This window comes from Lysinibacillus sp. NPDC097231 (assembly GCF_044761885.1).
Lineage (GTDB): Bacteria > Bacillota > Bacilli > Bacillales_A > Planococcaceae > Lysinibacillus.
This window is the reverse complement of the sequence record NZ_JBIWDH010000004.1, coordinates 103,678-160,503: the sequence shown is the minus strand read 5'-3', so window position 1 is coordinate 160,503 and position 56,826 is coordinate 103,678. Positions and strand designations below refer to the sequence as shown.

The 56,826-nt window shown below is 35.9% G+C and carries 64 protein-coding genes (1 of these 64 only partly in view); 38 read left to right on the top strand and 26 right to left on the bottom strand.

Annotation, left to right across the window (positions count from 1 at the left end; all coding sequences use genetic code 11):
• Together ACIQXF_RS05060 and ACIQXF_RS05055 are read right to left on the bottom strand one after the other, a co-directional pair.
• On the bottom strand, window positions 1–524 hold the 5' portion of the coding sequence (locus ACIQXF_RS05060) for an ABC transporter permease (protein ID WP_402779813.1). Its footprint begins 493 nt before the window's first position; only the first 524 of its 1,017 coding nucleotides appear in the window; the start codon lies at window positions 522–524; its stop codon lies off the left edge, out of view.
• Complete coding sequence (locus tag ACIQXF_RS05055; protein WP_402779811.1) at window positions 521–1,249, bottom strand: ABC transporter ATP-binding protein; 729 nt, start codon at window positions 1,247–1,249, stop codon at window positions 521–523. Before ACIQXF_RS05055 ends, ACIQXF_RS05060 begins: the two co-directional genes overlap by 4 nt.
• Window positions 1,250–1,600: 351 nt before the next feature.
• Here ACIQXF_RS05055 and ACIQXF_RS05050 point away from each other — a divergent pair, with 351 nt between their 5' ends.
• From ACIQXF_RS05050 to ACIQXF_RS05035, 4 genes are all read left to right on the top strand, one after another.
• Window positions 1,601–2,086 (top strand): YjdJ family protein, encoded by a 486-nt coding sequence (locus tag ACIQXF_RS05050; protein ID WP_402779809.1) that lies wholly within the window; start codon window positions 1,601–1,603, stop codon window positions 2,084–2,086.
• Window positions 2,087–2,181: 95 nt separating this feature from the next.
• Window positions 2,182–2,400 (top strand): TetR/AcrR family transcriptional regulator, encoded by a 219-nt coding sequence (locus ACIQXF_RS05045; RefSeq protein ID WP_402779807.1) that lies wholly within the window; start codon window positions 2,182–2,184, stop codon window positions 2,398–2,400.
• Window positions 2,369–2,797, top strand: a complete 429-nt coding sequence (locus tag ACIQXF_RS05040) for a TetR-like C-terminal domain-containing protein (protein WP_402779805.1) — start codon at window positions 2,369–2,371, stop codon at window positions 2,795–2,797. Before ACIQXF_RS05045 ends, ACIQXF_RS05040 begins: the two co-directional genes overlap by 32 nt.
• 70 nt (window positions 2,798–2,867) lie before the next feature.
• Complete coding sequence (locus ACIQXF_RS05035; protein ID WP_402779803.1) at window positions 2,868–3,131, top strand: CPBP family glutamic-type intramembrane protease; 264 nt, start codon at window positions 2,868–2,870, stop codon at window positions 3,129–3,131.
• 266 nt (window positions 3,132–3,397) lie between these two features.
• Here ACIQXF_RS05035 and ACIQXF_RS05030 read toward each other — a convergent pair whose 3' ends face one another.
• From ACIQXF_RS05030 to ACIQXF_RS05020, 3 genes are all read right to left on the bottom strand, one after another.
• Window positions 3,398–4,195 (bottom strand): ABC transporter permease subunit, encoded by a 798-nt coding sequence (locus ACIQXF_RS05030; protein WP_402779801.1) that lies wholly within the window; start codon window positions 4,193–4,195, stop codon window positions 3,398–3,400.
• Entirely contained in the window at window positions 4,192–5,079 is an 888-nt protein-coding gene (locus ACIQXF_RS05025; RefSeq protein ID WP_402779825.1) for an ABC transporter ATP-binding protein, read from the bottom strand. Before ACIQXF_RS05025 ends, ACIQXF_RS05030 begins: the two co-directional genes overlap by 4 nt.
• Window positions 5,080–5,461: 382 nt before the next feature.
• Window positions 5,462–6,361 carry a hypothetical protein gene (locus ACIQXF_RS05020; RefSeq protein WP_402779800.1) on the bottom strand — a complete coding sequence of 300 codons (900 nt, stop codon included), beginning with the start codon at window positions 6,359–6,361 and terminating at the stop codon, window positions 5,462–5,464.
• Between the two features lie 246 nt (window positions 6,362–6,607).
• On the opposite strand from ACIQXF_RS05020, the gene ACIQXF_RS05015 reads away from it, so the two are divergent.
• From ACIQXF_RS05015 to ACIQXF_RS05000, 4 genes are all read left to right on the top strand, one after another.
• A complete protein-coding gene (locus tag ACIQXF_RS05015) occupies window positions 6,608–7,180 on the top strand; it encodes a class I SAM-dependent methyltransferase (RefSeq protein ID WP_402779798.1) in 573 nt (190 codons plus the stop codon).
• Complete coding sequence (locus tag ACIQXF_RS05010) at window positions 7,180–7,776, top strand: DedA family protein (RefSeq protein WP_402779796.1); 597 nt, start codon at window positions 7,180–7,182, stop codon at window positions 7,774–7,776. The genes ACIQXF_RS05015 and ACIQXF_RS05010 overlap by 1 nt, the downstream gene beginning before the upstream one ends.
• A gap of 316 nt (window positions 7,777–8,092) precedes the next feature.
• Entirely contained in the window at window positions 8,093–8,794 is a 702-nt protein-coding gene (locus ACIQXF_RS05005) for a response regulator transcription factor (protein WP_402779794.1), read from the top strand.
• Window positions 8,778–10,292, top strand: coding sequence for a sensor histidine kinase (locus ACIQXF_RS05000; RefSeq protein WP_402779792.1), 1,515 nt, complete (start codon window positions 8,778–8,780; stop codon window positions 10,290–10,292). Before ACIQXF_RS05005 ends, ACIQXF_RS05000 begins: the two co-directional genes overlap by 17 nt.
• A gap of 1 nt (window position 10,293) precedes the next feature.
• Here the strand turns inward: ACIQXF_RS05000 and ACIQXF_RS04995 are convergent, their stop codons facing one another.
• Window positions 10,294–10,602, bottom strand: coding sequence for a hypothetical protein (locus ACIQXF_RS04995; protein ID WP_402779790.1), 309 nt, complete (start codon window positions 10,600–10,602; stop codon window positions 10,294–10,296).
• Window positions 10,603–10,870: 268 nt separating this feature from the next.
• Between ACIQXF_RS04995 and ACIQXF_RS04990 the strand changes: the two genes are divergently transcribed.
• Complete coding sequence (locus ACIQXF_RS04990) at window positions 10,871–10,999, top strand: hypothetical protein (RefSeq protein ID WP_402779788.1); 129 nt, start codon at window positions 10,871–10,873, stop codon at window positions 10,997–10,999.
• Between the two features lie 209 nt (window positions 11,000–11,208).
• Here the strand turns inward: ACIQXF_RS04990 and ACIQXF_RS04985 are convergent, their stop codons facing one another.
• The gene (locus ACIQXF_RS04985) at window positions 11,209–12,087 is read right to left on the bottom strand and encodes a LysR family transcriptional regulator (protein ID WP_402779786.1); all 879 of its coding nucleotides are present in this window, start codon (window positions 12,085–12,087) and stop codon (window positions 11,209–11,211) included.
• A 104-nt stretch (window positions 12,088–12,191) separates the two neighbouring features.
• Between ACIQXF_RS04985 and ACIQXF_RS04980 the strand changes: the two genes are divergently transcribed.
• The 3 genes from ACIQXF_RS04980 (at window position 12,192) to ACIQXF_RS04970 (ending at window position 14,684) form a co-directional block, all read left to right on the top strand.
• Window positions 12,192–13,388: a YbfB/YjiJ family MFS transporter gene (locus ACIQXF_RS04980; RefSeq protein WP_402779784.1), complete on the top strand. Its 1,197-nt coding sequence runs from the start codon at window positions 12,192–12,194 to the stop codon at window positions 13,386–13,388.
• A gap of 321 nt (window positions 13,389–13,709) precedes the next feature.
• Complete coding sequence (locus ACIQXF_RS04975) at window positions 13,710–14,306, top strand: hypothetical protein (RefSeq protein WP_402779782.1); 597 nt, start codon at window positions 13,710–13,712, stop codon at window positions 14,304–14,306.
• A gap of 165 nt (window positions 14,307–14,471) precedes the next feature.
• Window positions 14,472–14,684 (top strand): hypothetical protein, encoded by a 213-nt coding sequence (locus ACIQXF_RS04970; protein ID WP_402779780.1) that lies wholly within the window; start codon window positions 14,472–14,474, stop codon window positions 14,682–14,684.
• Between the two features lie 269 nt (window positions 14,685–14,953).
• Here ACIQXF_RS04970 and ACIQXF_RS04965 read toward each other — a convergent pair whose 3' ends face one another.
• Complete coding sequence (locus ACIQXF_RS04965; protein WP_402779778.1) at window positions 14,954–15,814, bottom strand: YitT family protein; 861 nt, start codon at window positions 15,812–15,814, stop codon at window positions 14,954–14,956.
• A gap of 33 nt (window positions 15,815–15,847) precedes the next feature.
• Entirely contained in the window at window positions 15,848–16,387 is a 540-nt protein-coding gene (locus ACIQXF_RS04960; protein WP_402779776.1) for a transcriptional regulator, read from the bottom strand.
• Between the two features lie 184 nt (window positions 16,388–16,571).
• Here ACIQXF_RS04960 and ACIQXF_RS04955 point away from each other — a divergent pair, with 184 nt between their 5' ends.
• From ACIQXF_RS04955 to ACIQXF_RS04930, 6 genes are all read left to right on the top strand, one after another.
• Complete coding sequence (locus ACIQXF_RS04955) at window positions 16,572–16,823, top strand: PLD nuclease N-terminal domain-containing protein (protein ID WP_402779775.1); 252 nt, start codon at window positions 16,572–16,574, stop codon at window positions 16,821–16,823.
• Window positions 16,807–17,709: an ABC transporter ATP-binding protein gene (locus ACIQXF_RS04950; RefSeq protein WP_402779773.1), complete on the top strand. Its 903-nt coding sequence runs from the start codon at window positions 16,807–16,809 to the stop codon at window positions 17,707–17,709. The genes ACIQXF_RS04955 and ACIQXF_RS04950 overlap by 17 nt, the downstream gene beginning before the upstream one ends.
• A gap of 4 nt (window positions 17,710–17,713) precedes the next feature.
• On the top strand, window positions 17,714–18,481 hold the full coding sequence (locus ACIQXF_RS04945; RefSeq protein WP_402779771.1) for an ABC transporter permease: 768 nt from the start codon (window positions 17,714–17,716) through the stop codon (window positions 18,479–18,481).
• Window positions 18,482–18,597: 116 nt separating this feature from the next.
• Window positions 18,598–19,299 (top strand): ABC transporter ATP-binding protein, encoded by a 702-nt coding sequence (locus ACIQXF_RS04940; protein WP_402779769.1) that lies wholly within the window; start codon window positions 18,598–18,600, stop codon window positions 19,297–19,299.
• A complete protein-coding gene (locus ACIQXF_RS04935) occupies window positions 19,289–20,869 on the top strand; it encodes a hypothetical protein (protein ID WP_402779767.1) in 1,581 nt (526 codons plus the stop codon). Before ACIQXF_RS04940 ends, ACIQXF_RS04935 begins: the two co-directional genes overlap by 11 nt.
• The gene (locus ACIQXF_RS04930; RefSeq protein WP_402779765.1) at window positions 20,866–21,252 is read left to right on the top strand and encodes a GntR family transcriptional regulator; all 387 of its coding nucleotides are present in this window, start codon (window positions 20,866–20,868) and stop codon (window positions 21,250–21,252) included. The genes ACIQXF_RS04935 and ACIQXF_RS04930 overlap by 4 nt, the downstream gene beginning before the upstream one ends.
• An 88-nt stretch (window positions 21,253–21,340) precedes the next feature.
• On the opposite strand, the gene ACIQXF_RS04925 is transcribed toward ACIQXF_RS04930, so the two are convergent.
• Together ACIQXF_RS04925 and ACIQXF_RS04920 are read right to left on the bottom strand one after the other, a co-directional pair.
• Window positions 21,341–21,796 carry a hypothetical protein gene (locus ACIQXF_RS04925; RefSeq protein WP_402779764.1) on the bottom strand — a complete coding sequence of 152 codons (456 nt, stop codon included), beginning with the start codon at window positions 21,794–21,796 and terminating at the stop codon, window positions 21,341–21,343.
• Between the two features lie 45 nt (window positions 21,797–21,841).
• Complete coding sequence (locus tag ACIQXF_RS04920; RefSeq protein ID WP_402779762.1) at window positions 21,842–22,297, bottom strand: DUF3879 family protein; 456 nt, start codon at window positions 22,295–22,297, stop codon at window positions 21,842–21,844.
• A gap of 1,121 nt (window positions 22,298–23,418) precedes the next feature.
• Between ACIQXF_RS04920 and ACIQXF_RS04915 the strand changes: the two genes are divergently transcribed.
• Complete coding sequence (locus ACIQXF_RS04915) at window positions 23,419–24,222, top strand: geobacillin-26 family protein (RefSeq protein ID WP_402779760.1); 804 nt, start codon at window positions 23,419–23,421, stop codon at window positions 24,220–24,222.
• Window positions 24,223–24,471: 249 nt separating this feature from the next.
• Here the strand turns inward: ACIQXF_RS04915 and ACIQXF_RS04910 are convergent, their stop codons facing one another.
• Window positions 24,472–25,869: a hypothetical protein gene (locus ACIQXF_RS04910; RefSeq protein WP_402779758.1), complete on the bottom strand. Its 1,398-nt coding sequence runs from the start codon at window positions 25,867–25,869 to the stop codon at window positions 24,472–24,474.
• Window positions 25,870–26,632: 763 nt separating this feature from the next.
• Here ACIQXF_RS04910 and ACIQXF_RS04905 point away from each other — a divergent pair.
• From ACIQXF_RS04905 to ACIQXF_RS04875, 7 genes are all read left to right on the top strand, one after another.
• On the top strand, window positions 26,633–27,739 hold the full coding sequence (locus tag ACIQXF_RS04905; RefSeq protein WP_402779756.1) for a sensor histidine kinase: 1,107 nt from the start codon (window positions 26,633–26,635) through the stop codon (window positions 27,737–27,739).
• Entirely contained in the window at window positions 27,739–28,416 is a 678-nt protein-coding gene (locus tag ACIQXF_RS04900) for a response regulator transcription factor (RefSeq protein WP_402779754.1), read from the top strand. Before ACIQXF_RS04905 ends, ACIQXF_RS04900 begins: the two co-directional genes overlap by 1 nt.
• A gap of 168 nt (window positions 28,417–28,584) precedes the next feature.
• Window positions 28,585–29,601 carry an alpha/beta hydrolase gene (locus ACIQXF_RS04895; RefSeq protein WP_402779752.1) on the top strand — a complete coding sequence of 339 codons (1,017 nt, stop codon included), beginning with the start codon at window positions 28,585–28,587 and terminating at the stop codon, window positions 29,599–29,601.
• Window positions 29,602–29,963: 362 nt separating this feature from the next.
• Window positions 29,964–30,164 carry a hypothetical protein gene (locus tag ACIQXF_RS04890; protein ID WP_402779750.1) on the top strand — a complete coding sequence of 67 codons (201 nt, stop codon included), beginning with the start codon at window positions 29,964–29,966 and terminating at the stop codon, window positions 30,162–30,164.
• 120 nt (window positions 30,165–30,284) lie between these two features.
• Window positions 30,285–30,680, top strand: a complete 396-nt coding sequence (locus ACIQXF_RS04885) for a VOC family protein (protein ID WP_402779748.1) — start codon at window positions 30,285–30,287, stop codon at window positions 30,678–30,680.
• A gap of 747 nt (window positions 30,681–31,427) precedes the next feature.
• Window positions 31,428–31,946, top strand: coding sequence for a hypothetical protein (locus tag ACIQXF_RS04880; protein ID WP_402779746.1), 519 nt, complete (start codon window positions 31,428–31,430; stop codon window positions 31,944–31,946).
• A 3-nt stretch (window positions 31,947–31,949) separates the two neighbouring features.
• Window positions 31,950–32,585 (top strand): hypothetical protein, encoded by a 636-nt coding sequence (locus ACIQXF_RS04875; protein ID WP_402779744.1) that lies wholly within the window; start codon window positions 31,950–31,952, stop codon window positions 32,583–32,585.
• 370 nt (window positions 32,586–32,955) lie between these two features.
• On the opposite strand, the gene ACIQXF_RS04870 is transcribed toward ACIQXF_RS04875, so the two are convergent.
• Window positions 32,956–33,147: a hypothetical protein gene (locus ACIQXF_RS04870; RefSeq protein ID WP_402779742.1), complete on the bottom strand. Its 192-nt coding sequence runs from the start codon at window positions 33,145–33,147 to the stop codon at window positions 32,956–32,958.
• 208 nt (window positions 33,148–33,355) lie between these two features.
• The gene (locus tag ACIQXF_RS04865) at window positions 33,356–34,213 is read right to left on the bottom strand and encodes a LysR family transcriptional regulator (RefSeq protein WP_402779740.1); all 858 of its coding nucleotides are present in this window, start codon (window positions 34,211–34,213) and stop codon (window positions 33,356–33,358) included.
• A gap of 134 nt (window positions 34,214–34,347) precedes the next feature.
• On the opposite strand from ACIQXF_RS04865, the gene ACIQXF_RS04860 reads away from it, so the two are divergent.
• The 4 genes from ACIQXF_RS04860 (at window position 34,348) to ACIQXF_RS04845 (ending at window position 37,508) form a co-directional block, all read left to right on the top strand.
• Window positions 34,348–35,316 (top strand): DMT family transporter, encoded by a 969-nt coding sequence (locus ACIQXF_RS04860; RefSeq protein ID WP_402779739.1) that lies wholly within the window; start codon window positions 34,348–34,350, stop codon window positions 35,314–35,316.
• A gap of 437 nt (window positions 35,317–35,753) precedes the next feature.
• Window positions 35,754–36,242, top strand: a complete 489-nt coding sequence (locus tag ACIQXF_RS04855) for a sigma-70 family RNA polymerase sigma factor (RefSeq protein ID WP_402779738.1) — start codon at window positions 35,754–35,756, stop codon at window positions 36,240–36,242.
• Window positions 36,235–37,230, top strand: a complete 996-nt coding sequence (locus ACIQXF_RS04850) for an anti-sigma factor (protein WP_402779736.1) — start codon at window positions 36,235–36,237, stop codon at window positions 37,228–37,230. Before ACIQXF_RS04855 ends, ACIQXF_RS04850 begins: the two co-directional genes overlap by 8 nt.
• Window positions 37,212–37,508 (top strand): hypothetical protein, encoded by a 297-nt coding sequence (locus tag ACIQXF_RS04845; protein ID WP_402779734.1) that lies wholly within the window; start codon window positions 37,212–37,214, stop codon window positions 37,506–37,508. The genes ACIQXF_RS04850 and ACIQXF_RS04845 overlap by 19 nt, the downstream gene beginning before the upstream one ends.
• 267 nt (window positions 37,509–37,775) lie before the next feature.
• Here the strand turns inward: ACIQXF_RS04845 and ACIQXF_RS04840 are convergent, their stop codons facing one another.
• The 5 genes from ACIQXF_RS04840 to ACIQXF_RS04820 form a co-directional block, all read right to left on the bottom strand.
• Entirely contained in the window at window positions 37,776–39,437 is a 1,662-nt protein-coding gene (locus ACIQXF_RS04840; RefSeq protein WP_402779732.1) for a methyl-accepting chemotaxis protein, read from the bottom strand.
• Window positions 39,434–40,420, bottom strand: coding sequence for a BMP family lipoprotein (locus ACIQXF_RS04835; RefSeq protein ID WP_402779823.1), 987 nt, complete (start codon window positions 40,418–40,420; stop codon window positions 39,434–39,436). The genes ACIQXF_RS04840 and ACIQXF_RS04835 overlap by 4 nt, the downstream gene beginning before the upstream one ends.
• A 468-nt stretch (window positions 40,421–40,888) precedes the next feature.
• Window positions 40,889–42,157 carry a PTS ascorbate transporter subunit IIC gene (locus ACIQXF_RS04830; protein WP_402779731.1) on the bottom strand — a complete coding sequence of 423 codons (1,269 nt, stop codon included), beginning with the start codon at window positions 42,155–42,157 and terminating at the stop codon, window positions 40,889–40,891.
• A 41-nt stretch (window positions 42,158–42,198) separates the two neighbouring features.
• Window positions 42,199–42,462 carry a PTS sugar transporter subunit IIB gene (locus ACIQXF_RS04825; RefSeq protein WP_402779729.1) on the bottom strand — a complete coding sequence of 88 codons (264 nt, stop codon included), beginning with the start codon at window positions 42,460–42,462 and terminating at the stop codon, window positions 42,199–42,201.
• Window positions 42,459–42,923: a PTS sugar transporter subunit IIA gene (locus ACIQXF_RS04820; RefSeq protein ID WP_402779727.1), complete on the bottom strand. Its 465-nt coding sequence runs from the start codon at window positions 42,921–42,923 to the stop codon at window positions 42,459–42,461. The genes ACIQXF_RS04825 and ACIQXF_RS04820 overlap by 4 nt, the downstream gene beginning before the upstream one ends.
• A gap of 259 nt (window positions 42,924–43,182) precedes the next feature.
• Here ACIQXF_RS04820 and ACIQXF_RS04815 point away from each other — a divergent pair, with 259 nt between their 5' ends.
• From ACIQXF_RS04815 to ACIQXF_RS04805, 3 genes are all read left to right on the top strand, one after another.
• Window positions 43,183–44,493, top strand: a complete 1,311-nt coding sequence (locus ACIQXF_RS04815; RefSeq protein ID WP_402779821.1) for a M48 family metallopeptidase — start codon at window positions 43,183–43,185, stop codon at window positions 44,491–44,493.
• 137 nt (window positions 44,494–44,630) lie between these two features.
• The gene (locus ACIQXF_RS04810; protein ID WP_402779725.1) at window positions 44,631–45,446 is read left to right on the top strand and encodes a YitT family protein; all 816 of its coding nucleotides are present in this window, start codon (window positions 44,631–44,633) and stop codon (window positions 45,444–45,446) included.
• Between the two features lie 178 nt (window positions 45,447–45,624).
• Window positions 45,625–45,999 carry an MmcQ/YjbR family DNA-binding protein gene (locus ACIQXF_RS04805; RefSeq protein WP_402779723.1) on the top strand — a complete coding sequence of 125 codons (375 nt, stop codon included), beginning with the start codon at window positions 45,625–45,627 and terminating at the stop codon, window positions 45,997–45,999.
• A 384-nt stretch (window positions 46,000–46,383) separates the two neighbouring features.
• Here the strand turns inward: ACIQXF_RS04805 and ACIQXF_RS04800 are convergent, their stop codons facing one another.
• From ACIQXF_RS04800 to ACIQXF_RS04775, 6 genes are all read right to left on the bottom strand, one after another.
• Window positions 46,384–46,728: a GIY-YIG nuclease family protein gene (locus ACIQXF_RS04800; protein ID WP_402779721.1), complete on the bottom strand. Its 345-nt coding sequence runs from the start codon at window positions 46,726–46,728 to the stop codon at window positions 46,384–46,386.
• Between the two features lie 158 nt (window positions 46,729–46,886).
• Complete coding sequence (locus tag ACIQXF_RS04795; protein WP_402779719.1) at window positions 46,887–47,639, bottom strand: DUF2087 domain-containing protein; 753 nt, start codon at window positions 47,637–47,639, stop codon at window positions 46,887–46,889.
• A gap of 189 nt (window positions 47,640–47,828) precedes the next feature.
• Window positions 47,829–48,704 carry an ABC transporter permease gene (locus ACIQXF_RS04790; RefSeq protein WP_402779717.1) on the bottom strand — a complete coding sequence of 292 codons (876 nt, stop codon included), beginning with the start codon at window positions 48,702–48,704 and terminating at the stop codon, window positions 47,829–47,831.
• Complete coding sequence (locus ACIQXF_RS04785) at window positions 48,704–49,624, bottom strand: ABC transporter ATP-binding protein (protein ID WP_402779715.1); 921 nt, start codon at window positions 49,622–49,624, stop codon at window positions 48,704–48,706. Before ACIQXF_RS04785 ends, ACIQXF_RS04790 begins: the two co-directional genes overlap by 1 nt.
• 5 nt (window positions 49,625–49,629) lie before the next feature.
• Window positions 49,630–50,034, bottom strand: coding sequence for a DUF3021 domain-containing protein (locus ACIQXF_RS04780; RefSeq protein WP_402779713.1), 405 nt, complete (start codon window positions 50,032–50,034; stop codon window positions 49,630–49,632).
• Between the two features lies 1 nt (window position 50,035).
• Window positions 50,036–50,485, bottom strand: coding sequence for a LytTR family DNA-binding domain-containing protein (locus ACIQXF_RS04775; protein WP_402779711.1), 450 nt, complete (start codon window positions 50,483–50,485; stop codon window positions 50,036–50,038).
• 223 nt (window positions 50,486–50,708) lie between these two features.
• On the opposite strand from ACIQXF_RS04775, the gene ACIQXF_RS04770 reads away from it, so the two are divergent.
• On the top strand, window positions 50,709–51,737 hold the full coding sequence (locus ACIQXF_RS04770; protein WP_402779709.1) for an AbrB family transcriptional regulator: 1,029 nt from the start codon (window positions 50,709–50,711) through the stop codon (window positions 51,735–51,737).
• A 113-nt stretch (window positions 51,738–51,850) separates the two neighbouring features.
• Here the strand turns inward: ACIQXF_RS04770 and ACIQXF_RS04765 are convergent, their stop codons facing one another.
• A complete protein-coding gene (locus ACIQXF_RS04765; protein WP_402779707.1) occupies window positions 51,851–52,009 on the bottom strand; it encodes a cache domain-containing protein in 159 nt (52 codons plus the stop codon).
• Window positions 52,010–52,282: 273 nt separating this feature from the next.
• Here ACIQXF_RS04765 and ACIQXF_RS04760 point away from each other — a divergent pair, with 273 nt between their 5' ends.
• The 4 genes from ACIQXF_RS04760 (at window position 52,283) to ACIQXF_RS04745 (ending at window position 56,237) form a co-directional block, all read left to right on the top strand.
• The gene (locus ACIQXF_RS04760) at window positions 52,283–52,423 is read left to right on the top strand and encodes an RAxF-45 family protein (protein WP_402779705.1); all 141 of its coding nucleotides are present in this window, start codon (window positions 52,283–52,285) and stop codon (window positions 52,421–52,423) included.
• 103 nt (window positions 52,424–52,526) lie between these two features.
• A complete protein-coding gene (gene abc-f / locus ACIQXF_RS04755) occupies window positions 52,527–54,326 on the top strand; it encodes a ribosomal protection-like ABC-F family protein (protein WP_402779703.1) in 1,800 nt (599 codons plus the stop codon).
• Window positions 54,319–55,110 carry a GNAT family N-acetyltransferase gene (locus tag ACIQXF_RS04750; RefSeq protein WP_402779701.1) on the top strand — a complete coding sequence of 264 codons (792 nt, stop codon included), beginning with the start codon at window positions 54,319–54,321 and terminating at the stop codon, window positions 55,108–55,110. Before abc-f ends, ACIQXF_RS04750 begins: the two co-directional genes overlap by 8 nt.
• Window positions 55,111–55,502: 392 nt before the next feature.
• Window positions 55,503–56,237, top strand: coding sequence for a hypothetical protein (locus tag ACIQXF_RS04745; protein ID WP_402779699.1), 735 nt, complete (start codon window positions 55,503–55,505; stop codon window positions 56,235–56,237).
• The last annotated feature ends 589 nt before the right edge of the window (window positions 56,238–56,826 follow it).

The following is a 56,826-nucleotide window of genomic DNA, read 5'->3' as shown; positions in this document are numbered from 1 at the left end:
AATGTCCCAGAAGTTCGCTCTTTTAACAACGCTATACCTGTAATTAAAAAGACGAAAAAGAATACAAAGAAACCAGTAAGCATGGGGCTAAAAATATCAAAGATAGCGGTATTTTCATCACCGTAAACATACTCAGTCTTCAAGTGTAGCATGGAAGATTGCTCTGGCTGTAATGCTTGAGAAAGCTTCATCATGAGAGCCTTTGCACTAGAAGGGTCATCATTTAATAATGTAAGCTTTACTTCGCTTTGCTCAATAGCTAACCAGCCATCGTATTCTTTTTCCTTTAACTTGGCGATAGAAAAATCATTATTTTCTACTACCTGAAAATCTACTTCTTTAAGTTTCTCGATGAATGGTGTAGAACCATTTGATACGACTAGCGTCATCTCCGATTCATTACTATTGAAAATAAAATACATTAAGGAAAGAATAAGTAATGGAGCAACAAATAATAAAGCAAGCGTACGTTTATCACGCTTCATCTGCTGTATAATTCTTGTCACAATTGCACCGATTCTCATAGGACTTCACCTCCAGCCTTTAAAAACACGTCATCAAAATCATTTGCCTGATATTGCGTTTTTAATTCTTGCGGTGTACCATGAGCTATAATCTGTCCACTTCTTAGCATAGCTAATTGATCACATCGTTCAGCCTCATCCATGGCATGTGTCGTCACCAAGATTGTTTTTTGTTCCTCGTTCTTTAAACGAATTAGCTCCTGCCATATTTCTTTTTTTAATACAGGATCAATACCGACTGTTGGTTCATCAAGTATTAAAAGCTGAGGATTTTGTAGCAATGCAATGGCAAGTGACAACCTTCTCTTCATGCCTCCAGAATAATTCATCACTTTAGTATTCAATTCATCTGTCAAACGAACAAGATGTGCAGCATATTCTACACGCTCAGCCCGTTCCTTTTTTGACAATCGATAAAGCTTTGCAAAAAAATCAAGATTCTCTTTACCAGTTAAGTCCAAATAAAGTGCGTCAGATTGTGCCATATAACCAATATCCATTAGCAACTGCTTATGTGGGACGGTAAGATTCAATACTTGAATACTCCCGTTATCGGGTTTGATCATGCCCATAATCATTTTGATTAACGTCGTTTTTCCGCAGCCTGAAGGACCTAGTAAACCAATAAGCTGACCCTTTGGAATCTCTAAGGAAAGTGGTGCAATCACTTGCTTATGATGAAAGCTCTTTTCAATGGAATTTAGTGATATCGCAATGTTTCCCATATTTCCATCTCTCCTTTACTGAACACAGTGTTGATACCTGAAATTTTAAAGTAGTGTGCAAGTAATTACAATAAACAAATTAGTAAAAAGTGTTAAGTGATTTTTCAACACAATCAGTTAGGTTTTAAGTAGAAATGGAGTGTATGACATTGAATAACAAAGTGCTAAATTGAACAAAACGCCATGCACAATGACTCTCCTTTAAGTATAATGTTAAGCCATAGAGCACAAGTGAAGCAGCCCGTCGAGTTGGAACGGAAAATACCCCCCGTTACGCTGATGAGTCAGAATTTCTGAAACTAAAAAGTAATTGTAACGTCTCTAACTTCAAAGGTTGAAGGGAGAAGAACATTGTTTAAATATGTGATACAGCTAATTATTGGTTTCTTGACATTATTGATGTCAACGGCTATTTCTTGGTATGAGGGAAGTGGTATCATAGAAAATTCACTGGAATGGAAGCATTCAACTCCATTTTCTCAGTTATTTAATATGGAGCTAAACAATGGTCAGGATATTAGCCAGCTTGATTACTTTGTTTATGCGGCTAAGTTTCAACCATTTTTCCCGACTATCATGATAGTAAGTGTTATTTATATTTTTATTGTACTTACTTTTTTCATTTATCGACTAAACCGTCAATCAGCCATTATCCTGGCTGGAATTATAAGTTGTGTATTTATTGTTATTAGCGGTATATTTTTTAATTCTTCAACTATTGGAGGGAATGTATTCTTTTGGATTACAGCTGTTAGTGCAATAATTTTTATGTGTCTTGCAATAAGTTTAAGGTACAAGAAAAAAATACAATGTTTATATTTCAGACAGAATAATTGATTTTTGCAACATAAGCGTGCGAGCTCAAGTACAAACTTGGACAAGAGTTCGTACTTTTTTAATAATATGAACGAACTTCAATGCGGAGGTAGGAAATGTCTTTCCATAAAATGATGAACTTTGAAACTAAACAAACTATCAAACAAGCATTAATTATACAAATAGAGGAAGTAGGTTTTGAACGGGTAACGGTAAAAAATCTAGCATTGACTGCAAATATCAATAGAGGAACTTTTTATTTACATTATAAGGATAAATTTGAAGTAATGGAGGATTTGCAGAATGGAGGATTTGCAGCAGGAGTTATTAAATGAACTAGAAAGCTATGTTAAAAATGTTCAACCATTAGAAGCCTTCCATACAGTTAAAACAGGGCAGATTTATCAGCCATTTGTCGAGGTGTTTACATGTATTAAAAAGAATGCTAAAGGATTTCGAGTTATTTTAGGGGAGCAGGGGAGTCCAGCCTTTACTAATAGAATGAAGAAAGTCTTTAGTCATCATCTTTTAAATAGTCTATCTGTCATTCGAGAGGAAGTGCTTGACCCAGAGTTTCAGCAATATTTTCAGGCTTTTTTAAGTTCGGCGATTTTAGGTGTTATTCAGGAGTGGCTTGACAGGGGAAATGAAGATTTAAGTGTGGAGGAAATGGCAACCATTCATTTTCGTTTAATAAGATTCTTTGGTAATTTGGTATCTTTACAACAATGAAGTCTTTAGTAAAGAGATAGCGTCTATATCTCTTTACTTAATGAAGTAATTTTTAATCCATTGACAAATATTGTATCAAACAAAATGGTTGAGTATATTGTATACAACTTTATTTTTTGTACTAAGTCATCCTTTAATGTGGGGAGTATTTTCTATTGCCAGTAAATCCTATCATTTGTATGTTTATTTAAGTATAGTTGGTGTTGTTTGGGCAATTACATATTTTAAAACAAAGAGCTTAAGGTGGGTCATATTCTCACATTTTATTGTAGATATCGGTAACTTAACGGTTTTAACCTTTTTAAATATTTATTTACCACCTACAATGTCATAATTTCTATGATCAGAAGCACTAGTGAATTTAAGCTACCTTAATCAATTATACCTCTGCAACAACATGATGCAGGTCAGTTAGCCGTTATTGCATGGATGCGATGATTTTAGGCTAACATCCTTTATTAACTCCTTTCCGATTCCGCGACATCCTCCAGAGGCTTTAACTTCTTTCAGCGGGTGTTTGGATACCCGCTGAAAGAAGTTAAAAATCCAGGCTTGGCTTTAAACTTCAAGTCAAGCCTATTATCTTGTACATACTACGTTCTATAAATATAAATCACGTTTAACAAAAACACGAACAGCCAGTATATAGCATAACACGCCAATTAAAAATAATGTCCCTAGCATCCAAACGGACGAGCTATCTTGAGCCATTAATTTTTCTGGTGCAAATAGCGAATAAATGGTGAAATATTTTAGTTTTTCTAAAGAGCCGCCCATATTGCTAAGCGCCTGAATTAAATAAAATAGAATGGGCACCCCCGTACTATAAGCATAAGAGGTTCTTAAATCCTTGCTACTACAAGAAACAAGAAAACAGTAGCCACTGATGGCAAAGTGTAACAAAAAAAGACCTAAATTTAGCATGAGAAAAGCAGCTATATCTAATTTATTTGGAAATAGAATCTCTGAAAATAGGATTGCTACCGAAGTTGTTAAAGAGAGAAGTATAACAATGCTAGCCATTAAAAAAAATGCTTGCGTCAAGACAATTTTAAAACGTGTATTTGGTGTTGCAATGAGGTATGCCATTGAACCATTATCTATATAGCCCATTATGAGTTTATTCGCTAACATTATGATGAAAACTAATGGAAGAATAAGTAGTAAAAATCCATATAGGTAACTAGATAAAAAGTCCGCTAACGTATTACCTATTGTACTCATGCCAAATGCTGCCATCATTTCCGGCATCGTCTCCATAAGCTGTTTAAGGGTGTTACTCATTTCAGGGTTATACATGTAGACAATACTAATAATATATAGCATTAATACTGCGATAATAATACTGAATAACTTTACAGTAGCCCGCATCTCATGTTTTAGCAAAGTAAAGTTCATGATTCTTTACCTCCTGTTTCGTAGTAATGCATGAATATATCTTCTAGAGATTGTGAAATGACATCGAGATCGATAATTTGATAGTTTGCTAATGTTGGAAGCAATGTTTGGACATTCCCTTGAACTTTTATAATTGCTTTTGTTGGTCCAATTTTTTCAATGATAAATTGTTCATTCAAGAAGCGAGATAGCTCTTGTTCACTTTGAAATTCAATTATAAACTTCTTAGATTTGCGTTTTTTTAAATCAGCAATTGTGTCAGTAGCAACAATTTTCCCGGCATTGATGATTGCTACACGATCACAGGTTTTTTCTATTTCTTCAATCATATGAGAGGACATGAAAATCGTCGTCCCTTTTTCTTTTTCAGCTAAAATAAATTCAATAAACTTTGTTTGCATAAGAGGATCTAATCCACTTGTTGGTTCATCTAAAATAGCGATCTCAGGGCTATGCATGAATGCACAAATTAAACCAACTTTTTGCTTCATGCCTTTTGACATTTTCTTGATAAGCCCTGTAGCATTTAATTCAAAGTATTCCATTAGTTCATAGGCTCGTGTTAAATCCTTTAATCCTCGTAATTGAGCGATAAATTTAATAAATTGCTGTCCGGTCATTTTATCGATAAAGGCTATTTCACCAGGTAGATACCCAACAAATTTTTGTATGTCAGCTGTAGATAGACGACAATCCATGCCTTTAATGTAGCACTGGCCTTCTGTTGGCTGTATAAAGCCCATTAAATGTCTGATTGTTGTAGATTTACCTGCACCATTTGGGCCTAAAAAACCGAATACCTCGCCTTTTTCGATTTGTAAGTCCACATTCTGTATACTATAGAAATCCCCAAACTTTTTAGTTAAATTATTGACCTCAATCATTGTCATACAATTCACCTCTTTCTCTATTCTTTATAATGATTATAAGACTAAGATTAAAAAAAACAATTCCCATAAAGTGAAACTTCAAAAAGTGGGGATGTTCCTTATGCCTACTTATTGTTGTAGAGGAACACAAGCTAAGTATGCAGAAACGCTTGTGTGACCAACATCGTGTTGGCCTCAATCGGGCTTTTACGGGCAGTTGATCGCCCGCTTATATTTTTTGCTTCACTTAAATCTTGAAGTGGGAGTCATGTACCTGACGCTTCATAGTGCCCGTTAAAGCGGGATAAAAAAGAACATGAATAGCTTTTTCAAAAGAAGCATTCATGTTCTCTGCCTAGTGGTTACATAGTTACATGTAACCTCAATTAGTAGATATTTATTTTCCATAATAACTATTCAATGCTACTTCTAAACGTTCTTCTAGATGCTTCGAAATATAGCTCAAGACAAATTGCTCTTTTTCCATCTCAATTTGAGAGGAGCGGAAAATTTTCGTAAAAAAGCCTGCCTTATTTACCTTAGAAAATTGTTGTAACGCTTCTGTCCTCAATGTTGATACAATTTCATTTTCAATATGACGTTCACGAATTCTTTGGACAATGTCCTTGACGCTACCCTCTTGTAGCTCCGAAATTTGCCTTTGTAGATTGTCGTTTTCTTGTTTAAGTTCGGCTGTTTCTTTTTGAATTTCTTCAACTTGAAGAGTAGATGTAGAGGATAATAATTGAATTTTCTGTGCGAGAAACTCTTGATTAATGGTTACTTGTAATGCTCCTCGATTTTCATCTGGAAGGATATTAAAGAGCCCCGTTTGTATCATTTGCTGTAGGACGTTCCCAAGAACATCGACTTTATTGGCCAAATCATCATCAACCATAGTGGTTGCAGTTATTTGATGTTTGAGAAGTTGACTATTATCATCAATTCCTAGTAAAAGTTTCAAGCCTCTGACACGGTACTTATCCTTTAGTAGTAATATCATACGAAGTCTTAAAATGGCAGGAAGATTCAAGCGAATATTGGTGTTTGGGCTATTTGTAGCATTATCAAAAATGTACTGCTCAAATGGTTTGATGTAATAACGAAGCATTGCATCCGTTATGTCAAACCAACCAGCGACTTCTGAAATGGAATAATGATTTGATTCCCCAATATGAGCTAAGTAGCTATCATTATACATTGTTTCCTCTAAAGACGAATCTTGTATTACGACAAACAATGGGTCATGTTGCACAATTCCGAGTACCATTTCTTTTGCATCATTTAGTTTCAGCATCCTTTCACACCCCACTTTATTTTTCCGTCACTTCTACTGTAAGAAGTTAAATGTTCTCTATATAGGTTTCTATTCTATAAGAAGCAATTGTATGACTATTTTATGTAGGAAATAATAATTAGAACCAATGACCTGAAAACCTTTTATGACTATTAAGAAAAAGTTAAGAATTCTCCCCGCAAATCTTTAAGAAATGCTCGTTATATTAAAAGCATTCAAATATTACACAGATCGGGGAGAAAATTCATGCAATTTATAACCTTCCTTACCGAATTTATAAAACACCCAAAAAATATAGGTGCCATTTCACCTAGTTCAAAAAAATTAGCAGAAAAAATGGTCAAAACGATTTGTTTTGAAAAAGCACAATGTATTGTTGAACTAGGTCCAGGTACGGGCTCCTTTACAAATGAGCTGATGAAAAGAAAAGAGAAGGCAACGAAACTAATTCTTATTGAAAATAATGGTGTTTTTTGCGAAAAGCTACGTAAACAATTTGCAAATCAACCAAGTGTTACGGTGATATATGGCTCAGCAGAAAATTTAATTAACTATATGAAGGAATTAAATATCGAGAAAATAGATTATGTAGTTTCTGGTTTACCTTTTACATCCTTAAATCCTGCCGTGTCATCACGTATTTTACGAAATGTAAAGGATTGCTTAGAGGACGGAGAATTCATTACATTCCAATATTCACTTGTAAGGAAATCCTTCATCCAAAGATATTTTGAGGATATTTCACATGAAAAAGTATGGATTAACATTCCACCAGCTTATGTGCTTAGTTGCAAACTTGGAAATAAGAGGGAAAGTTAATGGATTTACAGGATCTCCTATCATTTATTGAGCAGTATGGTTATTTTGCTTTATTTTTTAGCTTATGGCTAGGAATCGTCGGCATGCCCCTTCCTGATGAAATGATCGTAATGAGTGGTGGATTTTTATCCTCGTTAGAAAAAATGAGTGTATGGAGTGCCTTTGTATTAACGTACCTAGGTGTAGTTTCAGGGCTTTCATTAGGATATATCCTAGGTAAAGTATTTGGTTATCAAATACTTGATAAATTGCTGAAGAAGAAAAAGGCAAAATATTTATTGAAATCAAAAGAATTATTAGATAAATATGGACCATTTGCGTTAGTCATAAGCTATTTTATCCCAATCGTTAGGCATATACTTCCTTATTTAGTTGGCATGAATAATATGTCATTTAAAAAATATGTTCTGTATTCGTACACGACGGGATTTGTTTGGACATTGATATACTTTACACTTGGTTTGTTTTTTGGAAGGCATATTGAATATATTCCCACACTTGCAACTAGATATGGAATATACTTTGGGGTCTTCGTCGGTATTATAGGGTGTTTTTACTATTTTTATCTTCATTCAGCAGAAGACTCCCACCTCTGAGGTGCTGAAATGGATACGGTTTTGATTCCTTTTCAGTGGGTGTCCAAACACCTACTGAATGAAGATAAAGCCTCCGGCGGATGTCACGGATTTTCAAAGGAATGAATTGTGCAGGCACAATTCAAAATCCGGACGCAATTACGCCAAGGCGAAATTGATATACGAAAAATAAAAAAATAGTTAAAATTAGGAACTATAATTATTGATAGGAAGTAATATAGCAATGAAATAGGTCGAGTGGAGTGAACGCCCCAGGAAGGCTAGTAGGAGCAGAAATCAACGCTACGTTAATATAATTTGAAATTGGGGGGATTCGATGACTAAAGAAACAATACTTATTGTGGACGATGAAAAAGAGATTAGAAATCTTATTGCTATTTATTTAAAGAATGAAGGATACGATGTACTAGAAGCAAGTGATGGTGAGCAAGGTTTAAGCCTGCTAAAAAAACATAAAGTACATTTAATAGTCTTAGATATTATGATGCCGAATGTGGATGGTATTGAGATGTGTATGAAGGTCAGAGAAATAGCTGAGATGCCAATCATTATGTTGTCAGCAAAATCACAGGATATGGATAAAATTGTTGGATTAACATTAGGGGCAGACGACTATGTAACAAAGCCTTTTAACCCATTAGAGCTTATTGCCCGCATTAAATCTCAGCTTCGTAGATATATCAAAATGAATCGGCTTGACCTGATGAGCGACAATGAGATAGAGATTGGTGATATGCGAATCAATACCGCAACCCATGAAGTAATTGTTAACAATGAAAAAGTGAAGCTTACGCCAAGGGAGTTTTCAATTCTGGAGTTACTTGCTAGAAATCAAGGGATGGTGATGAGTGCTGAGCAAATTTATGAAAAGGTTTGGAAGGAAGAGGCTATACAGTCTGAAAATACGGTAATGGTGCACATTCGTAAAATACGAGAAAGAATTGAGACAAATCCAAGAAACCCTCAATATATAAAAACAGTATGGGGAGTAGGTTATAAAATTGAAAAAGATCATTAATCTAATTGAATACTTACTAGACAAACTAAAAATGCTTATTGTAAATGCCATTACAAAGGTTCGACAGAGTATTAGAATTCAACTTTTAACCACTTTTATTTTCTGTGCATTTCTTGGTCTAATTGTCGCAAGAGCTACACTTCCGTTTTTGGGAAATATCAATGAGACAACGACTATTGACTATAATCCAGGTATGCAGCAAATTAACTTTCAAGTGCAACGTGCATTAGATATGACTGTCTATGAAAATAATATAGAAGCTTTACAGCAAATGATTGAAACGGAAAATATAAAGCTTGAAATGAAACAGAGTGCATTGAAAGTGTTAGTGACAGATGAGAGTGGGAAGGTTTTGTATAAAACAAAGCAAGCGGAAGAGGAACAAATCAATCTTCATAATAAGATTGGTCATGTAATGGATTATGCCATTAACCAGCCACTTAATGAACCGACAGTCGAGCAATCCCGGCAAGAATATATTGCCTTTTATCCGTTAACAATTGATGATAAAAACTTATATTTGTTTGTCAGTGGTATTCCAGAGGGGGTTATAATTACAAGTACGACAGAGGGGCCTATCCCTTCATTAATAGCCATTGCTGTTTTTACCTTTTCATTCTTCTATATAACAAAACGAAAAATGAAACAGATTGAGGCGTTGGCGAAAGGGGTTAAGGAAATCGCAAAAGGAAATTTAGGTTATCGCATTGAGAAAAAAGGGCAGGATGAGATCGCTTTATTAACAGATAATGTAAATCATATGGCTGAAGCAATCATGACCAATATAGAAACGGAACGAAGGATTGACAAACAAAAAAATGAATTAATCACAAATGTATCACATGACTTACGGACGCCACTTACCTCGATTATGGGCTATTTACGACTGCTAAGAGAAGAGAAGTATGACACAAAAGAACAATATGATGAGTATCTTAAAATAGCATTTTCAAAATCAGAACAATTAAAAAACTTGATTGATGATTTATTTGAATATACAAAGATAACAAACGAAAGCATTGTTCTTGAGCAACAAGAGGTGTGTATCAATGAGCTTCTCGACCAATTAATAGAGGAATTGGTTCCACAAGCAGAGGAAAACCATCGTTCATTTGTAAAAAGTTTTTCAGAGGAGCGGATTTTTGCTACGCTTGATTCCGAAAAAATGGTAAGGGTTTTTGATAATTTATTAATGAATGCCATTAAATATAGTACAGGTAACGGTAAGATTGAAGTTTCCCTTGGAAGAAAAGCTGGCAATGTCCATATTAGTGTTGCAAATAAAAGTGATGAATTTACATCCGAGGAGCTAATGAACTTATTCGAGCGATTTTACAAAAAAGATCAATCTAGAACAAGTGTAGCAGAAGGCTCGGGGTTAGGACTTGCAATTGCGAAGAGCATTGTAGAATTGCATGATGGCAAAATTGACGTAAACTATACAGAAGGGATATTGCAGTTTATCATCGTGCTACCAGCGACAATCAAGCAAGCGTGACTTAAAGTTTTTGAATAGTGATAACGTGATTGGTCAATATATTATTCATAAGCATCTCTTGCATGTTAGCAAAAATACTCGTGTCTTTTATTATTAATATTTCAATTTCTGTCTGTGTGTACTGTCGTTGAAATTCAAAAATATATTCCGTTATTGTTTGTAAATTATGGGTGCTTTTAATTTCCACTTCAACAAAAAATGGTAATGTTAATTGGGGATGTTTCGTACAGCCACCGCGACGAATCCAAATGGCTTCATTGACGTAATATCGAATTGGTAGTTGACGATTACTGGCAATAAATAAGTCCATTCAATACTCCTTTATATTCATTCAGCGGAAGACTCCCAACTCTATATGTGGTGAGATGAATGCAATTTTGATTACTTTTTCCAAACACCTACTGAAATAGAGGAACTTAGTCTAAGAACGCCACGTCCTGTGGCAACGACTGAGTGACCAACATTATGTTGGCCCAAAGCCTCCGGCGGATGTCACGGATTTTCAAAGGAGGCCTGCACGATGTAGGTCAGTTAACCGTTGTCACAGGAAGTGACGGTTTTAGGTTAACTTCCTACAAATGACACAATTCAAAATCCGGACGCAATTACGCCAAGGCGAAATTGATACAAACGATGATTTAACAAAAGCGTATAGGAAATTAGATAAATCGTCAAAAGATATACTACTCATGAAGCCTCGATTATAGCAGAAAAAAGAGCTGTTCAGCGTTTGAACAGCTCTTTCTATTTAGAGTGAACGGATAGAATCCTGGAAGTGACGGATAGAAAGCTTGAACTGACGGATAGAATCCCGAAAGTGAAGGATAAAGCCCTTGAAAGCGGATAGAACTCTCCAATAGACGGATAGAATCCTGGAAGTGACGGATAGAATCCCAAAGCTGACGGATAGCCCCCCTTAAATCGACGGATAGTCGTATGCATCTATCGTTGCTAAAAAATATTTAAGCGCAGGTGACTGCACTTCGTCATTGCGATAAATAAACCAAGTGGGGATTTGAGTCTGCTTTGTCGCTAAAATATGCAGTGACAGCGATTGGGTTTTCATATATCTTTGGGCAATTGCTCGTGGCAGTAATGTTGCACCAAGCCCCGCGGCAACACAGCCAATGATGCCATCAAGTGTACCGAATTCCATACGCTTTTGTAGTCGCACACCGTCTTCGTGTAACCAATGCTCCAATATCGCTCTATATGAGCAGCCGTGTTGGAAAGTAATAAGTGTGCAGTTTTCTAAATCTCTTAGGCTATCAATTCGTTTATGCTTACTAGATGTAATGACAACAAGCTCCTCACAGACAAATTCCTTGGCAAGGATATTTTCTTGATAAACAGGCCCGACTACAAACGCACCGTCTAGTTCATAGTTTTCTAATCGTTCTATATTTTGCTGAGATGTGCTTGTTTGTATTGTTATATCCACCTGTTCATGAGCTTTATGGAAAGCAGTTAACAGGGAAGGTAAGTGCAGTGCTGCGGTAGTTTCCATTGATCCGATACGTAAAAGCCCTCTATGTTCCTCTGTATCCTGAAGAATTTCAAAGGATTTTTCATAGAGATGTAGCATTTTTAAAACTATCTCATAAAATTGTTCTCCTTTGGGTGTCAATCGGATGCCTCGATGTCCTCGGTAAAAAAATGTTGTATGATATATGGCCTCAAGATTTTGTATCTTCATGGAGATGTTGGATTGAGAGTAGTTAAGCTCTGCAGCTGCCTTAGAGAAGCTACCTGTTTGCACGACTGTCCGAAAAATAGCAAGATCATTTAAATTCATATTTTCTCCTCCAGCCATCAGTTTATTTGATAGTTATTATAACGAAATTGTACTATTTATGATACCTACATTTTCGTTATAGTGAGAATGAGGGGAGGGGAATTATGCACAAGCAAACGGTTCAATATATTATAGGGGGTATTTTTGCATTAGTGATTGCTATGGGTATTGGTCGTTTTTCTTATACGGTTATATTGCCGTATATGCAAGATACATTTGCCTTTAGTCGTGCTACAGCAGGTTTTTTAGCAACGAGTAATTATTTAGGTTATTTAGTAGGAGCGTGGATAGTTGGTCGTTTACAAATTGGAGATAAGCGTATTCCGTTTTTACGGATAGCGCTTGTTATTAGTATTTTGACAACAGCTATGATGGGCCTTACAGATGCCATAATCGTCTGGTATGTACTTCGTTTTATTTCTGGTGTGATAAGTGCATTTATCTTTGTGGTTGCAGCTAGCCTTGTGCTCGATCGGTTGGCTGGGGATGGAAAGGCTCATTTATCAGGAATTTTTTATAGTGGAGTAGGTACGGGAATTGCCCTAAGTGCAATTATTGTGTCACCAATTTATGCTGTTTTTGATTGGAATGGAACATGGATTGCTTTGGCGTTGTTTAGTGTCATATTGCTTGTATTCATCGTATTTTTCATAAAGCCAGATATTCAATCTACTCAACAGAAACCAAGTCAAACAGTAGCACCGCAAAAAGTCCCGCCTTCAACATGGATGAAGTGGCTAATTATTTCCTATAGCTTAGAGGGACTTGGCTATATTGTCACTGGGACATTTATCGTATCAATGGCGGAAGAGTCAACAAGCTTTCATGGAGATGCAGCCTTTGTATGGTTTGTTGTTGGGATAGCAGCGATTCCATCGTGTATGGTTTGGTCTAAGCTGGCACAGCGATACGGCTATGTGAAAACATTATTGATATCTATGCTAATTCAAGGGCTTGGCATTGTTTTACCAGCATTTATGGCAAATACGCTGACACTTTACGCAAGTGCCTTTATTTTTGGCGCAACCTTTATGGGAATTACAACAGTGGCTACCACGTTGGCAAGACAAATATTGCCAGTGAATAGTCATCAAATATTAGGGTATCTAACTGCATGTTATGCATTTGGACAAATGTTAGGTCCCTCACTTGCTGGAGCATTAGCCAATTATACAAACAGTTATCAGTATGCATTATTTGGTGCAACAGCTGTTGTAGTAGTTGGAGCTTTATGTTTAATTAGCGGATTAAAATATGAAAAAGTGAAAGTCGGAGAGCTAGAAGCCTTACGTGAATATTAAGAAGAAGGCAAAACTAATTGCAGAAATGCTCTAACAATTGAGTTGTAATTATCGTAATATAATTTGATAAAAATACCTCTTGAATGACGTTCAAAGAGGTATTTTTTATATAGAGATTTCAAGGATAAGAATCACTTAGAATTACTTTTCTAATTACGTCAATACTACAAGTACTATCTCGCTGTAAAAAGGGGAACTGTTGGTGAAGAAAATAATTCTAATTACATTACTAACACTCGTGACAGTTAGCTTTAGTTCGAAAATTGTTAAAACGCTAACGACAACCAGAACAAAGACTTAATGGAGATTGTTAGCAGATTTATGCCATCGAACGCGTCACTTATAAGTCCCGAAAATCCTTTCTCCACACAGCCTATACAACTCTATGATTTTGACCACGATGGACAGAAAGAAATAATTGTTACTTTTAAAATTGATGCAAAAGATCAATTTACCCAGTTTGGATCAATAGTGCTGAAAAAAGACCATACTGATTGGCGAAAAATTGGGGAAACAAAAAATCAAGGAGTTGATTTGGATTTTTCAGGTTTGGCAGATATTACTGGGGATGGTACGAAAGAATATTTATTCGGTGTGACAATCGGTGCAGCAATAGGAAGCAAACTTGAAGTGTTGCAATGGAGTGATAACTCATTGAAAAAGATTGCGGATGTTCCTTATCATAAAATTGACTTTGTGAATGGAAATCAAAAAGTTGGTCTAGCAGTTTGGCAAATGTATATTGGTAATAGTTATTTAGTAGATGTACTAAAATGGAATGGTGAAAAGTTGGTTTATGATGAAGAGTTATATGCCAAATACTATCCAATCATCGAAAAGTTTTATAACGAAAAAATTGCAGAAATGAATGCCTGGTTTTATCTTCATTCAGTAGAAGACTCTCACCTCTATAGGTAGTGAGATGAATGCGATTTTGATTACTTTTCAGTGGGTGTCCAAACACATACTGAAATAGAGGAACTCAGTCTAAGAACGCCACGTCCTGTGGCAACGACTGAATGACCAACATCTTGTTGGCCCAAAGCCTCCGGCGGATGTCACGGATTTTCAAAGGAATGAATTGTGCGGGCACAATTCAAAATCCGGACGCAATTACGCCAAGGCGAAATTGATTGGTATTGCCTTGCAGATGCCCAAATCAAAGCACATAAATTTGATGATGCTTCTAAATCTATTCAAAAGGGGATTGCATTAGCTAAAAAATTATTAATGCAAGAAGTAGTCCAAGACTTTAATGATTTAAAAGAAAGGTTCAACACCGAAATCTGTTCTTGACAGAAAACTTTAAAAAGTACATGGAGCGAAGGGTGGCGACTCCAGCGGGAACAGCACGAGCTGAAAGCCCCGCAGGAACGTAGTGACGAGGAGATTGAAGCCGTGCCCGCGGAAAGCGTCCACCCGTAGCGGAATGTACGGTCAAGCACATGTTTTGGTGAAGAGCCAAAAGAAAGGCTAGAAAATAAACGAAAGCTTTTGCCAAAATAAAAATGCACACTACTAAAATTTATTTTAGCAATGCACATTTTCTTTTTCTTGAATGTTAACTAGTGAATATCACGTTTTTTGAAGTTACCACCGCGTACCTCTGATACATCAGAAATGACAACGAATGCACCTGCATCGATATCTTTAATGATAGAAACAAGTTTTGTTTCTTCCATACGGTTGATAACACAGTTTAAAATGTCAGTAGGCTCATTTGAGAAACCGCCACGTCCATGTGTATATGTAACACCACGACCTAGACGAGCTTGGATAGCGTCACCAATCTCCTCAGATTTTGCACTGACAACACGAACTTCTTTTGATTTTTCTAAACCTACTTGAATAATATCGATAACGTTTTTCGCAATGTAGTAAGTTAACGCTGAATATAATGCGCTCTCTAAGCCAAAAATAAAGCTTGCCCCTAAGAAAATAAAGGCATTAATAAATAATATAATATCCCCGACTGAAAACGGAATCTTACGTGATAGTAACACGGCTAAAACCTCAGAGCCGTCTAAAGCTCCACCGTTACGTAAGACAATCCCAATCCCAACACCAAGTAACATACCACCAGATAAAACAATCAATAGTGGATCATTTGGACCTAAAATTGTTTTAACATTATGCATAAGCACTGTGGAAATAGAAAGAGCTGCTATCCCAGCACTACTCATCACTGCAAATGTTTTACCAACTTGTTTGTAGCCAATATAAATAAACGGAATGTTTAATACAAAGAGCAGTACGCCTAATGGAATACCAAAGAGGTGTGCACCCATAATACTAATCCCCGTCACACCGCCATCAATGACATCATTCGGTATCAATACAGCCTCTAGTCCGTATGCCGCAATGACTGCGCCAATAATAATCATGATCAAACTTCTTATGTTTTGAAGTAACTTTCCTTTTTTCATAAATCTTCTCCATTTCTTTACGTAAAATAGTATCTAAGGTTTTGGAATAATATTTATTGCAATAGTTTTCGTCTCAGACCCTTTACTTGAGTCGGCCATATTATAGTATTTATTTATTAAATCGTTTAATTCATTATCAAAAGTCTTGAATTGATCACTCGTTAACGTCAAGTCAATGAGTGAAAAAGTTGTTAAATCTGCAGTGCTATCTTTTGCATCAAGTGATTGTAAATAATTTTGATATTGTGATAATAGAGCTAATTGATAGTTGGAAACATAATATAATTTTTGTTTGGTCGTTAGTTGTGTCCAATCCTCCTTACTAAGTTTTGGAGCTCCTTCATTTACTGCATAAAACTTTTCTGTAACAGAACGTACTTTTCGCTCTTTCACAATTTTTATGATGTTTTCATCCACTAAAATTTGGATATGTCGATATAAAGTCGCTTGTGGTACATCCTTAATAACAGAAATCATCTCTAAAGTGCTTAAGCCTTCTTCTTTATCTTGCATCAGAGCTTGTAAAATTTTCATTCTCACAGGGTGCATTAATACCTCTGCTTTATTACGCATAAACCGATCCTCCTAATAGAAAAATGAGATGGTATCAAGGGAAGCAATAAAATGTTATCAATATGAGAACATTATCATAAAATATATTATAGGTATTTTTTTAAGATGTACAGTAAAAAGTAATGCAATTTTTATCGCCTTTTGTTATCATTATTGATAATGATAATGAATGGAGGTTTTAGGAATGAAATTACATTATAGTTTTGATGATTTGGGTCAAATTGATTGGGCAAGCATTCTTCCAATCCTTCTACCTTTTTTATTCGTAGGATTTTTACTCATCATAATTGCATTAGTCGATTTATATCGGCACAGAGAAACAAGAGAAAACATACTTTTGTGGACAATTATTATTTTGTTCTTTAATACGATAGGTTCAGTTCTATACTTCGTAATTGGTAGAAAGGAGGTCAATAAACGTGCGCTTAGAAATTAAAAATATTACGAAAAAGTTTAAAGAAAAAACGGCCGTTAATGGTTTCTCAATGGTCATTGATGCGAATGAGTGTGTCGGATTAATTGGACCAAATGGAGCAGGGAAGTCTACGTTAATTCAAATCATTGCAGACATTCTGTATGCAGATGAAGGCGAGATTCTTCTTGATGGTCAAAAGATTTCAACGATGAAAAATCAAATTGGTTATTTACCTCAGTATCCTAATTTTTACTCGTGGATGACAGCGTTTGAAACATTGTCCTTTATGGGAACACTTTCTGGTCTATCAAAAAATGAATTACAGAAAGAAATTCCTTTGCTATTAGAAAAGGTGGGCTTAGGGAAAGAAGCACATTTTCATGTCGGGACATTTTCAGGTGGCATGAAGCAACGCCTTGGCATCGCACAAGCATTATTGCACAAACCAGCTTTAATGATTATGGATGAACCAGTATCAGCATTAGACCCAATAGGCAGAAGAGAAGTGTTAAATCTATTAAAAGAGATAAAAAAAGAAACCACTATTCTGTTATCAACGCATATTTTGAGCGATGCGGAGGAAATATGTGAGCGCTTTGTTGTCATTAAAAAAGGTCTCAAAATAGAGGATGCTACAAAATTACAGTTGCTTGAGTGCCATCAAGAATCAGCTATCTTTCTGATGATACGTGAACAAGATTATAAGTGGTTAACAATGATTGAACATTTACCGTATGTGAAGAAAATCGAAAGCTATGGAAATGGTTTTAAAATTCATGTTCATCATTTGGAAGGTGATGCCCATCGATTGTTACAACATGGACTGGATTCAAACGTGATGTTTACAAAGTTTGAAATGGGCATTCAAGAAAGTCTAGAAGAAATATTTTTAGAATTGGTGGTGTGATTGAGTGAATTCTTTTATAGCATTAAGTAAAAAAGAAATACATCAAATGACAAAGGATTTTAAAGTAGTGTGGCTACCAATTGTATTCATCCTACTAGGGCTAACTCAGCCGATTGTGATGTATTATATGCCGGTTATTTTACAATCGAATGGCATTATGATTGATTCTACAATGGCAAATCCAGAGGGACGAGAGGTGCTTGCCTCAACACTAAATTCACAGTTTGACCAATTAGGCATTATTATTCTAGCTGTTGCAACGATGGGCATTATTCAGGGGGAAAAGGCCAATGGTATGATGGCATTTATTCTTACAAGGCCGGTGTCTATCTCATCTTACTTAAACAGTAAAATCATTATTCATTATGTGCTAGCTGTTATCTGTATTGCCCTTGGTTATGTAATGTCCTATGGATATACATCCTATTTATTTACCACTGTACCGATTACGCAGACATTATTGGCTTTAGCATTTTATTGTGTTTGGCTATTATTCGTTATCACGTTTGTTGCTATGATGAGTACATTTTTTAATAGCTTGGCATTTATTGCTCTAATAAGTATCGTTGTGCTATTAATATGTCGTTTCTGCGCTGGCTTACATCCATTCATAGACGTTGTTAATCCTGCCAGTAATAGTGTGTATGCAACAAATATTTTGATGACAGGTGACATGAAAGCTTGGTATGGCTTCAGTATTGCAGTAACACTGTTGCTAGTTTTATTGATGATTGTTATCATGTATAATTTCATTGCGAAAAAGAAATTTTAACTGCTTTCAGCAAAATGTCTTCTGTGCGAAAGCGACAGCAACAACAACAACAACACACAACGGCGTGACCAACATAATTATGCCGAGGCATAATTGATTTGGGGAGGGTGAAGAGATTGTTAACGATCAATAATTTACAGAAATCATTTGGACAGCATGAGGTTTTAAAGGGTGTAGAGTTAAAGATAGAAAAGGGAGAGATATTAGGGTTTGTTGGTGGAAACGGTGCAGGTAAAACAACGACATTAAATTGTATTACTGGATTAATAGAAGAAGATTGCGGAAAAGTAATGATTAATAATGTGCCCAAATCTCAATCAATCGAATATAAAAGACAATTTTATTTTATACCCGATACCATTCATGTATTTCCAAATATAGCTGCATATGATTGGATACAATTCGTTTTGAAACTATATGAAAAGACTGATGATGCGAAATTACAAAGCTTCATTAACATCTTTGGTATGGAAAAAAATATTAATAAACCGATGGGAACGTATTCTTATGGAATGCTTCATAAGGTGGCGTTGATTACTGCTTTTACTATTAGTCCACCTATCCTTATTATGGATGAACCGTTAAATGGTCTGGATCCACTTGCTGTCATTGCTTTTAAGAATTGTATGCAGGGGTATGTAGCTAATGGTGGCACTGTTTTCTTTTCGACCCATTTATTAGATGTAGCAGAAAAAATTTGTCAATCGATTTCATTTTTAAAAGATGGAAAAATCGTTTTGCATGAGCGCGTAGAGAACTTGTTAATAGAAGGAAGCCTAGAGAGCATTTTTATGGAGAAGCAAGCCAATGAAAGATAACATGACATTAATTAAATTCTTTTTAACATCCTTTTATGCAAAGCCAAAGCAGCCAATGATTCAAGTACTCTTATTTCTTGCGATAATTTATGTAGCGATTCAGTATGTTGTGCTTATGCTAATAATCTATTTTATAGCGACCCCAGAGGAGTTTTTATTTTACAATGTCCTCCTTTCAAATGGAGTCACGTATATATTGATAGCGTATTTTGCTATTTCGGTAGTGTTTAGTCAAAGTGATTTTTCTATATTTGCTCACTTACCCATTTCGGCGAAGCGGGTTGTGAAGTCGAAAATAATAAGTGGCGTTGTCTTACCGATAATGGTAGTAAGTATCCTATCAATACCGACATTTTTCATATTACTAATAGAGTTTAAGCTAGGTGTTGCTGTAAAATCAATTTCATTTTTACTTGTGATGAACGTCGTTATCACACTGTTCCTTCTATTTATATTATCCATTTTGAATCATTTTCGAACTGTATTTATTAACACATCCGTGTATTTATTAATTAGGATGACAGTTGTCTTAGGTATTGGAATAAGCCCCATATTGTACTTTCTAATAAAAAATTATCATGCAATCCGCATTGTTTTAGAGAAATTAGATGTTTCAACGATATCTTCCTTAAGTGCTTCAATATCAGATTTTCTCGATATAGGTTATCATTTTGCAATGCAACAGTCATTGTTCGAGACAATATTACCATTATCTGCTTCACAAAGTTTCATCTATTTCATTTTATTATTTGTACTATGTTTCTTATTGTTTAATGCCACTATAAAAATCATTGCCTCCAAATATTATGAACACGGCTCACTTGTAAACAAGGTAGAAAAAACGACAAAGGTTTGGAGAAGTAGCATTAAAAGTACTTGGATCAATTATTTGCAGCGTGAATATTGGATTATCCAGTCCGAACCGTATTTTAAATTACAAGCCATTTTAGGGGTAATTCTAACGCCAATCTGTACAGTAATTTTTTTAATATTTATTCAGATGAATATGCTTAAGACTGACTGGATTGCTAACTATGAATCTTACGTTTTTTCAAATATGGTTTTGTTGATGAGTTGTATGAACAATATTAGTGGAACACCCTATTCAAGGGAAGGAAAATACTATGCATCTAGCAAAACGTTACCATTCGATCCACAAAAAATTTATGTGACAAAAGCCGTGATTTCTTCGTGCATTAGTACAATATCTGTCGTAATAAGCTATATCATTCTTATGATATTCGGTAAAGGCGACATGATAATGGGATTGTTTTTATTGAGTACTTTATTATTAGTCTTTACTTATAATTTATTGTCTCCACTTTATGATAAAAAGCATCCATTACTTGATTGGTCAAATCCATCAGAGGCTATTAAATCAAATCCAACAGTATTAATAAGCTTACTATATGGATTACCACTATTGATTATCATGGCACTTCTTCATTTCAGCTTGCTTACTTTTGGTATTTCTCAGTGGATTACAGCCTTATTTATGTTGATTACTTCAGCACTATGTACAATTACATTAATTTATAGAAAGACTATGAAAGGATATGTAGACAATTGAATGTAAAAGTAGATCCAAGTAGTAAAATTCCTTTATATCAGCAGTTAACACAGCAATTGCTTTTAGAAATAGCGACAGGAAATTTGCAAAATGGTGACCAGCTGCCCTCGATTCGTGATTTAGCAGGGCAAACAAACCTCAATCTTCACACTGTCCATAAAAGCTACAAGGAGCTTCAAAAAAGGGGCATTATCGCAATAAAGCCTCATTCAAAAGCATTTGTTATCATTGAAAAGTCTAGTAAAGTGAAGAAAGCTAACCTTCAACAAATCTCTATGAAGATCGAACAAATAATGGTAGAAGCTAATGTTCTAGGAATTAGTGAACATCTACTACAGCAAATGTTTCACGAGAATTTGCGAAACTATTATACGGAGAGTTAGGGTACAGAGAAAGAGATGGCTTCTGCAATGAGCCATCTCTTTAAGTGTATTTATTAGATAATTCATTAAATATACTTTAAGCAATTGCTTAATACGTGTAATTTACAGTCATTCTTGCTGTGGCTGTTGATACGGTACCTGTTGAAGTTATAGATACTTTCCAAGTACCCTTTGGATTTTTATCATTAAACTGAGTAAGTGTTACCGACTTACTACCAGTACCCGTGATATTGTGCTGTACAACACTACCGTCTGGATGTTTTACATTCAAATAAAATGCTTCACTACCACTACTTACATTCACATTTAGTGTCACACTACTCACTTTTGCGTTATCAACAATTGAGCCTGATGAAATATCAAAAACTGTAGATTCTTTTCCAGACAAGGAGTTCATAGTGCCTGTACTACCTGAAAAATAATTGGAAGCGTAAGTACTGACTGTATCATCAGATGAAGGTGTTGCCTCCACAGCAAAAACAGAAGTAGACAGTATAAACATCAACATCATTGTTACGATTAAAGAACAAATACGTTTATTCATTTATTTTCCTCCTGAATTTAAGTAAATTGTGCTAACTAAGTGAGGTTACGCTTTAATATCTACTCCTGGACTTTTATATGCTTCTGCTAAAATTTCAGATTTTACAGGTTGTCCATGAGTCCATTTAGGGTCTTTCGCTTTAACAAAATCTACAAGGCGTTGTGCCTCGTTTGTAAAAATTTGGTCAAGTGTATAGGCAGCAGAAAGGCGTTCAGTTGCTGGTAATGATTTTAAATACTGCTGTTTGATTTTCAAAAATGGGCTATTTTCATCTCCCATTCCCCCTGTTTTCTCCATACTTTCTCTCGCAACATTAATCAAATCTTGTTTTACTTTGTCAGAAACAGGTACAATCTTTTTCCAATCTGTTCTAGTCGTAATATTCATTGGATCATTATCATAGGTGCCAGGATAACGTGGTGTGCTTTGTGATTCGGCCTTGTCCTTCATCTGTGCAAATTTTACTGTTTGCCGTATACTACCTATAAAATTCATTTCCATTTATACTCTCCTTTCATTTCAAAAACATGTAAATTATGGCATATCTATAATTTATATCGTCTGTCAGGTATTTATTTTTAACAGGACTTTTATTATTTATTTCCAAAAGGATAAAACTAGTTTTGGTGATAAGATTTTAGTATAGGCCGTTTAGGCGATTAAGGTAGGAAATTGATAGAGTGATTTTTGAAGCGTTGTAGTACTTACATCTTTCGGAGATTAATCATTAAACAGCAAAAGTATTTAATCAATTTTTAATAGACCAGCCCAAAAGTGAATAGACTTTTGGGCTGAATTATAACTCTTGTATATTCTACTAAGTTATCTAGTAGTAAAATCTTTATATCAAAAACACCGCCACAATGGTTGTAACAATAAGACCAATCAACACGGGCAATAAGTTACGCCTTGCAAGCTCAAAGGGGCTAACATTACAAATAGCAGCCGCTGGAATTAATGCCCAGGGAATTAGTGTTCCGCCTCCAATATAAAACATATTAGACCATTCTGAAATGAGTGGTTTTTATTTTGTTTGGCAATCTAACCAAAGTTAATGCTTACCTTTTGAAACCGCGTCATTATTATTACCCAGAGCTGTTTCCAATTGAGACATATTAAGTAGGATAAGTCCATGAAAGAATTTTTTCAATTATTAAGTTATAATTTATAAAATGAGGATATAATTAACAAACGAGTATTGTGGATAGTAGGCAAATAAAGCACCTGGGAATTATCTCTTTTTGCTCTTTAAATATTATCAAGACTTTAATATTAAAAAGAATGGAGTGATATTGTAATGTTATGGTTAGCAATTGTTGGATTTTTTTTACTCTTTATAATATTTATAACTTGCGGTATTTACTTATTACTTAAAAATAAAAAGGAAAAAAATGTGCATAATAATATATTAGGTTTTATTTTTTTATTAGTAGGGATATTCCTATTAATATTAAATTTATTATTTTTGCTCGATTAATAATTAAAATAATATTCCCTAATACTGTATATATAACCAATTATATGGTAATATGTAAATATAGGGGAAATCGATATAAGATAGGAGTGTGAGGTGGTGTGAGGAATTTAACTATTCCCTAAATAACATGAATGGAGAATAAAAAATGAAAAAAATTATTAGAAGTTTAGTTTTTGTAATTACTACTGTTCTTATATTTTCAAATATCGCTCCAGTTCTAGCAAACGCAAAAGAAATGGAAAGGAACAACTTCCTATCTACAACAAAACAAATAATTGATAATTCGGACTTCAATTCAGAATTAGGTATGGTTGATAAGGAAGCAATTGAATACCTTGATAGTCTTCAAATAAATGTAATTGAAGATAATGAAAATTTTAGAATAGTAGAGTCAATTGAAAATGGCAAACCGATGGTCGCAACATTTGATAAGAATTCAAATATTCTCACAACTCAAATTAAGGGCGATGATTCATCTAAATTAGTAATAGATTTGAATGAACTTGCAGCTTTAGAAGAGTCAATGAAAGAACCGACATCTGGTGATATTAGCGCTTTCGCATCTTCGATGAAACAAGATACTTTCACAAACTATGAATATACAATCGAATTTACTTCACCTGAATCATGGCAATTACGCAGACCAAATCCTGATAATCCAATAAATTGGTTATATAAAGATGTAAAGAAAACAACTAGTAACGCAACTAACCTAGGAAATTTTAAAAATGCTGTTAACGATTTAAATGATTATGAATGGAAGTATATTGGTGCAGCATCTGGTGCTGGCATATTAGCTATAGCTGCGCTAATTGTTGGTGCTATAAATGGAGGTGCAGGTATTGCAGTCGGATTAGCAGCAGCTGGAGTAACTGGTGCTGCTTACAATTATGCAATATCAATGAATAGAGCAGCAAATGACGCTCATTATTATTACTTCCAAGTTTAAGATTATTCGTACCACTAATGGCCATCTATCTGAAATTTTTTTAGATAGATGGCTGATTTGTATGCTCATAAAATCACTGTGAAACGAGCAATCCATAATGCTCGTTTTTTTCTGTGTACACTTTCCACGTTTGAATTTTTAATAGTACATGCAATAAATTGACTCGCGGAAAAAGGACTATAGATATGGTCCTGCACCCCTAAAGTTAGATTTTTGACACTAACTTTAGGGGACATCAAGGAGCCTTATTTAAATCAAAAACACCGCTACAATCGTCGTCACAACAAGCCCAATGGCTACAGGAATTAAGTTACGTCTTGCAAGCTCAAAGGGGCTAACATTACAAATTGCAGCGGCTGGAATTAATGCCCAGGGGATTAATGTACCGCCACCGACCCAAATCGCTGTAATTTGCCCAAGCGCTGTTAAGGTTGCTGTACCTCCGCCAATCGCGTTGCCAAACAAACTGCCTACAGAGCCGGCTAAGGAAATGCCTGAGAAGCCAGAGCCGTCTAATCCTGTAATGGCGCCGACGACTGCTAAAGTGATGACCGCGATTTCCTTTGTTAACGGTACTACCGCGGCAAGACCAACACCAAGATCATTAACGATACCATGTGAAGCAGCTGGTAGATAGTCACCGATGATTTGTGAGAAGCCAGAGTCCCCTAAATAGAAGAAGGCCGCGATTGGAATAACTGGTCCAAATACTTTAAAGCCAAATTGGAATCCTTGAATTAAATAGCTTGTTGTTTTCTCAAGCCCTTGTTTTTTGTGAGCCACAACGCACAGTAAAAGTAGTATAAAGACGGAAGTTCCACCTATTAAAGCTGTGGCATCTCCACCTTGTAATTTTAGTATGGACATAGCAATGACATCGAGAATAAAGGCGATTGGAATCAGTATTGCAAAAAAGCGTTTTTGCCCAAGTGTCAGCAAGTTTTCAGCAATCGGTTGTTCAGCTTCTTCATTTGTGTCATTTGTGGCATTCAAATGCAATGATCCACGCTTCATATCACGCCGTAGAAAGATATAGGCGACAATTGTTGTAACAACGCCCATTGTAATAACAAGTGGTATACTAGCAGTTACTACCTCACCAACTGGAATACCAGCTGCGTCAGCAGTAAGCTTCGGAGCCCCCTGTATCACAAAATCACTCGATAGAGCAATCCCGTGACCAAATATATTCATCGCCATCGCTACGCCAAGTGCTGGGAGGCCTGCACGAATAGCAACAGGCAAGAGTACTGCCCCTAACAGAGCAACAGCAGGTGATGGCCAGAAAAACCAAGAAATAATCATCATTAATAGACCAATCGTCCAATAAGCTAGTGCAGGTGTTTTAATAATTTTCGTAAAAGGCGCAATCATGACCTCATTAATACCTGAAGTCATCATCACCCGACTCATGGCAACTATAATGGAAATAATAAGAATGGTTGATAACAGCTCTGTAATGGCATAAATAAAGCTGTTAAAAACACCACTAATGGAAGAAGTTAAATCACCAGTAGCAACAATCGCTAGCATGAATATGCCTAGTACACAAATGAGGGTGGTATCACGACGTTTAACCATAAAGCCAATGATAAGGACAATAAAAACAACATAAATCCAATGGAGAGAAGTAAATTCAATCCCCATACGTTTCCCCCTCAATTTTCAATCTGATTCTATAGAATATGAAGAGAAAAAAAGTTGGTGATGATTTTGAAAACTTTTGACTTAGTATCATTCTAATATAATAATCGCTACACTAGTTTAAAACTCATTACTGAAGGGGGTGTTGAGAAAATAACCTATTTCATAAAGATATTGCTATTTCTCATTCACTAGAATTTGTTTTAGCTTTCTTAAATTCTCGATTTCGATGCACGATTCTTTGATGATTTTTGTTAAATACTTTTTCGCTTCAACTGTATTACCATGTATTCTTGTACAGCTTTCTTCGCCATACCATGTACATAAATAAAAGGTCGTTCTAGGTCTGTATAAGCGAGTTCATTCCAAACCACTTTTTACCTGAGGGGGATAGGTGAATTATGTCGGCGTGGAGGAACTTGCTGATGTGGACAATAAATAGTTATTACCTGCTGCAATAAGAGAACTTTTTAAACGACAACAGTAACAACATAGTAGGACAACAATATCACACGTAAACTAACTGGTGACTTAGGAAGGAAATGGTATAATTAAAAATGAAAAAATTGTAATGTCATAAATCTATTTTTATTAAAAATACATATAATGGATAATTTTCTATAAAAAATTTATCTCTTGAAGAGGACTGTAGCTTGGAGATATAACCAAATACATAGATGGTATACACACCGAAGACGGGGGAATAAAGTTGAAAGCAATAATAGATCACAGGAAATGGTATTGGTTGGACTATTTTCTTTTTCTCATGCGTACGATATGGATTACTTCTAATGGCTACTCGATATATATGAGTACGATTGGTTCTGAAAAGTGGCTATTACTTTTATGGGCTAGTTGTTCTTATATAATACCTCATCTATTTTATCGGCCAGGACTTATTAAATTCCAATATTATTTAATGGCTGAGGTGTTGTTAACGGGTTCTTTGTTTATTTACTTATCGAGTCAGTATGATATATCAGTGACTTACAGTTTTTTACTTGTGCCTATCCTTACTGTTGCTTATGCTTGTCAAATTAAGCCATTAATTTGGTTAGGACCTTTCGTCGTATTAGCTAGTACATGGGTCGGCAGTCTCTTCACTAATCAGGACTTCTTTGCACTCTTCATTGACACTATTATTTTTTATGGTATTGGGTTTTGTTTAGGAAGGATGACCATTGTCAACAAAGCTAATAAAGAGTTAATTATCTCTATTGAAGAAAAAAACAAGGATTTGGAATATTACTCAAAGAAGATTGAGGAACTGACGATTAAGGAAGAAAGAAATAGAGTTTCACAAGATTTGCATGATACAGTAGGCCATATTTTCACATCCGTCATAACAAGTTTAGATGCCCTTCCTTTTCTATACCAGGCAGATAGAAAAGAAGCAGAAAAAAGTATAAAAGAGATTTCAGATTTAGCACGGAATGGATTGAACGATATAAGAAAAACAATTCACCATATGTCGCCAATGAGTCATCGAACGCTTGTTGAATCAGTGAAAGAGCTGATTGATGATTTTATGAAACATACAGCAACCGAAATAAAACTAAATGTCGAAGGGGAAGCGACAAAAGTTAGTGAAAGAGTGAAATTTGTTATTATTCGTTGTATCCAAGAAGGGCTTACAAATGCAAAAAGACATGGTCAAGTAACTTTCATTAAAGTAAATATTTCGTTTAAACAAGAAGAATTAATTGTTATTATTGAAGATAATGGAAATGGCTGTGATGAATTGAATTTAGGATTTGGATTACGCTCAATGAAAGATCGAATATCAGCATTAGCGGGGACAGTTAACTTTCATTCTAAATTGAATAATGGCATGAGGATAACGTGTACCATACCTATGGCAAAGGAAGTTTAATGACAATGATTAAAGCGGCAATAGTAGAAGATCAAGAGATTTTAAGAAAAAGTTTAAAAATTGTGATTGAAAGTATTTCTGACATTCAGATTGTTGGAACTGCGGAAAACGGAGAAGCGGCAATTGCTTTATGCGAAAGGGAAAACCTTGATGTGCTTTTAATGGATATTCAAATGCCGGTGATGGATGGGGTAAAGGCGACAGAAGAAATCAAGAAACGTTGGCCCAATATTAAAGTGATCATACTTACTACTTTTCAAGATGTTACTCACGTGTTGAATGCCTTAAATGCTGGTGCAGAGGGTTACATATTAAAGGCGGTTGATCCAGAGTTTTTAGTTCAAGGAATTAAAATGGTGTATCACGGAGGCTCCCTCATTCCTCAACAATTAGCAAAAGAGGTATTTGGCCAGATACAATCAAATAATAACGCACACTTGGATCAAGACCTTGGATCTATGAATCGTCTATATGATTTAAATCATCAAGAGATAAAAGTTCTAAAATGTTTAACCCAAGGATTGTCCAATAAAGACATTTCAGAAAAGATGTTTCTTTCCTTGGGAACTGTGAAAAATTATGTTTCTACCATTTATTCGAAATTGAATGTAAAAAACAGATCTGCCGCTATTATTAAAGCCATGGAAGAGAGTCTTATAGAAGATAAGAAACATTAAGGGAGAGAGTGTAGATAAAGTTAAAACGACTTTGTCTACACTCTTTTTTATTGCAGCCACTTATTTTTAGCCAAAGGTCATAATTTGTTGTCCTTATTTATGACTTAAAGGCACTTCAGTATATTACCTTTCATTTGTAGAGTATTTAGTAAGGAGGAGTTGAGTGAGATGAAAAACATAATGAGATTCATAAAATATATCGGAGTGTTTATTACTATAGTACTGGTAATAGCACTTTTTCGTCCGACATGGACTTCGAATATAAAAGGGGATAACAGTATAAGTGTTCTAGAACAAGTTGAGATCAATGGTACAAAACAGCAAATTATGATTAGAGGTCGTGATCAAAATAACCCGGTCATTATATATGTACACGGGGGACCGAGTATGTCCGAAATTCCTTATGTCAAGTACGAAGACTTATTAGAAAAGGATTTCACTGTTGTTAATTACGATCAAAGAGGAAGCGGCAAATCGTATCATTTTAATGAGGATTATTCTAACTTAACGGCAGATGTACTTGTAGATGATTTATTAGAACTTACGGATTATATTTCAAAACGATTTGGTAAAGAGAAAGTGATCCTAATAGGTCATTCTTACGGCACATACTTAGGAACAATGGCTGCTTATAAAGCTCCAGAAAAATATGAAGCCTATATTGGGATTGGTCAGATGAGCAATATGCAAGAAAGTGAAATAGATAATTTGAATAATACGATAAGTGAAGCGAAAAAAGCCCGAAATGCAGAAGATGTGAAGTACTTAGAGGGGGTCGCTGAAAAAATACATGCTGGAGAGGCAGTGACTCCAAGAGGTTATGTGTATAAGTACGGCGGCGCTACAAGACTTATTAATATGTCGGATGGCGATATACTATTAAGTCGTGAATATAATTTATTAGATTCAATTCGCTATACATATGGAGTTGCTAATTCACAAGAACGTCTTGTAAAAGAAACCTTGGATAAGCCGCTACCTAAGATCGTTACCAAACTTGAGCTACCATTATATTTTGTAATGGGTAAATACGACGCTATGACTTCATCTAATGCAGCAAAAAATTATTTTGATAGGATTGAAGCGGATCAAAAGGAGTTTATTTCTTTCGAGGAGTCAGCTCATTATCCAAATTTTGAGGAGAAGGAAAAATTTTATCAATGGATGTGCGATACATTTAAGTAGGGCAGCATGAGAGTGGAATAAGGATAAGCGAGTTATGTATTTAAAATAATCACAGTGGAACACTTCCCGCTTATCTTCCTCCGCTCCTCCAGTTTTGGCGGGGTCACCAAACTCAAGTGATCCACCCCAGTAACTACTGCTTCTTTGAATGAACAAGAAGTTTCACTAATTATATGTAATATGTAAAAAGATTATATTTTGAAGTAGAGGAGCTAATTTTAATTGGCTCTTCTTTTATATTTTATTAATAAAAAATTTCAAAGGCTCTAGCAGAGGTGTCATCAAATCCATTCTCTTTGTCCAGATAAGAATATTTTATTCAAAAAATGGAAATAATTACGTGTAGATTGAGAGGGATTGCTATGGAATTTTACAAAGAAAAAGAAATCTACTGCTACAGCTGTCGTAAAAAGACTTTATTTACATGTAAAGATATGCATAAAAAAAATGGGGTAGACAGTCACTGTAGTGAATGCTCAGGAATTTGGTTTGAATGGCAAAATAGAGCCGTGGAGAGAGAAATGGAAAAGTGGATTGAATATAATAAAGGGCTGGTAAATTAAAAGAAGAAAGAGCGAGCATAGATATTAACACCAAATCAAATCCTCCATAAATTGATTTTATTTCCTTCACTTCTTATAATAAAAAAAAACAACCAATTTTTGAATCATTAGGAGGGTATCATGGGAAGATTAGTTCATTTCGAAATTCATGTTAGTGATATGGAACGAGCAAAGGCGTTTTATGGAGAGGTATTCGGATGGTCATTTCAAGATTGGAGTGATTATGCAGGAATGCCTTACTTTGGAGCTGTGACTGGTGATGAGGATGAACTTGGAATCAACGGTGCTTTAATGCAACGTCAAAGTGCTCCTCCAGAAGCAAACCAAGCTTTAAATGGGTTTGCTTGTACAATGGGTGTTGAAAATTACGATATTACAGAAGCAAAAATTCTTGAGAACGGCGGCAAGGTCGCAATGCCTAAATATGCTCTCCCTGGAATGGCGTGGCAAGGATACTATATTGATACCGAAGGCAATATATTTGGTATTCATCAACCAGATGAAAATGCAAAATAGTATTTATGTTAGTTGAATAAAAATATGATGAAAATACAAGAGGCTGGGACATAAGTATATTTTTAAAGCAAAATTAATAAAATTCACATCAGAAAAGCGTGAGAAATCATCGTTTCTAAAATTGATTTCTCGCGCTTTTTAATATTTTAACCAGTTTAGTCCCAGCCTCTTCATGTGCTGCTGATTCCAACAAGTTAGATTATCTCTATTAATATCCAATATATCCTCGCGTTTTTTACTAAATAATGAAATATAGTATATTGACGACACTATAAATGTGTGGCAGAGTATAATAAAGAAACATACCATATTATGGTAATGAATATATTTTTGTAAAAATATGGGTAATTTTTATATGAAACGTAAATGAAGTTCATAGAAGTGATTTGGAGAATCAATCATCCTGTTAAATCGAATGAATTGTTGGATATTTTTTTAGAAGAAGGGCAGAAAGGACGAACAATGGATCCTTTTTACCTAGGATAGTAGATAAGGGCTTATTGTCTGCCACAAGAGTAGGACATATAAATATGTATACTCCTTGTCTTTCATTAACGAGTATAAACAGATTCTATTAGATATGATGTTTCTTGAGTCAGTAAAAGACTTTTTAGCCATGTTACACCTAATGAATTAGATGGACTAAAAAATGGTTTACAGATAAGTAGATGTGAGATGAATGTTTTGTATCAATTAAATATTAATCATAGCATTAATATAAAAATAATAAAAAAGGAGAATCATATTATGAAAAAAATAGCTTCATTTTTCTCAATTTTTGCATTATTTTTAGTATTAGCCATGCCACAAAATGCAGAAGCAGCGTCTACTTATAGTGCTGGTTCAAGTTCACCATCTACGATCTATACGTATAGCCTTAATCAATGGTCTGATTATGGTTATTGGGATTTGAGAAATGTAAGTTCTATTCCCGATACAGCTGTTGTTACAGCAGCTAAACTAAATTGGAATATTTGCACAAACTGTGGTATGACTTATAGTACAACTAGTGTTGCTTTATTTAAGCAGAGTGGGTCTGGGTACTATATGGATTCAGGGTTTTATAACTACAATTTTGGGGGCGAACCTGTAAAACAAAGGTGGTTTACTAGATTCCAAGCATCAAAATTTAATAGTTTTGCCTATATACAACCAGATTTAACTATACTATGGGAAGATTCTGCAAGTGCACAATCTGGCGTACTCCAGCTAAATGAATCTTCCGGTGAGGTTTTTACTGAAAAAGAAGAATTAATAGAGGAGTAATTTATGGAAATAAAATCCATTCAACTTAAGAATCTAGGGACAATTTCTAGTTTTCGAGTAAATCAAAATCAAAAGACTTTCGAAATAATGAAAGTTGATGAAACAGGTTCTAAACTAGAAAAAATTGAAGCGTCACGTAAAAGTTATGCCGAATTAGTACAGTCCTGTAACGATATTCGTAGAGGGATGAATCCAACACAGCTCGTTGAAAAACAAACTAATTCCATCAATATTGTGAATGGAGCTTACTATCATTTAGGCTTGGTAAATGGAAAACCTCTTAATGGGACATTTTTAACTGGGGGAGGTTTTAACTCAAATTTTAGTCCTATGATATGGGATAATCCAAACTCCCGTGTTGTAACACCAGAGCAAAAGGCAGCTCTTAGAATACATCAATCCTATTCCCATGCGGAGCGTCAAGAAGCAAATGAACTGATTGCTGTTTTTATGAGCCTCTTTCGGTTGGCAGATGGGAAACAATCTATAGTTAGCGTGAATAATGATGTTACGTTTATCCAACTCTTTCCCAAATTCGCTCAAGGAATTGGACTTGATTTAAGTGAGCCATTTACCATCAATGGCAAGTCATTTATCTATTCACAAGGAATATTGCAAACGGTAGATACGGAAGATTAATAATAAATATCAGGAAAGTATCCCATTGAAATTAGAGGTAGATGTGTAAAAATCTCTATATTTGGTGTTGTCTTAAATAGAGCTATCTCCATAGTCAATCAAATGACTATTGACGATAGCTCTTTTACTTTCCTAAAATGATTAGATTTTAGAATAATTAGTGTCTAAAATATGACTTCCTCAGAGGGGCGATATGCAAAGGTAGCATAATGTATGGAAGCTGTGGAGCAGATCCTTGTTGATGGTGGCCTAACTTTATAATAGTTGAAATCTAATGGTTAGAAATTCACTAGATTTTTTCGTTTTAGTAAGAAGAAAAATCCCAAATAGCTTCACTTTTTAGTGTTCGCTATTTGGGATTTCGTGCTTTTTATAATGTGAATTTTTTTAGCTCAACAGACAATGCATTCGTCATTTCTTGAAGTTCGGATACTTTTCCACTAATTTTTTGAAAGGAAAGAAGCTGATCTTGGGTAGATACAGATATTTCTTCTGTACCTGCTGCTGTTTCCTCTGTGATTGCTGAAATGTTTTCAATGGCACTGCTCATTTGCTGGCTCATTTCGCTTGTTTGCTCCATTTCTTTCATCAGGTGCTGTAATTCATTAGTGAACTTCGCCCAATTTGAACAGCAGCAAGTGCTTGTTTACCTTTTACTACTGATTGCTCGCTTGTTTGCTGAACAGTTGCAAATTGATCTGTCATCGTATTCATAAGAATAGCCGTTGATTGGATATCTTCTGAAATAGTCAGGCTGCCTTTTGCTGCCTCTATATATGCTGATGTTCAACAATTGTTTTTAAAAAACATTCCATCGAATTTGTCATATATGCATCTTTTCGTCGTATAAAAACGGTTGAAATAGTACCGTATTTTTTAGGAATTGGATGACAATAAACTTTGCCTGTAGTAGAAAGATGTTCAGCGGCCGACTGTGGTACAAGTGTAACTCCAAGTCCAATTGCAACGCTGTTTAAAATTGTCTCTAATATATTAAATTCCATGATTCTTTTTGGTAGTAAACCTTCATCTTTAAGCCAAAGTTCTAGCTTGGAACGATAGCCGCAACCTTGATTAGAAACAAGGATTGGTGTAGTCATAAATTCCTCGATTCGAAAGGATTTGTTTTGTGAGATGAGAACGAGATCTTCAGTATACACATCATATTGTTCTACAACTGGATGTTTAATCGGTCCAGTTATAAATGCACCATCTAATTGGTGATCTGCTACCTCTTTAATAAGTTCCTCAGTTAAACCTGCTTTCAGCGTTAAATCGACATTTGGATACCCTTTATAGTAAGAAGCTAGAATGGTTGGCAATATACTCACAGTTTCTACTGTACCAATTTTTAATGTACCAGTCGGCGTATCACTATCTAAAAATACTTGTTTCATTTCATCGACATCTTGCAAAATCTTATTAACGTATGTAAGCATTTTGCGCCCTTCTGGATTCAATGTCATCCCCTTTTTATGGCGATAAAAAAGCGGTGTTTGGAGCTCCTTTTCTAATAGCTTAATACGTGCAGTTACATTGGATTGTACATAATTTAATTCTTTTGCAGCATGGCTAACGCTCCCGTAATTTGCGACGCTTTTGAAAATCTGTAAATCTCGTAGTTCCATCGAGCATACCCCCTTAAAAACTATCATTATAAATGATAGTTAATATCACTTTCAATCATTTTACGTGATGTATTTTCTTTTTTATAATTCTCATTGTGCATTTCATAGTAGTTAAATAGAAACGAGGAAAAACAGTGAGAAGAAGTCAAATAATAGTAGGTGTGATCGCATGTTTAATTGCAAGTATGTCATGGGGAGCCATGTTTCCAGTAGCAGATCATGCACTTGAATATATAAATCCGTTCTATTTTTCAACTATTCGATATGGAGCGGTATCGATTGTATTAGTCTTTTTATTATGGATGAAAGAAGGGAAGAAAGCATTTCATCTAGAAGGGAAAGGTAAACTGCTCGTCTTTTTTGGGACCATGGCATTTACTGTATACAACGTGCTTGTTTTCTTAGGTCAGATGTTAATGGGGAAATCTGGTGTGATGGTGGCATCGATTATGGAGGCACTCATGCCAATGATTTCGATTGCTATTATGTGGGGATATAAACATGTGAAACCGAAGAAGTATATGATTAGCAGCATGAGCATTGCTTTTGTGGGTGCTATTTTTGTTATTACAAAAGGCGATATGGGTTTTTTTCTTACACTAAAACATAATCTAGTTTCGCTCGCATTCATTTTAATTGGTGTTATAGGATGGGTTATTTATACAATGGGCGGTCAAACATTTAATGAGTGGTCTACTCTGCGCTATTCAACATTAACATGTGTATTTGGCACAGCTGTAACAGGTATTCTTACAATGATCATGACGATGCAAGGGGTTGTATCCGTTCCAAGTATGGATACGATTTTTGCTATTCAATATGATTTATTGTTTATGATGACACTACCAGGGATTGTAGCATTGCTTAGTTGGAATTATGGTGTGAAAATCCTATCATCGATTAATGGAATTTTATTTATTAATTTCGTTCCCATTACTACATTGATCATTATGTTGATACAAGGATATAAAATAACAATCTTTGATATAGCAGGTACCCTACTTGTTATTGCGGCTCTTATTTGGAATAACATATGTCAGCGTAGAGAAGAAAACATGAATACGCAGGTTATGCAAGGGGAAGAAGAATTACGGGCTGTTTAATATTCAATGTGAAGGATTTTTTATATTACAAGGTTTATTATTTTCGTTCTTGTATTTAACTTTTTATTTCCACATGTCTAGTAAAACAATTTATTAAAGAGAGCATGTTTTATTAATTGAAAGAACATGCTCCCTCTTGATTTGTTCTGTACATAGAAAAATCTTAAAATGTTGAATAATGTTAAAGCTTATTTCTGATATTCCATATTAAATATTGTGTAACTAATGATTACGAGGGATGTTCTCAAAGTCTACAAATGGCTTTAAGAACATCTCTTTTTTATCTATATAATTTTTGCATTTCCACTTTATCTCTTCACATTATCGTGTCGTTTCGTTATTTTTGTAATACACACCTGACTTAAAATTACAAAAAGATTAAATTAGTGCAACTTTTTCTATTTGTAAAACGAGGATAGATTGAAAGGTGGGAAGAAATGGACATTGAACAGCTTTATTTACGTTATATAAAGGATATTTATCGGTACTTATATTCCTTATGCAAAAATACGACATTAGCAGAGGATTTAATGCAGGATACCTTTTATAAAGCACATATTACATTACTCTCTAATACAGTCCAAGACATTAAACCATGGCTATTTAAAGTAGCTTACTATACTTATATTGATTACATACGAAAAGAGCGCCGTGTTGATTTAATGAATGACCTTGAACGCTCAACCTTTACGACACCAGAAACTATCGCGGTAAGTGAGGATTCTTTTCATTCGTTAATTTCTTTACTCGATCATCTAGCACCTTATGAAAAACAGGCAATTATGCTGTGTGATGTGCATGATTGTACGTACGAGCAAGCGGCAAATATTTTAGATTTAAAATTAAACACGATCAGAAGCCATTTATTACGAGGACGGAAAAAAATGAGAGCTTTAATAGAAAAGGAGAGACAACAAAATGGATGATTATGAAAAATTAATAGCTAGTTCCAAAGCAGAAATTGCAAATGTAAAAGATCAAAGTAAATTTCAAAAAGCTATTAAAAGAACAATTTTTACGTCAAAGTCGAAGCTGATTTTTTCAACTTTAACGATGATATTATTGATTGTGCCAATTAGTTTTATGTTGACATTAATGTATTACGCCTTTGGTACAAGTTCTCAAACATTAATGGATGTAGCAAGTAAAACGCTGTATGTTACAGAGCCTAATACATCACTGGAAGAAATAGAGTTTGATATGTCCTTTACGCCATTTTCCATGAAGCTTGCTTTCGAGCAATATAAGCGTATAGGAGAGGAAGACTATAAAGCGAATGCTTACGATTTAAGTTTTTTCCTTGGTAGCTTATCTAAAAAAGAAGTGACAACATCTTTAGAAAGAGTAGCACCAAAACATCCAACAGAAACTAATCCTTGGTTAATACATCCTGAAAACAGGAATTTGATGCTGGATGCTGGTCGGGAATGGAGGGTGCTTGACGGTTTACCTGATGAAACTGTTGTGGAAGCTTATATTTCTTTTTATGATCTTATGACAGTTAAAGAAGTTGAAGATGCAATGCCTAATGTAGATGTTGTTTGGGCTGCTGTCGATACTGGTGTAGAAAAAACAAATTTAAGCAAAGATGGCGGTGTTGTTTCACCAATTGGCTATCCTGTGCAACGTGATGATTCAACTTGGTCACCATTTCGCAATGCAGCGTCAAATGAAGAAGTGTTTACAGATATTTTAAAGACTATAGAGAAGCACGAAGAGCTTGCGACAGTGATTTCTAGCGCGAAAAATTTAGCATTGCCGGAGCGTATTGCTTACATTAATAAACATGGTGTAAAGACTTATGGGGTTGTTGTAACAGGACCGAAAAAGGATGTTCTTGCATCAGTGGAAAACAGAAATATTGTACGGTATCTAAAAGTAGGTGAGGTGAAATTATGGAACTGGTCACGTTAAAACGATTTGAAAAGGGATTCGTCACAGCTGGATGGTTTGGAATCATTAGTGGCATATGCCTACTTCTATTCCTTAATATTACGCTATTAACGAATATTGATATAACGAAAAATAATCTCTATGTGTTAATTTATCTGGCAGCTCCTTTTAGTGTCATTGCATTATTTTCTAAAAAAAGTCGTTCATTAGGGCTATGGGGATTAAGTATTGTATTATTTTTTATGACATTTATATTATCTTATTTCACTTTAGGATGGATAGTAATACCGTTTCCTTAAAAAACTATGCTTCATCTATTTCTCTTTTCGCAAATTGTTTGGTTGTTCAGTAATTATTAGCTATCACAAAAGTGGAGATGACATATGTTAAACGTCTAGAGGTTGGGCGACTTCTCGGGCAGCGCCAATTAGGAGTGAAAATTAACCTTTGCTTATATATGTATTCTTTTGTCGACAAACTGAGAGCGTGTTTTTTCAAAAACACGCTCTTTTTTTTAATATGAATTTAATCAGATGGCAAAGTCTGTACTAAACATACTCTGATTTTTATAATTTAAATTTTTTAAGTTCTACAGACAATTCGGTTGTCATTTGTTGAAGATCTGATACCTTTTCACTAATTTTCTGGAAGGAGTGTAGCTGCTCTTGGGTAGAAGCGGATATTTCCTCTGTTCCTGCTGCTGTTTCTTCTGTAATAGCTGAAATGTTTTCAATGGCACTGTTCATTTGCTGGCTCATTTCTCCTGTTTGCTCCATATCCTTCGTCAGGTGCTGTAACTGATCATTAATGTCTAAAACATGAGTTGCAATCGCCTCAAATGACTTTTCTGTATCGTTCATCGATTGTAATTGTTCTTTTGAAAGCTGATGTCCATGCTCTGCTGTAGAAAGAATGAGTGTAATACCTGTTTCTATATGTGTAACCATGGAAGAGATTAAAGTAGTTGCTTTTTCTGTTTCATGAGATAGCTTTTTGACTTCCTCTGCCACAATGGCGAATCCTTTTCCGGCTTCTCCGGCACGTGCCGCTTCGATGGCAGCATTTAATGCTAACAGATTTGTTTGATCAGCAATAGCATGGACTGCATTAGCTGCACCTTCAATTTCAGTTGTGAATTGAGAGAATTGAGTAACGGCCTCTTTAATGTTCATCGAAGTGGATGAAATATCCTTCGCAATAGAAGATTGATTTTTTAGTGAACTACGACCATTTTGAACTGCAGTAAGTGCCTGTTTACCGTTCGCTGCTGATTGCTCGCTTGTTTGCTGAACAGTTGTAAATTGATCTGCCATCGTATTCATAAGAATAGCCGTTGATTGGATATCTTCTGAAATAGTTAGACTGCCTTTTGCTAATTCATCCGTGGATGTAGCAATTTGTTGACTGCCCTCATTAACATTTTCCATATAGCTTGTAACATCTTGTGTAAATAGGCTAACATTTTTACCTACAACATCAATGGATTGTACGGTGCTTTTTAAGCTAACAATCATTTTGGAAAAGTTCTCAGTCAGGTGATCAACTTCATTGCGACTGCTTTTCTTATAGGGGAGAGAAGAGGTGTCAATTGTCAAATTACCTGCAGCCACCAATTGTGCACATTCCACGATTCGGTTAATCGGATTTGTAATTCTATTCGTTGCGACATACGAAAAAATGATAGTAGCAATCATTAAAAGAATACTTCCTATTATTGTTGTTGTGGAGATAAAAGAAATTTTTTGCTTTGCCAAATCATTCATTTCTTTATACCATTCATTTGTTTCTTTTTTCAGTAGATACATATCGTTCAAGATACCGGATATTCTTATAGCTTGTTTTTTTATCTCAGGACGATTGTGAGCAAGAAATCCTGCTTCTGAAGCTTTGGCTAATTCGTCGTATTTACCCTCGATTTTTTTGATAATAATCTTGTGCTCAGATATTTTTGCAATAGTTGAGAATTTTTCTAAATTTACTTTCGTTTCTTTTAAAGTTGAAAGAGCTTCATTTTTATTGGCCTCACTATCTAAAAAAGTGTAGTTGTTTAATGATTGGCTTGCTACAACTAAACTTTGTTCAAGTTCTTTCACTGCCAGTAAAAGTTCTGTATCGTCTTGTGCAGTTGTTTGTATATCAAATGTTTGAACGATTATAAAACCAATCATAGTCATTGCGAGAACGATGGGTATAAGTATGGTCATAAATAAGTTTTTTCGTAGTGTCACTGGCTATTCCCCTTTTCTGCAGTAACTTTAATTGTACCTGAAACAATATCTTCTTTTGCTTTTTCAATAGCAGTCTGTTGCTCAGGTGTAAGTTTAATAATACGTATATCCGCAAGTCCGACCCCGTTATCAGATAAACCGAATGAAAACGATTTTTCGGAAATTTTTCCGTCCTCAACTAATGTTTTAGCCATGTTAAAAACAGCTTGGTCGACATTTTTTAGCATGGATGTTACGACAGTTTTTTCTGCAATGTAAAATTGATCAATATCAACTCCTGCCGCATATATGCCCATTTCTTCAGCTTTTTTTATGGCGCCAAAGCCTGTGAATCCCGCTGCATGATAAATAAAATCTACGTCATTTTTTATGTAACGCTCTGCGATTGAGGTACCAGAATCGGGATCATCAAATGAGCCAGCATAATCACTAATAATCTCGATTTTTGGATTAAAATATTGTGCGCCTTCAATAAAACCATTTTCGAAATGATGGATAACAGGGAAATTTGCGCCACCAATGAATCCTATTTTTCCAGTTTTACTCGTCATTGCTGCAACCATACCAAGTAAAAAACTACCTTCCTGTTCTTTAAAAGTTATTGAAGTGATATTTGCAACATCTGATTGTCCATCAATAAGGACAAATTGTTGGTCGGGATATTTCTTCGCAGTCTTTTCTAAAGCCTCCTGTACAGAAAAGCCAAGACCGATAATGACGTTATACTTTTCTGCGATCAGTTCTTCTAGTTTCTGTTCGTACTTGCCATCAGGCGCCTCTTTATAATCAAACAAAATACCTAGCTCATCGCGTGCTTTCTCAAGTCCTTTAAAAGCTGAGTCATTAAACGATTCATCACCAAGCCCTGCGTCTGAGAGCAAGATGCCAATTTTATAGTCATTTTTCGCTTTTTCTGGTGAAGCTGTTGAACAGCCTGCTAGTAACAAAGCTATTAAACAAAAGCTAATCATTAATTTTTTCAACATAAATACCTCCAATTTTATGTATTATTTATCTTCATTCAGCCAATGTTTACTGTGCGAAAGTGTGTAGTGCAAACGTAGCAGCAACAAGAAATGTTTTTGTATCGAAAGTGTAGCGGCAAATGTTTTTTGCGCGAAAGCACAGCGACAGATACAGAAGACTCCCATCTCTCAAAATCCCGACGAAATTACGCCAAGGCTAAATTGAATATCGGTAAAAAGCTGTCCTAAGTCAGATGTCAGACAACGTTTTTGTTTTACCATTAAATATTATCAGTTTTTTTACAATTTACTACAGGGAAATGGGTTCAAATCATCCTCGAAAACTTTTGATAACTGGTTATTTAGTTTGTTATGCAATTGATTTCCCTTGTATTTATAGTGAAAAAGGTATGGTAATATCGTGATATAAGTACTATTGGGTATTAAAAAAGCCTCGCAAAGAGCTTGCGAGGCCAATTGTTTAAATTAAACTGCACCGAACAATTTTAATACATTAATAATAATAATTCCGACAATGCCGAAGTCTGAATCGCCAAATGTTGTTCCTTCGTAGCCAATGTCCCCCATAAAGATAAGAAGAATAGCGGGGATAAAGCTAATTATTAATCCGTTGGCAAATGCTCCTACCATAGAACCGATTCTACCGCCAGTTGCATTACCGAATACACCTGCAGCCGCACCTGTGAAGAAATGTGGTACAAGCCCTGGTATAATCACTTTTAGCCCTATGAGGGGAAGGATAAACATAGACAGTAGGCCTGCTACAAAGCTAAACAGAAAACCGATAATCACTGCATTTGGAGCGAACGGAAAAATTGTAGGGCAGTCTAATGCAGGCTTTGTGTTTGGTACAAGTTTATCTGCAATCCCTTTAAAGGCAGGAATAATTTCGGCAATCAGCATTCGTACTCCAGCTAAAATGATATAGACACCAGCGGCAAAGGTAATAGCTTGAATAATGGCAAAGACAATAAAGTTTGAACCTCCAGATAATTGTGACTCAATATAAGATGGACCTGCAAACAAGGCAACAATAATAAAAAATAGACTCATCGTTAAGGAAACGGCCACAGATGTATCTCTTAAAAATCCTAGAGATTTAGGAACTCGGATATTCTCTGTTGATTGTGCCTTGTTGCCAAAGAGTTGCCCAATTTTCGCAGATACATAATAACCCACGCTTCCAAAGTGACCCACAGCAAAGTCATCACTACCAGTTATTTGTCGAACAGTTGGTTGTAAAATGGCAGGGAATACTACCATGCAAAGACCAAGTAAAATAGAGCCGACGATTATAAGAGGTGTGCCACTCATACCGCCAACCGAAAGTGATGCCGCAATTAAACACGCCATAAATAATGTATGATGACCAGTTAAAAATATATATTTTAAGGGCGTAAAGCGCGCAAATAAAATGTTCATAATCATACCGAAAACCATGATCATGGCAGTAGATGTTCCGAAATTAGTTTGAGCGGCTGCTACAATCGCTTCATTATTTGGGATAACCCCTTGAACATTAAATGCATGATCAAACATTTTACTAAAGTGATTTAAAGAACCAATTAAAACGGTTGCACCTGCGCCAAGTATAACAAAGCCCATAACCGTTTTTAACGTACCAGAAAGAACTGTTGAAGCTGACTTTCTTTGGATTAATAAACCGATAAAAGCGAATAGGCCGACTAATATAGCTGGTGTTCCTAAAATGTCATTCATGATAACATCTAACATACCAACACCTCATCCTATCCAAATTTTTTAAAAAGAAGTCCCTATAATAACGGTTCAAGTTTTAATTTAATTTCAGAAATACTCATCATATTGATGATACTTACGATGTGACCTTTCCCTTTAACTAATTGATTGACAATATCTTCTGCACCTATATATATATCTGCTTTCTCCGCCTTGGCAGATGCTAAATCAGTGTGAGTTACCTCTGCAACCTTGCCAAGTTCAGTCAACGCCTTTTTAACATTCAACTCCATAATGAAGCTACTGCCTAAGCCATTCCCACACACCACTAAAATTTTCATCCTGCTTGCTCCTTATCCATAAAATGTTGTATTTTTTCCAGAATGTCGTCTATATACTGGCAGGCGATGATGCTGTCGATTTGACTGGGCTCTTGTAAAACTTGTGTTAAATCGGCCAATGCTTGTAAATGAGATGCACTATCAGTTGCAGCTAAAACGATAATGAGGAAAACCGGCTTATCAGAACCAAATAAGACAGGTTCTTGCAAGCTTAATAGGCTCATGGCTAATTCTTTGACACCATCTGTTGGTCGTGCATGTGGAATGGCGACTTTTGGGGTAATGACTACATAAGGACCGTGTTTTTCAATGGAATGGATCATGGACTCTATGTAGTGCTCTTCGATTTTATGTTGCTGTAATAGTGGGCTTGCGGCCAAACGAATAGCTTCCTGCCATGTACTTACAAAATTCGCGAGTTGTATAGTATCTTTTGTCAGTAACTCGGTTAGCAAGTACAATCCTCCCTTCTAGGGATAAATAGCTCCCATTCCATGTTATTATTGCTGACTATGGCTTTATGTCATATGTGGCAATATTTTTAATTATTTTGTTAAATCGACAAATAAATATTTTGTAATTTTTCCCTATTATTTGCAGAGATGAAGTTTTTTCGAAATTAAATAAGGATAAAAACATAGAAAAGTTTGTTCTAACTTTTTCAATTTGGCTTACACTTACTATAGGACGAACTTAGCTTTGAACAAGGGAGGAATTGACATAGCGAAAAAAATGGGAATTGTCGCGCTACTATTATTCGGTGTTTATGTGCTGTGTATGTATTGGTATATATTCCATAGCGGTGGTGGTACAATACCGCGAGCGTTGCAGGGAACGGCTGCGGACCCAGTGATGTTTATGTCTGAAAAAGAATTATACTTAAGTGGTGAATATTCTAAAATAAGGAACTTCCTATTTTTTGTTGCTACACCATTTGAATGGTTAGTCTATTTCATGATATTACTAATGGGCGTATCTCGTTATTTTGAAAAGGTAGCGACGTCTCAAACAAAGTGGAAGCTTTTACAAAATGCAGGTTATTTATTTTTATTATCACTTTTGCTTTATGTTGTCCAATTCCCACTTGACTATTATCGCTACAATATAAGTAAGAGCTATGGTATTAGTACACAAGTATTTTCTTCGTGGATGCGAGACGGCATCATTGATTTTTGGGTCAACTTTGTCATGAGCCTTATCGTCGTATCTGTCATTTATTGGCTCATCAAAAAAAGTGCTAAAAGATGGTGGCTATATGCTTGGCTTCTAACAATTCCATTTACAATATTTGTGATGTTTATCCAACCTGTTGTCATCGATCCGTTATATAATGATTTTTATCCATTGAAAAATAAGGAACTGGAAGCGAAAATCTTAGAAATCGCTGCACAAGCTAATATACCAGCAGAGCATGTTTATGAAGTCAATATGGCAGCAAAAACAAATGCCTTAAACGCTTATGTAACGGGCATTGGTAGTAATTCGAGAATTGTGTTGTGGGATACGACATTAAATCGTCTAACAGATAATGAAATCTTATTTATCATGGCACATGAAATGGCACACTATGTTGAAAAGCATATATACTTTGGTATTGCGGGGTACCTTTTGTTGACAGTACTAGGATTATGGCTGACAGCAAAATGTATAAGATGGGTAATTAGACGTTATGGACATGTATTAAAAATTAATAAACTTGGTGATATAAGTTCATACCCATTGTTTTTATTAATTACTTCCGTTTTATTATTTGCCTCAAATCCTTTGACAAATTATGTTTCAAGATATCAGGAAACGAGAGCAGATCAATATGCAATTGCAATGACAAATGATCGAGAGGCAGCTGTTACGGCGTTCCAAAAGCTAACGATATCTGGTTTGAGTGAGGTAAATCCACAGCTCCTAGTAAAATGGTTCCGTTATACACATCCGGCAATGCTTGATCGAATTTATAAGGTAGCGGATAAAGAAGGACAGAAACAGGAAGGACCATTAAAAGAGGAGCAGAAAAAAGAATATCAGAAGAAATAATTATCGTTGTTTTCGTGTAATCCTATAGGTTTTCTGAACGGAAAAGTTGGGTATTCTAATGGAAAGATATATCAAAACAAGTTAAAGCCTCCGGACGCAATTATGCCGAGGCATAATTGATTGATAGGGGAATCGCTATGCGCAATATGATCATTATTACACTTTCATCAATATTAGTCGCCTTTGCTTATAATTTTTTGTTAATTCCACATGAAATTTTAAGTGGTGGATTAAGTGGGATTGCCATCATGCTTGGTATTATCACACCTCTCAATACAGGGGTTTTAAATTTACTATTAAATTTGCCTTTGCTTATTTTAGGGGTCATGAAGCTTGGGAAGCGATTCATTGGATATACCATTCTTTCAGTTACTGTCTTGTCAGTAAGTTTATATGTTATTCCGATTTATAAAGCTACACAAGAGCCGATTCTTGCCTCATTATTTGGTGGCGTTATTGTGGGCTTGGGCACAGGTATTATTTTTCGTGCATCAGGGTCCTCTGGAGGCTTTGATATTATAGCAATGCTCTTAAGCCGTAAACGGGATTTTCCACTAGGTACATTAATCTCTGCGATGAATGGCATCGTTGTAGCGATATCTGGCTTTGTGTTTAGCTGGGATGCAGCATTACTTACACTTGTCTCGATTTATGCAACAGGTAAAGTAGTCGACACTATTCATACGAGTCATATTAAATTGACACTAATGATTATTACTAGCAAGGGCGAAGAAGTAAAACAGCAATTACTTGAAAAACTTCATCGAGGTGTAACCATTATCGATGCGAAGGGTGCTTATTCAGGCGAAGGACGCAAAGTATTAATTACTGTTATTACACGCTATCAGCTAGCTGAAGTCAAAAGTACGATAAAGGAAACAGACGTCAAAGCCTTTGTCAATATTTTGCAAACTACAGAGGTCATCGGTATGTTTGACAGAGGTTCTAAATAAAGATAGTGAAATGAAAAAATGAATAACATTATTTCCTCTACACACACGTTATGGATTATAATTAAAAATAATCGAACGTGTGTTTTTTATCTTCATTCAGTAGAAGACTACACTGCTGAAGATGGTGAGATGAAACACTACTGAAATATTGATTATGGAGAGGAAAGGGGATCAAGAAATGAACAAGCAAACAATTCATGCTTACTGTCTAAAGCTTCATGGAACAACTCATGATTATAAAGTAGAGTGGGAAGCAGACCGCTACCATATCGGGGGTAAAATGTATGCGATGATGGGCGGAGATGCTACAGGAAAACCAGTACTCACCTTGAAATGTGAGCCAAATCGAGCGGAAGAGTTAAGAGAAGCCTATGAAGGCATCATTCCAGGCTACTATATGAATAAAACACATTGGAATTCAATCTATATGGATGCAGATGATGTACCCATGGACTTAGTAGAAAATTTGATTAAGCATTCCTACGAACTAGTTTTCGGAAAGTTAACAAAGAAAGCTCAGCAGGAAATTAATTTATTAGAAGAGATAAAGTGATAGCGCAGGTTAGCATTTCCTAGCATAGTATGGCGATACTCGCATGAGGTAGTGGAATACCCGCGGAAGAAGGGGAAATACCCGCGCAAAGAGGAAGAATACCCGCGGAAGAGGAAGAAATACCCGCGCGAAGTAGGAGAATACCCGCGGAAGCAGGGGAAATACCCGCGCGAAGTAGGAGAATACCCGCGGAAGCAGAGGAAATACCCGCGCGAAGAGGAAGAATACCCGCAAAAGAGAAGTGAATACCGTTTAATTCCATATAATAGTGTAAAAAAATTTGCCCTCTTCTCAAAGTTATCAAGGAGAAGAGGACAGATATTGTTTGCTCAGGTCAGTCGAAGAAATGCTACGACAAAAGATTAAAAATTTTCATTTATTTATTTAAGAATTATATCCACGTTCACCATAGGGCTGTAACGTGTCGAGCCATTTTTGTTCTAGCTTTTCTAGCTCTTTTTTGGCATCGAAATAGCCCTCCTCTTTTTTCTTCAAATATTCCACAACTTCAATATCGAAAGCATCTGCGCCAAATGTGTTGTATTCGGCTTGAAGCTTTTTATTGGTATGTGTATTTGTTTTTAACGAAAATTGAAAGCCATTTAAGCGTTTTAAATTATTGAAGCTGCCAACAAACACTTTACCATTTTGTTGATTGGTCATTGTAAAAACACCCGCTTCGATTTTCATTTCTTTATACATTTCCTTTAATTCTTTCTTATGGTCCATTGAAAACCCTGCTTTCTTATTTTTTATCTCACATTAACTGGCAGTAATTGATCTTCATTTAGAGGGCGGACAAACGCCGACTGAAATAGAAACGCAGTCTAAGAATGCCACGTCCTGTGGCAACGCCCAACTCGAAAATCAGCCTCTCTTACCATGTTTCACTTTATCCAATAGGCACTGCCATCCTCTTTTCGATCCATGAAGCCGTATTCAATTAAATACCGACGTATTTGCACATAATCCTCATGCATCGGTTGGATGATTGTATTTAATTCTTTTTCTGAATACTGCTTCGCTTTATCGAAGAGCTTTGTGATAGCGCGAAGTACTACAATTTTATGTTTCTCACGTTTTGGAAAACGGACAAGCTCTTTGCCAATACCTTTTGGAAAGTACTTATCCAGTAACTGTTGTTCTTCAGAAATCGTAATATTATAGCGATCGTCGACCATTGTAGCCGTTTTGTGAATGGCTACAAAGCTATCTTCCTTTTGGTCCTGCTCCTTTAAAAGCTCCATCATTGCAAGCAAAGTTTTCGCTTGTCGTTCCTTCTCTTTAAGGGCAAAGCGATGATGTCGAATTGTTGTTGCACTACCGATTTCTAGTTCCTCTTTAATTTCTTGATCTGTTTTGCCTTCATAAAATAGGCGCAAAATATGGCTTTGATGATCAGTTAATCCTGTCATTTTTTTATTAAGGCCATTTAAATAATGAAACACAGATTGGTGTGCAGTTGTAATATGAAGCTGCATAAATTTTTCTGCCTCATAGAAAACACCTTCAAGTGGATAAATAATGCCCTTTTCAATTTTTTCTCCGCAAAGTAAACATGTGAAGTGTGTCTCTTCCCCGATGTAGCCTTTTTTTATGTCATGGATTGGAGCCTGCCAAAACAATTCATTTACATCCATTGGATATCCTCCTGAAAACAAACGAATATTAATTTTGTTTGCTTATTTATATTTAAAATAACAAATTGTTTAAATGAAATCAATAAAAAAACACATCGCTTTATAAACGATGTGTGAAAATGTTTAACTTTTTCAGCAAGGTCTAAATACTTTTGGACGCAATTATGGCGAGACATAATTGATTGAAAACTATTTATTTTTCTTTTTAAAAAGAATGATAGATACGATAGCCAGCACAATAATTGTGACGAAAATAATGATAATGCTTGTTGAAGTACTTAGTATATTTCCCTGAAGGTCATAGACAATACCATACATGACTTTATAATCTTCCACCTGTGAAGCAGGCGCGCCTTCGAAAACCTTGGAAATGGAGCTTTCCATAAAGGCGTTGCGTAATAGTAAAGTGGTATGACTAATAGGGAAATACATAATTAGATTTTGTGCAAAGCTTGGAAGAGCACCAATAGGTACGTAAACACCACATAAGAAACCGAGTGCTGTACCGACGATTGTACTTAGAGTTGAAAAAGAATGTTGCGTTCTAGCAAATAACACAAGAAAAAGATTAAACACACTAGCTAGTAACACAGAAAAGAATAGTAAACCTACGATTTTAATGAAATCAGCGAAGCTTAGAAGCTCACCGCCTGTCGATACGATAAAGATTTCACAGCCAACAAGGGCGATAAAGGAAAAGAGACAGCCAATGAAAAAAGCATTTAATACATAGCTAAACTGAATAGTTGCTCGCGAAACGGGCGCCGTTAAAAAATCAGCTTGTGCTTTTGATTCAATATCCTTTACAGCTATGCCATACGAAGCAAGGGTAGTAGAAACAGCGGTCATAGAAAGTAAACCAGCAACAATCCATTCATTCACCATCGTAATCAGCGCTGGAGTAGCCTTAGTCACTTCCTCAATGGCATTAACTTGCATCTTTTGAAGAAATACTGCGTAAAGGACTATGACAATAATGACAGAAAGTAGCGAGTAGAAGACTTGCGTTTTATCACGCATGAAAACCTTACTATTTCTTTTTACTAAGCTTATTAATGCTTCCATTACGCTACACCCTCCTCAGCCATAATATGAATAAAGACATCGTCCATTGAGCCCTTGATTACTTCAAAGGAGGCAATAAGCGGCTCTGCCTTTTTTAATAAATCTAAAGCTTGAAGTGTCGAATCGACTCGAATGGAGAATATACCTAGATTTTCTGAATAGGAGATAGCATTGTCCTTGAGCCACTTGCTGCCTTCATCACTTTGATGAAAGACAAGTGCCATAGAATCGTAGGCATATTTTGTTTTAAGAGCATCTGGTGTTCCTTCAGCAACAATTTCTCCTTGCTTTAAGACAACAACCTGATGGGCAACTGCCGCTTCTTCCATGTAATGTGTTGTTAAAAAAACAGTCATATTCGTTTCAATTTGTAGCTGCTTAATAGCTTGCCAAACGAATTGGCGTGTTTGTGGATCGAGACCAGTTGTCGGTTCATCTAAAAATAAAATTTTAGGTCGATGAATAAGGGCTCGAGCGATATCAGCACGTCTTTTTTGTCCGCCTGATAAAGTCCCGTATTTTTGCTTTTCTATATCTTCTAAATGCAAATAGGTGGAGACAAATTGATAATTTTCAGCAAGTTGAGCTTTCGATAAACCATATGTTTTGCCGCGGTGAAGTATATTTTCCCGTACCGTTAGACGTTCATCAAGTAAGCTTTGCTGGAAGACTACGCCAATGGATTTTCGGATTTCTGCATTGTCGTTACTTTCATCAAGTGTATAGCCATTAATTTTCACCGTACCGCTTGATTTTTTTAATAATGTGCAAAGTATTTCAATGGTCGTAGATTTCCCCGCACCATTCGCACCTAAAAAGGCGAATAGAGAACCGTGATCAACCGTAAATGAAATCCCTTTGACGGCCTGCTGTTCACCGTATTGCTTACGTAGGTTTTCAACTTGTATAGCAAAGGACATATTGTTTATTCCTTTCTTTTTTGAATTTCATAATTGATTTTTTCAATATCATTTTTTTGAAGTACAAAAAGGATGCACCAAACGATTAAGTAAATAATAGCTTCACTTATAAGAACATACTTAATGCCGGAATGCTCAAACCAACGCCCGAAATAGCCTGCAATTATAACACACAGCGTAACGGCAATTAAATGTAGAATAAGCTGAATAATAAAAGGTAAACGCTCTATATCAAAGATGATGGACAGCAGACCTATTACAGCTCCAAGTATGGCGGCTATGATAATTTGCTCAAGTAATTCAGACCCTGACATCACAGCGTTATGAGATTTGACACTTAATGTTACTAAGACGTAGGAAGAGCTAAGTGAGATGAGTAGACCAATAGTCATCATGCGAATAAATTTCATATTATGAGTCCCTCCCAATACCTAAGTGGCGTTTTAGTTCTTTTAAATATTTTCGGCTCACATGAATAGTCACTTCGTTTTCGAGCAATAGTTCAGTTGTGCCAATTGTGCCCATTTGAATAGAGGCAATTTTATTAATGTTGACGAGTGTTGATTTGCTAACCCGAGCGAAGTCCTTCGCTAATTGTGCTTCTAATTCATATAATTTACGTTTCGTTTCAAATTCCTGTTCTTCCGTCTGTAAAAATACTTTAGCTCCCTCTGCGTAAATGGAGTAAATATCAGAGATTTTTAGCAAATGAATTTCTTGCTGTAAGTAACCATCTAACATCGTTGTTTGCGAAGCTTGGAGTTGCTTCATTAGTCGTTCAATTTGCTCATTGTATTCTTTTGCATGTATGTGAACCTCTGTTTCTTCTAGCGAGCTATTAATCGTTAAGTGAATTTTCATTGGAGGCCTCCTTTGCTATTCTCCGTTTATGGCGAAACACTGAATCAGGTAATAATAATGTAGCATAGAAAAAATTGGATTAAAGAATTTCTTGAATAAGAGGTTGAATTTTATGGATAACAGGTTCTTTTTTTACGATATAGAACCTTGTCAAATATGGTGAAGTGGAAAAATGGGTAGGTTCGCTGCATAATAGTGTTATCAGTCACGAGGGGATGCTTCTATGTTTATTTTTGACAGGCAAATGTTTATGACATTATGTATTGGATTTATAGGTGCCTTATTATTTTATTTTTTACATATACCAATGCCATGGTTACTTGGAGCCATAACCGCGGTACTTATTGTGCAGTTGTCGACAAAAGTACAATTGAAATGGCATAGATATTTTCGTAATTTTGGTTTAATCGTTGCGGGGTATTCGATTGGCTTTGCTTTTACACCAGAAGCAGTACAGGATATTAAACAATTTTTAGGAAGTATGATTGTTTTAAATGTATTATTTATCGTTGTGTTTTTTGCCGTTAGTTATATAGTAGCAAAACGAGCGGATTTAGATTTTGCGACCGCGTTGACATGCTGTGTACCTGGTGGAATGTCACAGGTAGTTGCCTTTGCAGAGGAGCAAGGGGATATGGATATGGCCGTGATTACGTTCTTTCAAATTTTACGGGTTCTGTTGATTGTCGGCTTTGTGCCCTTAATGGTTGCGGGTTCTGGTGGCGTTGGGGTAGTGATAGACGGAGCGTATACATGGAGCCTAATGGGTCTACTTATTTTGTGTAGCGTTGCAGGGTGGCTTGCTCAAAAGGTAAAAATACCAACAGGCTATATGCTTGGTCCAGTGTTTTTCTTGATGGGCATTAATATAGCAGGGATAGAGGTGCCAAAATTACCATTATCATTACTTCATATAGCGCAACTAATGCTTGGAATTTATATTGGACTCTTATTGAAAAAAGAGGATTTACATTTGTCCAAGAAGCATGTGTTTTATGCATTTGTATCAGCTGGAATTTTTATTGGAGCGGCATATGGCTTAACATTTGTTATGAAGGGATTGTACAATCTTGATTTTAGTACAGGCTTTCTAAGTATTGTACCTGGAGGGCTTGACCAAATGGGGATTATTGCCTCCTCTGTACATGCCAATGTCACGGTCGTCACCACTTTTCAGTTATTCCGCGTATTGGTTGTATCCATCTTTCTTGTTCCGTTTGTCAAAATGTTTGTGAAAAAGGTGAAAACGTAGAAAGTAGTGGATTTTTACAATATTACCTACCCGAATTGAATAAAATTAGCGTCGAGCCCTTGTGCATATTTGAAGAAGATTGCCCATTAGTTTTCATCCTAATGAACAATCCTTCATACAGCCTCCGCTACTTTAGGGTCGGCAGTTGTCCTAATAGCACGCTGCCCATTCACGATAATATTGGCATTAATACGTGTATCGTTAGCAAAAATAGTGATAGCTGCTTGGGATAATTCACCTATTTTATCGATGATGGCAGTTTCGTTTGCCACTTTAGCATCACTCTTGTAAAGCGCTCCGTTTTTTAACTGCCATTCGCCTGGTAATGTTTGATCCAGATTATGTATGCTTAAATCTAAAATTTGATTGAGACGTGTATTATAATATTGGAATATTTAGAGAAAACATTTCCATTTTATTGTTAATATATAACAGCAGGAGTTTTGTATATTTACAAAAATATGGAGGTTTAAAATTTTTCCTTTTCCAATTTATCGGAATTATGGTATTATAAAACTAACTATTACGAACGGAGGTGAAAAGGAATGAATAAAAACGCTACGAAAACATGTGTAAAAGTGGATACAGCTATGTATTTTGCACGTGTGATTACTTTCGATTTTGCGAACAACGGGATAGGTCTGTCCATTTTTAAGCAAAATCAAATATTAAACGTAGCGGATTAACCATTCTTTTTCACAAACAAATTAGAAAAAGACTGCTTGTTAATGGAGCAGTCTTTTTTGTGTCTAAAGATGTTTTTCCCGCGTTTCATTGGAGGAAAAAACGATGCAAATGAAAGCTGAACAAATACAAAAAATTATTGGTGGGAACGTTTTATTTGAAGGACTTCAATTAGAAGTAAATACAGGGGAGCATGTTGCTGTTGTCGGCGTGAATGGCAGCGGAAAAACGACATTATTACAGTTATTAGCTGGATTGGATACACCAGATAAGGGGCGTATCATAAAAAGTAAGGAAGCAACAGTTGGTTATTTACATCAAATTCCGCATTATCCTACGTACTCAGTAAGGGCAGTGCTGGAGGAGGCATTTGCGACAATATACGCATTGAAGGCAAAAATGACAAAACTGGAGCAAGAGATGCAGTCAGCGGTAACGGATAAGATACTTCAACAATATGGTCATGTGCAGGAACAGTTTATGCTACAGGGTGGCTATGAAATTGATGCGCAATTAGCCATGATTGCAAATGGGCTAGGTATTACGCCATTACTTGAGCAGCCTTTTAGTAGCTTAAGTGGTGGGGAGAAAACAAAGGTCATGCTTGGGCAAATTCTGTTAAGTAATCCTTCTATTTTACTATTAGATGAACCGACGAACCATTTAGATATGCAGGCAATTGAATGGCTTGAAAATTATGTCCGAAACTTTGTAGGAATTGTTATTGTCGTATCTCATGATCGCCAATTTATGAATCAGATGGCGCACAAAATCATTGAGATTGAGGATGGGGAAGCATTTACGTATATTGGCAATTACGATGCATTTGTTGAACAAAAGGAAGCTATGCTTGAACAACAATTTGCTCAATATGAAGAGCAGCAAAAGAAAATTAAAAAAATGCAGGAAACAATAAAGCGCTTAAAGCAGTGGGCCAATGAAGCGAATCCGCCAAATGCTGGCTTGCACAGACGTGCTAAAAGTATGGAAAAAGCACTAGCCCGTATAGAGCGTGTGAAAAGGCCAACAACAAAAAAGAAAATGAATTTGGCCTTAACGATGGCTGAGCGTAGTGGTAAAGAGGTTGTACAAATGAAGGGCATTAGCCATGCATTTGAGAAACCATTATTTAAGGAAAGTGATTTAGCGGTTTACTTCGGAGAACGACTGGCAATTGTAGGGGGGAATGGCAGTGGGAAATCTACATTACTAAAAATGATGTTAGGTGAGGTTATAGCGAATAAGGGAGTTTGTCATGTCGGAAGCAGTGTAAAAATAGGCTACCTTTCGCAACAGTTTGAGCATGAAAATCCTTCGATTCGTTTAATAGATGCCTTTCGAGAGAGCGTCTCTGTATCAGAGGCTGAGGCACGCCATATCCTTGCACAGTTTTTATTTTATGGCTATGACGTCTTTAAGAAAGTGAAAAATTTAAGTGGTGGGGAAAAAATGCGCTTACGTCTAGCACAGTTAATGCATGAGGATATTAATTTATTGCTGTTAGATGAGCCGACCAATCATTTAGATATTGAAGCGAGAGAAGTGTTAGAGGACACATTGGAATCCTTTGAAGGCACAATTATCGGAGTTTCACATGATCGTTACTTCTTGCAAAAGATTTTTTCAAAAATCGCATGGATCGAGCATGAAACGATTCAGGCGTTTGAGGGCGATTATGAGTGGGCACGACAAAAACGCTTAGAAATGGTAAAAGTACCAGTCGTTAAGGAAGTACCTGAAAAGACCTATGCTGCTAAAAAAGAAATCACAGTCGAAGAACAAATTGAAAAGCTCGAAATAAAATTAAAGGAGCCGACACTTGCCAAGGAGCAACGTCAAAAGCTTGAACAGCAGTTAGAGGATTTATATGAAAGATGGATTGAGGGAGGGACAGAGCATGCATAAATTAGAGCACATCATGCAGCTTGACATTGAGTATATTAAGAGTTTTAGTGAAATGGAGACGTGGAAAGAAGGAGTATTATTTTACAATAAGGATATGCCAACATATTATGATGCTAATCATGCACATATTTGGCGGAAAATTAATAATCCAGATGCATTGTTGATGGATATAAAGGAATTCTATCAGTCAAAATCTCTCATCCCAAGATTGTATTTATACAATGTGGAGGAAAATCAGACATGTATAGAAGCATTAGAGACCCATGGCTTTCACTATGAGGGTTTTACTGATGATGTACAATGTTGGAATGGTGAGTACACGCTACTACCACATAATCCAGCTATACAAATTGAACGTGTTACAGAGGATAATATGGAGGAAGCATTAGCAGTAGAAATGAGCATTTCTACATTTGGGGAGCCTTCATTAATAAAGCAAGCATTTGAGCAAACATATCACTCTCCCTATTTTACGTACTATTTATTAAAACTGGATGGCATAGCATGCTGCACTGCCAATATTTTTGTATCAGGAAATCAAGGCAGGGTTGAGAGTGTAGCAACACTTGAAAGCTATCGAGGACGAGGTTTGATTGGCTATATTCTACAGCATATTCAACAAGAGTCGGTAAAGCAGGGATTAGAGTATCTATGGATTCTGCCTATAAATGAGCAGGTGGCAAAGGTCTATGACAAGGCAAATTTTAAGTCAGTTGGTAAAATAGCCTCAATACATGCGTTTACAGAAGGAAAAAGCATTAATGAAATACGACAAGATTCCTAATTAGATGAAAAATAGTGAAGTCCTGAATAGTATCGACTATTCGGGACTTCTGAATTTTGTTCAAAAGAAGGATTTTCAATCTTTAAAAGTTTTTTACTTGAAAAAATGGCGTATTCGATTTATTGTCTTTAGAGATACTTGTTTAACTTCTTTCAGCAAATGAATGCGGGTTTAGGTTGCTTTTCAGAGGATGTCCATACACCTACTGAAAGAAGTTAAAGCCTCCGGCGGATGTCACGGAATCGGAAAGGAGTTCTTAGAGGATGTTAGCCTAAAATCTTCGCATCCATGCGATAACGGCTAACTGACCTGCATCATGCAGGCCTAAGCACAAAGCCGATTCCAGACGCAATTATGCCGAGGCATAATTGATTGGACTTGGAGGATATGGAATGCACGGAATTTATATACGCTATAATGTCTCAGAAGAAACCCCAGCAGCACAATGGCCCAAAAAAATGGATGCATTTGCGTATGTTCAACGAGAAAAACCACAACAAGACAATGATAACTTGCTGTCAACAGAAGAGCTAAAAAGCCATGCTATTCGCTATATTAAAAGCTTAAAAGACAATGCAAGTGAACATTTAGTAGAGCAACGCAATGGCGAGATTGAGCATTTTGATCGACGCTACATGGAATCATTAAAGTTAAAGGAAAGCATCGATTCACAGCTTATTAATCTTGAAGAAATCCGTTTATTATTGCAATTGATGAATGTACTAAATTTATCACATGGTTTTGGAGAAAATGCAGGGAAGCTTTTACGTCAAATTACCCCATATGCAAAAGAGGTAGAGCACCCAACATTCCAAACAACGCGTGTAGAGCGACACTTTTATTCCGAATTAATTGAACAAATTGAAGCGGTTTATACGCGGATTATACGTCAACACAACCCCTCAACAACTGAAATGCAGCATTCAGAAAAGCTGTGGACGGCCGTTTGTGAGCAAGCTATTGAAAAGATAGAAGCACGAATTGAACGCTTATCTTCTATCAAATTAAAGCATGAGAAAAATTTGCTAGAGTTTAGTCAATTAAAACAGCAAAATATCGAAGCAAAGGAACGCCTAGATCTTGCTGTTAATGAACTAGAGGTTATTTTAAATGTACTAGAATCTTAAAAAAAGCATGTCTGCCGATTTGGAGCTTATATTAAATCCAATCGGAGACATGCTTTTTATTTATGTTCATGGATAGCAGAGCGGAAGTGACGGATAGACCACCAAGTGACGGAAAGGGTCGTCGAACTGACAGAAAGGACAGTCAAAGTGACAGATAGACCCGCGGAAATGCCGGATAGAGACGGATAGGATTGTCAAACTGACGGATTAGGACAGTCGAACTGACGGATAGACCCGCGGAAGTGATGGATAGACCACCAAGTGACGGATAGGATCGTCGAACTGATGGACAGAACAGTCAAAGTGACGGATAGACCCGCGGAAATGACAGATAGACCATCAAGAGACGGATAGGATTGTCAAAATGACATTAGGACAGTCGAACTGACGGATAGACCCGCGGAAGTGATGGATTGGCCACCAAGTGACGGATAGGATCGTCGAACTGATGGATAGAACAGTCAAATGACGGATAGACCCGCGGAAATGACGGATAGACCATCAAGAGACGGATAGGATTGTCAAAATGACATTAGGACAGTCGAACTGACGGATAGACCCGCGGAAGTGATGGATTGGCCACCAAGTG

What these genes read in the sequence shown, in the direction of transcription:
- ACIQXF_RS05055 (WP_402779811.1), bottom strand. Translation starts at nt 1,249, where the DNA reads ATGGGAAACATTGCGATATCACTAAATTCCATTGAAAAGAGCTTTCAT.
- ACIQXF_RS05045 (WP_402779807.1), top strand. Translation starts at nt 2,182, where the DNA reads ATGTCTTTCCATAAAATGATGAACTTTGAAACTAAACAAACTATCAAA.
- ACIQXF_RS05040 (WP_402779805.1), top strand. Translation starts at nt 2,369, where the DNA reads ATGGAGGATTTGCAGCAGGAGTTATTAAATGAACTAGAAAGCTATGTT.
- ACIQXF_RS05030 (WP_402779801.1), bottom strand. Translation starts at nt 4,195, where the DNA reads ATGAACTTTACTTTGCTAAAACATGAGATGCGGGCTACTGTAAAGTTA.
- ACIQXF_RS05025 (WP_402779825.1), bottom strand. Translation starts at nt 5,079, where the DNA reads ATGATTGAGGTCAATAATTTAACTAAAAAGTTTGGGGATTTCTATAGT.
- ACIQXF_RS05020 (WP_402779800.1), bottom strand. Translation starts at nt 6,361, where the DNA reads ATGCTGAAACTAAATGATGCAAAAGAAATGGTACTCGGAATTGTGCAA.
- ACIQXF_RS05015 (WP_402779798.1), top strand. Translation starts at nt 6,608, where the DNA reads ATGCAATTTATAACCTTCCTTACCGAATTTATAAAACACCCAAAAAAT.
- ACIQXF_RS05010 (WP_402779796.1), top strand. Translation starts at nt 7,180, where the DNA reads ATGGATTTACAGGATCTCCTATCATTTATTGAGCAGTATGGTTATTTT.
- ACIQXF_RS05005 (WP_402779794.1), top strand. Translation starts at nt 8,093, where the DNA reads ATGACTAAAGAAACAATACTTATTGTGGACGATGAAAAAGAGATTAGA.
- ACIQXF_RS04995 (WP_402779790.1), bottom strand. Translation starts at nt 10,602, where the DNA reads ATGGACTTATTTATTGCCAGTAATCGTCAACTACCAATTCGATATTAC.
- ACIQXF_RS04990 (WP_402779788.1), top strand. Translation starts at nt 10,871, where the DNA reads ATGACACAATTCAAAATCCGGACGCAATTACGCCAAGGCGAAATTGAT.
- ACIQXF_RS04985 (WP_402779786.1), bottom strand. Translation starts at nt 12,087, where the DNA reads ATGAATTTAAATGATCTTGCTATTTTTCGGACAGTCGTGCAAACAGGT.
- ACIQXF_RS04980 (WP_402779784.1), top strand. Translation starts at nt 12,192, where the DNA reads ATGCACAAGCAAACGGTTCAATATATTATAGGGGGTATTTTTGCATTA.
- ACIQXF_RS04975 (WP_402779782.1), top strand. Translation starts at nt 13,710, where the DNA reads ATGCCATCGAACGCGTCACTTATAAGTCCCGAAAATCCTTTCTCCACA.
- ACIQXF_RS04965 (WP_402779778.1), bottom strand. Translation starts at nt 15,814, where the DNA reads ATGAAAAAAGGAAAGTTACTTCAAAACATAAGAAGTTTGATCATGATT.
- ACIQXF_RS04960 (WP_402779776.1), bottom strand. Translation starts at nt 16,387, where the DNA reads ATGCGTAATAAAGCAGAGGTATTAATGCACCCTGTGAGAATGAAAATT.
- ACIQXF_RS04955 (WP_402779775.1), top strand. Translation starts at nt 16,572, where the DNA reads ATGAAATTACATTATAGTTTTGATGATTTGGGTCAAATTGATTGGGCA.
- ACIQXF_RS04935 (WP_402779767.1), top strand. Translation starts at nt 19,289, where the DNA reads ATGAAAGATAACATGACATTAATTAAATTCTTTTTAACATCCTTTTAT.
- ACIQXF_RS04925 (WP_402779764.1), bottom strand. Translation starts at nt 21,796, where the DNA reads ATGAATAAACGTATTTGTTCTTTAATCGTAACAATGATGTTGATGTTT.
- ACIQXF_RS04920 (WP_402779762.1), bottom strand. Translation starts at nt 22,297, where the DNA reads ATGGAAATGAATTTTATAGGTAGTATACGGCAAACAGTAAAATTTGCA.
- ACIQXF_RS04915 (WP_402779760.1), top strand. Translation starts at nt 23,419, where the DNA reads ATGAAAAAAATTATTAGAAGTTTAGTTTTTGTAATTACTACTGTTCTT.
- ACIQXF_RS04910 (WP_402779758.1), bottom strand. Translation starts at nt 25,869, where the DNA reads ATGGGGATTGAATTTACTTCTCTCCATTGGATTTATGTTGTTTTTATT.
- ACIQXF_RS04905 (WP_402779756.1), top strand. Translation starts at nt 26,633, where the DNA reads ATGCGTACGATATGGATTACTTCTAATGGCTACTCGATATATATGAGT.
- ACIQXF_RS04900 (WP_402779754.1), top strand. Translation starts at nt 27,739, where the DNA reads ATGACAATGATTAAAGCGGCAATAGTAGAAGATCAAGAGATTTTAAGA.
- ACIQXF_RS04895 (WP_402779752.1), top strand. Translation starts at nt 28,585, where the DNA reads ATGAAAAACATAATGAGATTCATAAAATATATCGGAGTGTTTATTACT.
- ACIQXF_RS04890 (WP_402779750.1), top strand. Translation starts at nt 29,964, where the DNA reads ATGGAATTTTACAAAGAAAAAGAAATCTACTGCTACAGCTGTCGTAAA.
- ACIQXF_RS04885 (WP_402779748.1), top strand. Translation starts at nt 30,285, where the DNA reads ATGGGAAGATTAGTTCATTTCGAAATTCATGTTAGTGATATGGAACGA.
- ACIQXF_RS04880 (WP_402779746.1), top strand. Translation starts at nt 31,428, where the DNA reads ATGAAAAAAATAGCTTCATTTTTCTCAATTTTTGCATTATTTTTAGTA.
- ACIQXF_RS04875 (WP_402779744.1), top strand. Translation starts at nt 31,950, where the DNA reads ATGGAAATAAAATCCATTCAACTTAAGAATCTAGGGACAATTTCTAGT.
- ACIQXF_RS04870 (WP_402779742.1), bottom strand. Translation starts at nt 33,147, where the DNA reads ATGAGCCAGCAAATGAGCAGTGCCATTGAAAACATTTCAGCAATCACA.
- ACIQXF_RS04865 (WP_402779740.1), bottom strand. Translation starts at nt 34,213, where the DNA reads ATGGAACTACGAGATTTACAGATTTTCAAAAGCGTCGCAAATTACGGG.
- ACIQXF_RS04855 (WP_402779738.1), top strand. Translation starts at nt 35,754, where the DNA reads ATGGACATTGAACAGCTTTATTTACGTTATATAAAGGATATTTATCGG.
- ACIQXF_RS04850 (WP_402779736.1), top strand. Translation starts at nt 36,235, where the DNA reads ATGGATGATTATGAAAAATTAATAGCTAGTTCCAAAGCAGAAATTGCA.
- ACIQXF_RS04845 (WP_402779734.1), top strand. Translation starts at nt 37,212, where the DNA reads ATGGAACTGGTCACGTTAAAACGATTTGAAAAGGGATTCGTCACAGCT.
- ACIQXF_RS04830 (WP_402779731.1), bottom strand. Translation starts at nt 42,157, where the DNA reads ATGTTAGATGTTATCATGAATGACATTTTAGGAACACCAGCTATATTA.
- ACIQXF_RS04825 (WP_402779729.1), bottom strand. Translation starts at nt 42,462, where the DNA reads ATGAAAATTTTAGTGGTGTGTGGGAATGGCTTAGGCAGTAGCTTCATT.
- ACIQXF_RS04810 (WP_402779725.1), top strand. Translation starts at nt 44,631, where the DNA reads ATGCGCAATATGATCATTATTACACTTTCATCAATATTAGTCGCCTTT.
- ACIQXF_RS04805 (WP_402779723.1), top strand. Translation starts at nt 45,625, where the DNA reads ATGAACAAGCAAACAATTCATGCTTACTGTCTAAAGCTTCATGGAACA.
- ACIQXF_RS04800 (WP_402779721.1), bottom strand. Translation starts at nt 46,728, where the DNA reads ATGGACCATAAGAAAGAATTAAAGGAAATGTATAAAGAAATGAAAATC.
- ACIQXF_RS04795 (WP_402779719.1), bottom strand. Translation starts at nt 47,639, where the DNA reads ATGGATGTAAATGAATTGTTTTGGCAGGCTCCAATCCATGACATAAAA.
- ACIQXF_RS04790 (WP_402779717.1), bottom strand. Translation starts at nt 48,704, where the DNA reads ATGGAAGCATTAATAAGCTTAGTAAAAAGAAATAGTAAGGTTTTCATG.
- ACIQXF_RS04785 (WP_402779715.1), bottom strand. Translation starts at nt 49,624, where the DNA reads ATGTCCTTTGCTATACAAGTTGAAAACCTACGTAAGCAATACGGTGAA.
- ACIQXF_RS04780 (WP_402779713.1), bottom strand. Translation starts at nt 50,034, where the DNA reads ATGAAATTTATTCGCATGATGACTATTGGTCTACTCATCTCACTTAGC.
- ACIQXF_RS04775 (WP_402779711.1), bottom strand. Translation starts at nt 50,485, where the DNA reads ATGAAAATTCACTTAACGATTAATAGCTCGCTAGAAGAAACAGAGGTT.
- ACIQXF_RS04770 (WP_402779709.1), top strand. Translation starts at nt 50,709, where the DNA reads ATGTTTATTTTTGACAGGCAAATGTTTATGACATTATGTATTGGATTT.
- ACIQXF_RS04760 (WP_402779705.1), top strand. Translation starts at nt 52,283, where the DNA reads ATGAATAAAAACGCTACGAAAACATGTGTAAAAGTGGATACAGCTATG.
- abc-f (WP_402779703.1), top strand. Translation starts at nt 52,527, where the DNA reads ATGCAAATGAAAGCTGAACAAATACAAAAAATTATTGGTGGGAACGTT.
- ACIQXF_RS04750 (WP_402779701.1), top strand. Translation starts at nt 54,319, where the DNA reads ATGCATAAATTAGAGCACATCATGCAGCTTGACATTGAGTATATTAAG.
- ACIQXF_RS04745 (WP_402779699.1), top strand. Translation starts at nt 55,503, where the DNA reads ATGCACGGAATTTATATACGCTATAATGTCTCAGAAGAAACCCCAGCA.